This window comes from Krasilnikovia cinnamomea, assembly GCF_004217545.1.
GTDB classification, from domain to species: domain Bacteria; phylum Actinomycetota; class Actinomycetes; order Mycobacteriales; family Micromonosporaceae; genus Actinoplanes; species Actinoplanes cinnamomeus.
Genome location: NZ_SHKY01000001.1, coordinates 6604791 through 6662231, shown reverse-complemented (window position 1 = coordinate 6662231; position 57441 = coordinate 6604791). Strand labels below are relative to the sequence as shown.

Annotated in this window: 48 protein-coding genes, 2 pseudogenes and 1 riboswitch (2 of these 51 running past the window's edge); of the genes and pseudogenes, 17 read left to right on the top strand and 33 right to left on the bottom strand. The window is 73.9% G+C overall.

What is annotated here, in order from left to right; translation table 11 throughout:
- The 7 genes from EV385_RS29870 to EV385_RS29840 form a co-directional block, all read right to left on the bottom strand.
- Positions 1–288, bottom strand: partial view of a DUF742 domain-containing protein gene (locus EV385_RS29870; RefSeq protein ID WP_130512484.1) — the 5' portion only. Its footprint begins 150 nt before the window's first position; only the first 288 of its 438 coding nucleotides appear in the window; the start codon lies at positions 286–288; its stop codon lies off the left edge, out of view.
- A complete protein-coding gene (locus EV385_RS29865) occupies positions 285–710 on the bottom strand; it encodes a roadblock/LC7 domain-containing protein (protein ID WP_130512483.1) in 426 nt (141 codons plus the stop codon). The genes EV385_RS29870 and EV385_RS29865 overlap by 4 nt, the downstream gene beginning before the upstream one ends.
- Before the next feature lie 38 nt (positions 711–748).
- Complete coding sequence (locus EV385_RS29860) at positions 749–3337, bottom strand: sensor histidine kinase (RefSeq protein ID WP_130512482.1); 2589 nt, start codon at positions 3335–3337, stop codon at positions 749–751.
- 131 nt (positions 3338–3468) lie between these two features.
- Complete coding sequence (locus EV385_RS29855; RefSeq protein WP_130512481.1) at positions 3469–4440, bottom strand: ABC transporter substrate-binding protein; 972 nt, start codon at positions 4438–4440, stop codon at positions 3469–3471.
- A 71-nt stretch (positions 4441–4511) separates the two neighbouring features.
- Positions 4512–6491, bottom strand: a complete 1980-nt coding sequence (locus EV385_RS29850; protein ID WP_242625150.1) for an ABC transporter permease — start codon at positions 6489–6491, stop codon at positions 4512–4514.
- 37 nt (positions 6492–6528) lie between these two features.
- The gene (locus tag EV385_RS29845) at positions 6529–7584 is read right to left on the bottom strand and encodes a quaternary amine ABC transporter ATP-binding protein (RefSeq protein ID WP_130512480.1); all 1056 of its coding nucleotides are present in this window, start codon (positions 7582–7584) and stop codon (positions 6529–6531) included.
- The gene (locus EV385_RS29840) at positions 7481–9112 is read right to left on the bottom strand and encodes a GMC family oxidoreductase (protein WP_130512479.1); all 1632 of its coding nucleotides are present in this window, start codon (positions 9110–9112) and stop codon (positions 7481–7483) included. Before EV385_RS29840 ends, EV385_RS29845 begins: the two co-directional genes overlap by 104 nt.
- Positions 9113–9419: 307 nt before the next feature.
- Here EV385_RS29840 and EV385_RS29835 point away from each other — a divergent pair, with 307 nt between their 5' ends.
- From EV385_RS29835 to EV385_RS29825, 3 genes are read left to right on the top strand one after another with little or no spacing between them, the layout of a single operon-like run.
- Positions 9420–10175 carry a FadR/GntR family transcriptional regulator gene (locus EV385_RS29835; protein ID WP_207230006.1) on the top strand — a complete coding sequence of 252 codons (756 nt, stop codon included), beginning with the start codon at positions 9420–9422 and terminating at the stop codon, positions 10173–10175.
- Entirely contained in the window at positions 10123–11550 is a 1428-nt protein-coding gene (locus EV385_RS29830; RefSeq protein WP_207230005.1) for a hypothetical protein, read from the top strand. The genes EV385_RS29835 and EV385_RS29830 overlap by 53 nt, the downstream gene beginning before the upstream one ends.
- Positions 11543–13393, top strand: coding sequence for a GMC family oxidoreductase (locus EV385_RS29825; RefSeq protein ID WP_130512478.1), 1851 nt, complete (start codon positions 11543–11545; stop codon positions 13391–13393). Before EV385_RS29830 ends, EV385_RS29825 begins: the two co-directional genes overlap by 8 nt.
- A 67-nt stretch (positions 13394–13460) precedes the next feature.
- Here the strand turns inward: EV385_RS29825 and EV385_RS29820 are convergent, their stop codons facing one another.
- Genes EV385_RS29820 through EV385_RS29800 form a run of 5 tightly spaced genes read right to left on the bottom strand, consistent with a single transcriptional unit; the run spans position 13461 to position 17586 of the window.
- Complete coding sequence (locus EV385_RS29820) at positions 13461–14063, bottom strand: hypothetical protein (RefSeq protein ID WP_130512477.1); 603 nt, start codon at positions 14061–14063, stop codon at positions 13461–13463.
- Positions 14060–15379: a hypothetical protein gene (locus EV385_RS29815; RefSeq protein ID WP_130512476.1), complete on the bottom strand. Its 1320-nt coding sequence runs from the start codon at positions 15377–15379 to the stop codon at positions 14060–14062. The genes EV385_RS29820 and EV385_RS29815 overlap by 4 nt, the downstream gene beginning before the upstream one ends.
- Positions 15376–16176, bottom strand: a complete 801-nt coding sequence (locus tag EV385_RS29810; protein ID WP_130512475.1) for an ATP-binding cassette domain-containing protein — start codon at positions 16174–16176, stop codon at positions 15376–15378. Before EV385_RS29810 ends, EV385_RS29815 begins: the two co-directional genes overlap by 4 nt.
- A 58-nt stretch (positions 16177–16234) precedes the next feature.
- Complete coding sequence (locus EV385_RS29805; RefSeq protein WP_130512474.1) at positions 16235–17038, bottom strand: hypothetical protein; 804 nt, start codon at positions 17036–17038, stop codon at positions 16235–16237.
- Positions 17035–17586 (bottom strand): RNA polymerase sigma factor, encoded by a 552-nt coding sequence (locus EV385_RS29800; RefSeq protein ID WP_130512473.1) that lies wholly within the window; start codon positions 17584–17586, stop codon positions 17035–17037. Before EV385_RS29800 ends, EV385_RS29805 begins: the two co-directional genes overlap by 4 nt.
- 239 nt (positions 17587–17825) lie before the next feature.
- Here EV385_RS29800 and EV385_RS29795 point away from each other — a divergent pair, with 239 nt between their 5' ends.
- Positions 17826–18329 (top strand): CAP domain-containing protein, encoded by a 504-nt coding sequence (locus tag EV385_RS29795; RefSeq protein ID WP_165449654.1) that lies wholly within the window; start codon positions 17826–17828, stop codon positions 18327–18329.
- 62 nt (positions 18330–18391) lie between these two features.
- On the opposite strand, the gene EV385_RS29790 is transcribed toward EV385_RS29795, so the two are convergent.
- Entirely contained in the window at positions 18392–19141 is a 750-nt protein-coding gene (locus EV385_RS29790; protein WP_130512472.1) for an alpha/beta fold hydrolase, read from the bottom strand.
- A 106-nt stretch (positions 19142–19247) separates the two neighbouring features.
- Between EV385_RS29790 and EV385_RS29785 the strand changes: the two genes are divergently transcribed.
- The gene (locus tag EV385_RS29785; protein ID WP_207230158.1) at positions 19248–20075 is read left to right on the top strand and encodes a DUF72 domain-containing protein; all 828 of its coding nucleotides are present in this window, start codon (positions 19248–19250) and stop codon (positions 20073–20075) included.
- Between the two features lie 41 nt (positions 20076–20116).
- Here EV385_RS29785 and EV385_RS29780 read toward each other — a convergent pair whose 3' ends face one another.
- From EV385_RS29780 to EV385_RS29760, 5 genes are all read right to left on the bottom strand, one after another.
- Positions 20117–20929, bottom strand: coding sequence for a thioesterase family protein (locus EV385_RS29780; protein ID WP_423203089.1), 813 nt, complete (start codon positions 20927–20929; stop codon positions 20117–20119).
- 166 nt (positions 20930–21095) lie between these two features.
- Positions 21096–21551, bottom strand: a complete 456-nt coding sequence (locus EV385_RS29775) for an acyl-CoA thioesterase (RefSeq protein ID WP_130512469.1) — start codon at positions 21549–21551, stop codon at positions 21096–21098.
- Between the two features lie 44 nt (positions 21552–21595).
- Positions 21596–22423 carry a phosphatidate cytidylyltransferase gene (locus EV385_RS29770; RefSeq protein ID WP_130512468.1) on the bottom strand — a complete coding sequence of 276 codons (828 nt, stop codon included), beginning with the start codon at positions 22421–22423 and terminating at the stop codon, positions 21596–21598.
- Positions 22420–24261 (bottom strand): histidinol-phosphate aminotransferase family protein, encoded by a 1842-nt coding sequence (locus EV385_RS29765; RefSeq protein ID WP_207230003.1) that lies wholly within the window; start codon positions 24259–24261, stop codon positions 22420–22422. The genes EV385_RS29770 and EV385_RS29765 overlap by 4 nt, the downstream gene beginning before the upstream one ends.
- Positions 24262–24477: 216 nt before the next feature.
- Positions 24478–24906 carry a hypothetical protein gene (locus tag EV385_RS29760; protein WP_130512467.1) on the bottom strand — a complete coding sequence of 143 codons (429 nt, stop codon included), beginning with the start codon at positions 24904–24906 and terminating at the stop codon, positions 24478–24480.
- A gap of 179 nt (positions 24907–25085) precedes the next feature.
- Between EV385_RS29760 and EV385_RS34095 the strand changes: the two genes are divergently transcribed.
- The 4 genes from EV385_RS34095 to EV385_RS29740 all read left to right on the top strand — a co-directional run bounded on the left by EV385_RS34095 (position 25086) and on the right by EV385_RS29740 (position 30050).
- The gene (locus EV385_RS34095) at positions 25086–27053 is read left to right on the top strand and encodes an ATP-binding protein (RefSeq protein ID WP_165449653.1); all 1968 of its coding nucleotides are present in this window, start codon (positions 25086–25088) and stop codon (positions 27051–27053) included.
- Between the two features lie 489 nt (positions 27054–27542).
- Positions 27543–28028 (top strand): zinc metalloprotease, encoded by a 486-nt coding sequence (locus EV385_RS29750; protein ID WP_207230002.1) that lies wholly within the window; start codon positions 27543–27545, stop codon positions 28026–28028.
- A gap of 7 nt (positions 28029–28035) precedes the next feature.
- On the top strand, positions 28036–29253 hold the full coding sequence (locus tag EV385_RS29745; RefSeq protein WP_207230001.1) for an MAB_1171c family putative transporter: 1218 nt from the start codon (positions 28036–28038) through the stop codon (positions 29251–29253).
- The gene (locus EV385_RS29740) at positions 29250–30050 is read left to right on the top strand and encodes a class I SAM-dependent methyltransferase (RefSeq protein ID WP_207230000.1); all 801 of its coding nucleotides are present in this window, start codon (positions 29250–29252) and stop codon (positions 30048–30050) included. The genes EV385_RS29745 and EV385_RS29740 overlap by 4 nt, the downstream gene beginning before the upstream one ends.
- Before the next feature lie 82 nt (positions 30051–30132).
- On the opposite strand, the gene EV385_RS29735 is transcribed toward EV385_RS29740, so the two are convergent.
- From EV385_RS29735 to EV385_RS36200, 3 genes and pseudogenes are all read right to left on the bottom strand, one after another.
- Entirely contained in the window at positions 30133–30600 is a 468-nt protein-coding gene (locus EV385_RS29735; protein WP_130512465.1) for an NUDIX hydrolase, read from the bottom strand.
- Positions 30601–30604: 4 nt separating this feature from the next.
- Positions 30605–31363 (bottom strand): helix-turn-helix domain-containing protein, encoded by a 759-nt coding sequence (locus EV385_RS29730; protein WP_130512464.1) that lies wholly within the window; start codon positions 31361–31363, stop codon positions 30605–30607.
- Between the two features lie 776 nt (positions 31364–32139).
- A pseudogene (locus EV385_RS36200) lies at positions 32140–32560 on the bottom strand (DUF6271 family protein); the annotation flags it as partial.
- 428 nt (positions 32561–32988) lie between these two features.
- Here EV385_RS36200 and EV385_RS29725 point away from each other — a divergent pair.
- From EV385_RS29725 to EV385_RS29700, 7 genes are all read left to right on the top strand, one after another.
- Positions 32989–34491, top strand: a complete 1503-nt coding sequence (locus EV385_RS29725; protein WP_165449652.1) for a hypothetical protein — start codon at positions 32989–32991, stop codon at positions 34489–34491.
- Positions 34488–36470 (top strand): FAD/NAD(P)-binding protein, encoded by a 1983-nt coding sequence (locus EV385_RS29720; RefSeq protein ID WP_165449651.1) that lies wholly within the window; start codon positions 34488–34490, stop codon positions 36468–36470. The genes EV385_RS29725 and EV385_RS29720 overlap by 4 nt, the downstream gene beginning before the upstream one ends.
- A 10-nt stretch (positions 36471–36480) precedes the next feature.
- The gene (locus EV385_RS29715; RefSeq protein ID WP_130512461.1) at positions 36481–38157 is read left to right on the top strand and encodes an AMP-binding protein; all 1677 of its coding nucleotides are present in this window, start codon (positions 36481–36483) and stop codon (positions 38155–38157) included.
- A gap of 88 nt (positions 38158–38245) precedes the next feature.
- A riboswitch (cobalamin riboswitch) is annotated at positions 38246–38331 on the top strand.
- Between the two features lie 107 nt (positions 38332–38438).
- Positions 38439–39386, top strand: a complete 948-nt coding sequence (locus EV385_RS35425) for an ABC transporter substrate-binding protein (protein WP_242625149.1) — start codon at positions 38439–38441, stop codon at positions 39384–39386.
- Entirely contained in the window at positions 39386–40489 is a 1104-nt protein-coding gene (locus tag EV385_RS35420) for a FecCD family ABC transporter permease (RefSeq protein ID WP_242625148.1), read from the top strand. Before EV385_RS35425 ends, EV385_RS35420 begins: the two co-directional genes overlap by 1 nt.
- The gene (locus EV385_RS29705; protein ID WP_130512460.1) at positions 40486–41265 is read left to right on the top strand and encodes an ABC transporter ATP-binding protein; all 780 of its coding nucleotides are present in this window, start codon (positions 40486–40488) and stop codon (positions 41263–41265) included. Before EV385_RS35420 ends, EV385_RS29705 begins: the two co-directional genes overlap by 4 nt.
- 322 nt (positions 41266–41587) lie before the next feature.
- Complete coding sequence (locus tag EV385_RS29700) at positions 41588–42196, top strand: aggregation-promoting factor C-terminal-like domain-containing protein (protein WP_130512459.1); 609 nt, start codon at positions 41588–41590, stop codon at positions 42194–42196.
- Between the two features lie 28 nt (positions 42197–42224).
- Here EV385_RS29700 and EV385_RS29695 read toward each other — a convergent pair whose 3' ends face one another.
- The 11 genes and pseudogenes from EV385_RS29695 to EV385_RS29650 all read right to left on the bottom strand — a co-directional run bounded on the left by EV385_RS29695 (position 42225) and on the right by EV385_RS29650 (position 55287).
- Complete coding sequence (locus tag EV385_RS29695) at positions 42225–44273, bottom strand: hybrid sensor histidine kinase/response regulator (protein WP_130512458.1); 2049 nt, start codon at positions 44271–44273, stop codon at positions 42225–42227.
- Between the two features lie 87 nt (positions 44274–44360).
- The gene (locus EV385_RS29690; RefSeq protein ID WP_130512457.1) at positions 44361–45299 is read right to left on the bottom strand and encodes a TIGR03557 family F420-dependent LLM class oxidoreductase; all 939 of its coding nucleotides are present in this window, start codon (positions 45297–45299) and stop codon (positions 44361–44363) included.
- 25 nt (positions 45300–45324) lie between these two features.
- Positions 45325–46254: a glycosyltransferase family 9 protein gene (locus tag EV385_RS29685; protein WP_130512456.1), complete on the bottom strand. Its 930-nt coding sequence runs from the start codon at positions 46252–46254 to the stop codon at positions 45325–45327.
- The gene (locus tag EV385_RS29680; RefSeq protein WP_130512455.1) at positions 46251–46931 is read right to left on the bottom strand and encodes an SDR family oxidoreductase; all 681 of its coding nucleotides are present in this window, start codon (positions 46929–46931) and stop codon (positions 46251–46253) included. Before EV385_RS29680 ends, EV385_RS29685 begins: the two co-directional genes overlap by 4 nt.
- Positions 46932–46934: 3 nt before the next feature.
- Complete coding sequence (locus EV385_RS29675) at positions 46935–48314, bottom strand: PfkB family carbohydrate kinase (protein WP_242625372.1); 1380 nt, start codon at positions 48312–48314, stop codon at positions 46935–46937.
- An 18-nt stretch (positions 48315–48332) separates the two neighbouring features.
- A pseudogene (locus tag EV385_RS35415) lies at positions 48333–48911 on the bottom strand (D-sedoheptulose-7-phosphate isomerase); the annotation flags it as partial.
- A complete protein-coding gene (locus EV385_RS29670; RefSeq protein ID WP_130512453.1) occupies positions 48911–50122 on the bottom strand; it encodes a glycosyltransferase in 1212 nt (403 codons plus the stop codon). The gene EV385_RS29670 and the pseudogene EV385_RS35415, both read right to left, overlap by 1 nt.
- Positions 50107–51033, bottom strand: coding sequence for a glycosyltransferase (locus EV385_RS29665; RefSeq protein WP_130512452.1), 927 nt, complete (start codon positions 51031–51033; stop codon positions 50107–50109). The genes EV385_RS29670 and EV385_RS29665 overlap by 16 nt, the downstream gene beginning before the upstream one ends.
- Entirely contained in the window at positions 51030–52610 is a 1581-nt protein-coding gene (locus EV385_RS29660) for an HAD-IIIA family hydrolase (protein WP_130512451.1), read from the bottom strand. The genes EV385_RS29665 and EV385_RS29660 overlap by 4 nt, the downstream gene beginning before the upstream one ends.
- Positions 52607–53641: a glycosyltransferase family 2 protein gene (locus tag EV385_RS29655; protein ID WP_130512450.1), complete on the bottom strand. Its 1035-nt coding sequence runs from the start codon at positions 53639–53641 to the stop codon at positions 52607–52609. The genes EV385_RS29660 and EV385_RS29655 overlap by 4 nt, the downstream gene beginning before the upstream one ends.
- Positions 53638–55287: a carbamoyltransferase family protein gene (locus tag EV385_RS29650; RefSeq protein WP_130512449.1), complete on the bottom strand. Its 1650-nt coding sequence runs from the start codon at positions 55285–55287 to the stop codon at positions 53638–53640. The genes EV385_RS29655 and EV385_RS29650 overlap by 4 nt, the downstream gene beginning before the upstream one ends.
- A gap of 129 nt (positions 55288–55416) precedes the next feature.
- Here EV385_RS29650 and EV385_RS29645 point away from each other — a divergent pair, with 129 nt between their 5' ends.
- On the top strand, positions 55417–56823 hold the full coding sequence (locus EV385_RS29645) for an aldehyde dehydrogenase family protein (protein WP_130512448.1): 1407 nt from the start codon (positions 55417–55419) through the stop codon (positions 56821–56823).
- Positions 56824–56830: 7 nt separating this feature from the next.
- Here EV385_RS29645 and EV385_RS29640 read toward each other — a convergent pair whose 3' ends face one another.
- Positions 56831–57441 carry the end of an MFS transporter gene (locus EV385_RS29640; RefSeq protein WP_242625147.1) on the bottom strand. The gene runs 613 nt beyond the window's last position, so the window shows 611 of its 1224 coding nt (coding positions 614–1224); its start codon lies off the right edge, out of view — the gene reads right to left on this strand; its stop codon occupies positions 56831–56833.

Here is a 57441-nt window from a genome sequence, read left to right as displayed (position 1 = left end):
GTCGGCGATCGACATCGGCACCTGGCACAGCTCCACGATGCGCCGGGACTCGAAGCGCAGCGGCGCCGACAGGGCCGCCGGGGCGGCGTGCAGCTGGGTCTCGATCCGCAGGCCGTCCTGCAACGGCTGGGTACGGCCGCCGGTCAGCATGAACGGACGCACGACCACGTCGTCGACTTCCGTCTCGGGCGCCCGGTGCGCCGCCGGGGGTGCCGTCCCGGCCGCCGGGGCCGGTTCCGTGTACGGGAATCTCTGTGGGTCCGGCTCCCACTCGCCCGGGTATGTCATCGCGGCAGATGCTGACGGGACTCGGAGATCAGAGCCGGGGTGAGCAGGGTGCCGAACCGGTCGGCCAGCAGGGACATCTCGTAGCCGACCAGGCCCACGTCGCTGTCACCACCGGACACCACCCCCAGGCAGCTGCCGCCCGCGATGACCGACACCAGCAGGAACCCGCGCCGCATCTCGATCATGATGAGCTTGAGCCCGTCGAAGTCGTAGCGGCGCGAGGCGCTGCGGGCGACGCTGGCCAGGCTGGAGACGATCGCCGCCAGGTGGTCGGCCTCGGCCCGGTTGAGCCCGTCGGAACTCGCGATGAGCAGGCCGTCGGAGGACACCGCGACCGCGTCGCGGACCCCGTCGGTCTGGTGGACGAAGTTGCCCAGCAGCCAGTTCAGTTGGTGCCGGTCGGCAGACGTATCAACGCTCATGGGACTTCTTTCGACCTCGGTGCGGGGGTGGGCGAGGGTCAGGGCCCATCGATGGATTCGGTGCTGCCACGCTGCACGCCGGTGCGGAACGCGGTCAGCCGGGCCCGTACCCCTTCCGGCGAATCGTTGACCGGTGCCGGTCGTTCGGCGGTGCGGGTGGGGGCCGCGCCGCCGGGCGTTCCGGTGCGGGAATTCGCCGTCTTTCGGGTACGCGGACTGCGCTTGCGCAGACCGTTCGCGGTGCGTTCACCGTCGGCCGGCGCGAACCCGTCGGGGTCGACGGCGGACGGCGTCGGCGCCGTCTCCACCCGCGCGATGGCGGAGCCGGCGTTGTCCGCGCCGTTCGGCCGCGCGACGGCGGAGCCGGCGTTGTCCGCGCCGTTCGGCCGCACCCCGGCGTCGGCGGGAGCGCCGGGCACGGTGACGTACTCGATGGTCTCCGGCCGGATCCGCCGGTCCGCGGGCACCGCCGGCTCGCTGACGGCGGCGCGCGGGGCCGCGGGTTCCGCGGGTGGCGCGAGCGTCAGCACCTGGGTGACGGCCGGGTCGGACGACTCCAGCGCGGGCACCTCCGGCGCGCTCCGCGCGGCCGCCCGCGCGGGCGGCACGGATTGCCCGGGTGGCGGCACGGCGCGCTGGGGCGGCACCGTGCGCCGCGGGGGCGCCGCGACCGCCTGCGGGTCGGCCAGCAGCGACGCCGGCAGCAGGATGCGCGCGGTCACGCCGACCACCGGCGACGGGGCGAGCTGGACGTCGATGCCCATCTCGGTGGCCAGCCGGCCGACCACGTAGTGGCCGAGGAACCGGGTCGGCGCGGTGACGAAGTCGCCCTCGCCGCGCAGCCGCTGGTTGGCCAGTTCGAGGTCGGCGCGGCCCATGCCGATGCCCTGGTCGGTGATGGCGATCAGGTAGTCCTCACCGATGCGGCGACCCTGGACCTCCACGTCGGCGTCCGGCGGGGAGAACGACAGCGCGTTCTCCACCAGCTCCGCCAGCATGTGCATGACGCCCGCCACCACCGAACCGACCACCAGGACGTCGTCGACGCGACGCAGCGCGACGCGCCGGTACTCCTCGACCTCCGCGACGGCGGCGCGGACCACGTCGGCGATCGGCACCGGGTTCGACCACTGCCGGGGACTGGCCGCACCGACCAGCACCAGCAGGCTTTCGGCGTTGCGTCGCATGCGGGTGGCCAGGTGGTCGAGCTCGAACAGGTTCGCCAGCCCGGTCGGGTCGGACTCCTCGCGTTCGAGGCTGGTGATGAAGCCGAGCTGGCGGCGCAGCAGGTTCTGGTTGCGCCGGCCGAGGTTGGCCAGCGACTCGGTGGTGCTGCGGCGCAGCAGCGCCTGCTCGGTGGCTAGCGCGTACGCGGTGGCCTGGACCCGGTCGAACGCGTCGGCGACCGAGCGGATCTCGTCGGTGGCGCCCGCCGGGACGCGGACCGCCGGGGGTGGTTCCTCGCTGTCCCCGGCGGTCACCTTCCGCACCGCCTCGGGCAGCTGCTCCCCGGCCAGCCGGTTCGCCTCGTCCGCCAGCGCCGCCAGCGGCCGCGCGATCGAGCGGGACGCGACGGTGGCCAGGTAGACGGCGCCGGCGAAGCAGAGGACCACGGCGCCGACCAGCACGGCCATGCGGCGGGTGGCCTGGTCCTGCAGGGTCGCGGCGCGGGCCCGGATGACCGAACCGACGTGCTGCTGCAGTTGCCGCATGTCGTCGAGCAGCGTGGTCTGCGACGACCACCAGGACTGCGGGTTGACCTGCAGGTAGCGGCCGTCGCCGGCGCCCAGCGCCACCTGTTCGAAGAAGGCCGCGGTCTGCGCGGCCCCGGTGTTGAGCAGGTAGTCCCGGGCGGTGCGCTGGGTGTCGGTGGCGTAGCGCTGGAAATCGGCCAGCGCGGCGTCCTTGGCCGAGCGCATGGTGACGAACTGGAGGAACTCGGAGTCCTTGAAACCGCTGGCGGAGAAGACCCCGTTGAGGAACGCCCGCTCCTGCGCCTGGCTCTCCTTGGCGTCACCGAGCGCCTCCAGGGCGGAGACGCCGCGCCGCAGGGCCGGGTCGGACGAGCTGTCCAGGCCGTAGTCGACGTTGCGCAGCTCGGCGATCCGGCCGGTGTAGAAGGCGAAGGTGGGTGCCCGGCCGGCGGCGCCCGCGTCGGTGGCGGCCCGGACGCCCGCCAGGCCGTCGAGCTGCCGTACGGCGGCGGCGACGCGGTCCTGCGCCACACCCCCGGAGGCGACCAGCCGCTCCACGTCGGCCCGTTGGTCGTCGACGCGCTTGCGCGCCGGTGCCAGCTCGGGCCGGAAGCCGATGTTGCCGCCGAGCAGGCCCGCGGTCAGACCACGTTCGGTCTGCAACTCCTGCACCAGGTCCTGCACGGCGAGCACCAGCGTGACCGCGCGGGCGGTGGCGGCCGCCGTCCGGTAGTTCTCGACCTGGGCGACCGTGACGACGCCGAGCAGGACCAGGACCGCCACCACGGGCAGGGTGAGGGTACGCACGATCCGCCGGCGGATCGTGCCGCCCGACACCGCGGCGGGCACCGCGGCCGCCGGGGCCGCGGTGTCACCGCCGGACGGCGTGGGATCCGTGTCGTGGCCGGGGCGTCGCGGGGACGGAATTCTCATGACCGGACCGTCCCTCTCCTTTGACCTGGTTGAGGTTCGCGCGGTGCGCCGCTGTCAGACCATAGCGACGAGCCAAACAGAAAGTCCACAATGTACTGCGATATGAACACGGGAATTGTCTTCCGCGACGCTCAACCGGCGGCCGGGATCCAGGACTTCCAGGTCGACTCGTGCTCGTTGACCCACTTCTCCGCGGCCGCGTCGGCACTCATGCCCTGGTTGGTGATGTAATCCGAGACCAGGTTCTGATCGTCGTTCGTCCACTGGAAGTTCTTGATCAACTGGTACGCGGCACCCCCGGTGTCGGCGAATTTCTTGCTGGCGATCTTGTCGAGGGCGTAGTCCGGGTAGTCGCAGGCGACCTTCTTCGGATCGGCGTCACATCCGGTGGTGTAGGCGGGCAGCTTGACCCGTGCGTACTTCTCCCGGGAGAACAGCCACTGCGGCTCGTAGAAGTAGAACAGCAGCGGCTTCTGCTGCGCCGTGGCCTGCTGGGCGGCCTTGATCAGGGCCGCCTCGCTGCCCGAGAAGACGACCTCGTAGTTGAGCTTCAGATTGCTGACCAGGGCCTTGTCGTTGGTGACGAACGACGGGTCGCCGTCGAGCAGCTGCCCCTTGCCCTTGGATTCGGAGGTCTTGAAGAGGTCCGCGTACTTGTTGAGGTTCTTCCAATCCGTGATGTCCGGGTACTTGTCGGCCATCCATTGCGGGACGTACCAGCCGATCACGCCCTTGTTACCGGTCGGTCCGACCTCGACGGCGACCTTCTTCTCCTCGATGTAGGTCTTCTTGAGGTCGTCGTGGCCCCAGTTCTCCAGAATGGCGTCCACCTCGCCGGTCTCGAAGCCCTGCCAGGAGATCTCCTCCTTGAGGTTCTTCTTCTCCACGGTGTAGCCGAGTTTCTTCTCCAGCAGGTATCCGACCACGGCGGCGTTGGCCTCGTAACCGACCCATGGATTCACGGCGAGCTTGACGGTGCCTTTCGCGCCGGAGACGGCCGGGGTCGCGGTACCGGCGTCGGACTTGACGCCGCCGCACCCGGCCAGGGCCAGGCTCAGCGCCGCGCCCACCGTGGCGAGCCGGAACGTCACTGCGTACTTCATCGAGGGGGTCCTTCCGGACGGTGCGGGCCGCCGACGGGCGGCCGGTGCGGGGAGGGGGACAGATGCGGACATCAGGTGGCCGGCCGGGGCGGGCCGGCGTCGATGCGCCGGCCGGCGCCTTGGGTGAGCCGGTCGAGCAGTACACCGAGCAGCACGATGGCGAGACCGGCGGCGAGGCCCTTGCCGAAGTCCTCGCGCTGGGCGAAGCCGGCGACGACGTCGTAGCCCAGCGCGCCGGCGCCGACCAGACCGCCGACGACGACCATCGCGAGGACCATGACGGTGCCCTGGTTGGCGGCCAGCAGCAGGCCGCGGCGGGCCATCGGGAGCTGCACCTTCCACAGCAGCTGCCGTGGGGTGGAGCCGGCGGCGACGGCGGCCTCGACGGCGGTGGGCGCGACGTCGCGGATGCCGCGTTCGACGAGGCGGACCACGGGCGGGACGGCGTAGATGACGGCGGCCACGACGGCGGTGAAGCGGCTGGCGCCGAAGAGCGCCACGGCGGGGAGCAGGTAGACGAACGACGGCATGGTCTGCGCGGCGTCCAGCAGCGGCCGCACGGCCCGGGCGAACCGGTCGTGCCGGGCGCAGCGCACCCCGAGCAGCACGCCGCAGACCATCGTCGCGGCGGTCGCCACCAGCACCGTGGCCAGCGTCTGCATCGCGTGCTGCCACAGCCCCAGCGCCGCCACCCCGGCGGCGGCCAGCGCGGCCGGTGCGGCGGCCCGCAGCCCGCTGGCCAGGGTGCCGAAAACCAGCACCACCAGGACGAACAGCCACCACGGCGTGGTGACCAGCAGGTTCTGCAGGGGATCGAGCAGGCCCGCGCTGACGGCGTTCTTCAGCGCCTCGGTGGCGTCGTACGAATGCAGCTCTACCCATCCGGTCAGCGCGTTGACACCGCCGGCGAACGACAGCCGCCAGCCCGGCGGGAACGCGGCACCCGCCCCGGTCAGCCGGACCCCCATGGTCACCGCGCCCACGGCGCCCAGCGCCGCCAGCGCGACGGCCGCCCGCCGGGCCGCGCGGGGCCGGGCCGGCATCGCCCGGTGCGCCGCACGCGTGGTGATCCGGTCGAGCACCACGGCCAGCACGACAATGGCGAGCCCGGCGTCGAAGGCCCGGCCGACGTCGACGCGTTCCAGGGCCTCGACGATGCTCTGCCCCAGGCCGGGCGCGTCGATCAGGGCGGTGACGACCACCATGGACAGCGCCATCATGATGGTCTGGTTGACCGCCAGCACGATGCTCGGGCGGGCCAGCGGCAGCCGCACCTTGCCGAGCAACTGCCAGCGGGTCGAGCCCAGGGCGGTGGCCGCCTCCACGGTCGTCGCGGACACCTCACCGATGCCGAGGGCGGTGATCCGGATGGTGACCGGCACGGCGTAGATGAGCGTGGCGATGACGGCGGCGGGCTCACCGATCGAGAAGAGCAGGGTCATCGGCGCCAGGTAGGCGAAGGTCGGCATGATCTGCATGGCGTCGAGCACCGGCCGCAGGGTGGCGCCGACCGCGGGGACGCGGGCGCAGAGCATCCCGAGCGGCACCCCGATCAGTACGGCCAGCAGGACGGCGGACAGCGTCAGCGCCAGCGTGTCGACCGTCTCCGGCCACAGTCCCAGCAGGCCGCAGCCGACCAGGCCGGCGACGGCCAGCACCGCCGTACGCCAGCCGGCCAGGACGGCGGCCAGCGCTCCGGCGGCGGTGACCAGGCCGGCCCACCCGAGTGCGGTCAACGCGGCGTGCACGGTGGTGTCGAGCACCGCGACGGCCAGGCGCAGGTAGTTCACCCCGTACAGGAAGACCGGGCTGGTGTCTCGGTGCGCGTCGACCCAGGCGCGCAGGTCGGCGAAGAACCGGAACGCCCACGCGTCGTCCGTGTCGGCCGGAGCGGAGGTGCGCACCGTCAGATAGACCGCGACCGTGGCCAGGATCAGCAGCGGCACCATGATGCGGCGGCGGGGCAACGGCGGCAGCTGGCGCGGCCGGCGGGCAACCGTCGGACGCGCCGCGTCGGTGACCACGGCCACGCGCGGCATGGCGGTGGTCACGGCTTCTCCCTCCGCCGGTCCGGCGCGGGCTCAACGGTCATGCCGGCACCGGCGCCCGGTGGCCGGTGAGTGCCGGCAGGAGCTGCTCCGCGTCGATCACGCCGAGCAGCCGGTCGCCGTCGGCGACCGGCAGCGGCAGGTCGGCCCGCAGCACCCGGGGCACCGCGTCGCGGATCACCGTGTCGGCCGGCAGCGGCTGGTCGCCGACGGCCTCGCCGTCGCGCGACGGGCGCACGATCCACCGCAGGGTGAGCACGTCCGCGCGCGGCACGTCGCGGACGAAGTCGGCGACGTAGGCGTCGGCGGGTGCGCCGACCAGTTCCTGCGGGGTGCCGACCTGCACCAGCGCGCCGTCGCGCATGACCGCGATCCGGTCGCCCAGCGACAGGGCCTCGGCGAGGTCGTGGGTGATGAAGACCAGGGTCTTGCCGACCTCGGCGTGCAGGCGGCGCACCTCGGCCTGCATGTCGCGGCGGATGAGCGGGTCGAGGGCGCTGAACGGCTCGTCGAACAGCAGCACCGCCGGGTCGGTGGCCAGGGCGCGGGCCAGGCCGACCCGCTGCTGCATGCCACCGGAGAGCTGGTCGGGGTAGTGGTGCTCGTGACCGTCGAGACCGACCAGGGCGAGCACGTCGCCGGCGCGCCGGTGGCGTTCGGCCCGGCGCACGCCCTGGATCTCCAGGCCGTAGGCGATGTTGTCGACCACCCGCCGGTGCGGCAGGAGCCCGAAGTGCTGGAAGACCATGGCGACGCGGTGCCGGCGCAGGTCGCGCAGCCGGCGCGGGGTCATCGACAGTACCGATTCACCGTCGACGTGGACCTCGCCGCTGGTCGGCTCGATCAGCCGGGTCAGGCAGCGCACCAGAGTGGACTTTCCGCTGCCGGACAGCCCCATGACGACGAACACCTCGCCGGGGCGTACCTCGAAGCTGACGTCGCGGACGGCGGCCGTGCAGCCGGTCCGGGCGCGCAGCTCCGCCCGGGACAGGTCAGCCAACGGGGAGCCGACGACCCTGTCCGACTGGGGACCGAACACCTTCCACAGATTCTCGACGACGATCTTGGGCGGGCGGGAGGTGCTGGTGACCGTCATGTTCATCCTCAGCGGGAAGCGGTGCGGTGGTCAGCGACGCGGCGATCAGGTCAGCGGCACGCTCGCCGATCATCAGGACAGCGACGACGGGATTGACCGAGGTCATCGTGGGGAACACGGAGGCGTCCGCGACCCGGGCGTTGGTAAGGCCGCGGATGCGCAGTTCGGGGTCGACGACCGCGTGGTCGTCGGCGGCGGCGCCCAGGCGGCACGTGCCCGCCGGGTGGTAGACGGTGTGGTGCGCCGCCCGCCCGTACGCGGACAGCTCCTCGTCGGTGGTCAGCTCCGGTCCCGGGGCGATCTCGCGGGCGATCCAGGATCGGAACGGTTCGGTGGCGGCGACCTCGCGGGCGATGCGCAGCCCGTCCACGATCGTCCGCTCGTCGTGGCCGTCGGGATCGGTGAAGTAGCCGAAGTCCAGTGCCGGTTTCACCGTCGGGTCCGCGCTGGTCAGCCAGAGCCGGCCGGTGCTGCGCGGGCGGGGGACGTTGGGGGTCATGCCGAAGCCGTGCGCCGGGATGTCGTAGCCCAGCCGTGCGGTGTTGGTGGTGAACGGCAGTTGATAGAGGTGGAACATCAGGTCGGGGCGGTCGGCGGCCGGATCGCGGCGCACGAACAGGCCCGCGTCGGAGTCCATCGCGGACTGCGGCGGGATGGGCCGGGTCGCCTCCCACAGGATCAGCGACTCGGGGTGGTCGAGCAGGTGCGCGCCGACGCCGGGCAGGTCGAGGGCCACGTCGATGCCGAGGGCGCGCAGGTCGTCGGCGGGGCCGATGCCGGAGAGCAGCAGCAGGCGCGGGGTGTCGATCGCCCCGGCGCACAGCACGTACTCGGAGGTCGCGGTCAGGGTGCGCGGCTGGCCGTGCCGGTCGCGGACCCGCACCCCGGTGACGGACGCACCGGCGGTGTCCAGGCGGTAGGCCCAGGTCTGCGTCAGCACGGTCAGGTTCGGACGATTCAGGTACGGGTGCAGGTAGGCCACGGACGACGAGGAGCGGATGCCGGTGTCCGGGTGGTAGGCGACCGGGAAGAAGCCGGTGCCGTCCGCGAACGGCGCCGCGTTGAAGTCCTCGTGGACCGGCACGCCCAGCGCGGAGTGGCAGGCGGCCACGAAGTCGGCGGTGAGCGGGTTGCGGTCCGCGGCGGCCACGGGCTGGATCTGGACCGCCAGCCGCCGCCAGTACGGCAGCATCTCGTCGTACGACCAGCCGGCGGCGCCCGCGGCGACCCAGTCCGCGAAGTCGGCGGGCGGCGGCAGGAAGCTGATCATGGTGTTGTGCGACGAGCAGCCGCCGAGCACGCGGGCCCGGGAATGCCGGATGTGGGAATTCCCGCGGGGCTGCGGCACGATCGGATAGTCGTAGTCGAGTTCGGTTTCCAGCAGGTTGAGCCAGTTGCGCAGCCGCAGGACCCGGTCGTCGCCCACATCGGAGGGACCACCCTCGACGAGGCAGACCCGCACCGCCGGATCCGCCGACAGTCGCGCGGCGACGACCGCACCGGCCGTGCCGCCACCGACGACCACCACGTCGTACTCGGATGTTGCCGACGCGCTCAGCTGTCCGCTCCTGCCGCTCGACCCCCTGCGGCGCCCGTGCAATTGCACCGGACCGTCGCCATAGGATCGAGTGGAACCACCACAGTGGTCAATGCCGTGGCCAAGGTTTTACCAGAGCGCAATGACGTTCATCAAAGTCCACGCCGGGGATCGCGTGCCGGCGAAGAATCTGCGGTCGTTCGCGCCGGGCACCGCACGTCGTTCAGCGGCGATCTCCCCGAACGGGTGACATTCCCTGCCCATTGACGGGGATACATATGTTTGACAGAGTGGCCGAGTGGCTGATCCACTGATCCACTCACCCATCGCCCGGGACACCGTCGTCGACACGCTCGTGGCCCGGCTACGCGCCGACGTCCTCGCCGAGCGCTACGCCCCCGGCACCCTGCTGCCCCCGGAGCGGGAACTGGCCGCCGGCTACGGCGTCACCCGTACCTCGCTCAAACACGCGCTCGTCCGCCTCGTCGAGGCCGGCCTGCTGGAGACCCGGCACGGGGTCGGCACCCGGGTGCGCGACTACCGCCGCACCGCCGGTCCCGACCTGCTGCCGTTCCTGGTCACCCTGGACGGACCGAGCTGGCTGGTGGAGATCTTCGCCGCCCGGCGGGAGATCGGCTCGCTCATCGCGGCCCGGGCGGCCGAACAGGCCGGCGACGCCGACCGGGCGCGGCTGCTCGCGCTGCGCGACGAGATCGCCGCCGCCCCCGGCGGCGACCCCGCGCAGCTCGCCGAGGCCGAAGTGCACCGCGCGCTGGCCGCGGCCTCCGGCAACCGGGTGTACGAGCTGCTCGTCAACTCCCTGCTGCGCGCCTACGACGACGTGCGGCACCTGTTCGCCGCTCCGTTCGCCGACCCGGCGGCGGCCGCGCGGCGGATCACCCCGCTGGTCGAGGCGGTCCTGGCCGGCAACCCCACGGCCGCCTCCGCCTACGCGGACGCCTACTACCTGTGCACCGAACGACTCATGCTGGGAGGCGACAGTGATCACCACGATGCGCGAGACGATGACCGGCAAGGTACGGCTGACCGGTGAAAGCGGTGAACGACCGATCCGCATGACGCTGCGCGTCACCGTGCCCGGCGCGCTGCACCCGCTCACCGATCTGCGCGCCGCGGCCACCGGCCGGGTCGAGGTGCCGGGCTTCGCCGACGACCCGGCGGCCGCGGGCACCATGGACATCGCGCCGATCCGGGGTAACCGGATCGGGTACCGGCTGGGCTTCACCGCCCACGACGGGCGGCGGCTGTGGCTCGACGGCGCGAAGGCGGTGACCGTACGCCGGCCGCTGGCCAGCATGACCCGGCTGCCCGCCCGGCTGGTGGACGCCACCGGAGCCGTGGTGGGCGAGGCCCGGCTCGTGTTCCACCTGCGCAGCGAGCTGCTGCCGTTCCTGCTGAGCATGCGGATGCGCCGGACCCGGCAGCCGTGGCCGGCCGCGCCGACATCCCGCGACGGTCGCTCCGTCGAGACCGGCGGGCTGCTGCGGTCGCGGTGGCGCGGGCAGCCCGGACGGCTGGAGGTCTGGTACACGACCCTCACCGACCCGGCCACCGGCACCGGCGTGTGGCTGCACCACGAGCTCGTCGCCCCGACCGACGGCTCCCCCGCCCGGGCACACGGCTGGGCCGCCGTCTTCCCACCCGCCGCCGCGCCGACCTGGGCCCGCTTCGGTCCCGACCCGTGGCCCGCCGAACACCCGGCCGACGGATACGCCGCGGGCGCGGTCAGCGCCACCTCGGACGAGCTGACCGGCACGGCCGGTGACCTGCGCTGGCGGCTCAAGGTCTCCGGCGGCGCGGCGCCGCTGTTCACGTTCCCCCGCTGGGCCTGGCACCGCGAGCTGCTGCCCGCCGCGCAGGTCGTGGCGGTCCCGGCCGCGCGGTTCACCGGCACGATCCGGGTCGGTGACCGGGAACTGGCGCTCACCGACGCGCCCGGCAACACCGCCCGCATCTACGGCCACGGCAACGCCCGCCGGTGGGCCTGGCTGCACGCCGACCTGGGCGACGGCGACGTGTGCGAGGTGGTGGCCGCGGTCTCCACCCGCCCGGGTCTGAACCGGCTGGCGCCGCTGCCGTTCGTACGGCTGCGCGTCGACGGCGAGGAGTTCCCGTCCGGCGATCCGCTGCTGGCCGCGCTGCGCTTCCGCGCCCGGCTCGGCCGTCCCCGGTGGACGGTCACCGGCCGCGACGGCGACCGGCGCCTCACCGTCGAGGTGACCATGCCGCCGGAACGCACCCTCGCCGTGCCGTACACCGACCCGGACGGCGCCCCGGCGGTGTGCCACAACTGCGAGGTCGCCGACGCCGTGGTCCGGCTGGAACGGCGCGGCCCCGACGGCTGGCGCGAGCAGCGGCGCTGGGCACTGCACGGGACCGCCCACGCCGAGGTGGGTGAGCGTGACTGAGCGCCTCGCGGCGGCCGCCGCCACCCTGCTCGGCCTCGACCTCGACGAGGGCCGCCGGGTCGCCGCCGAGCTGACCCACCTGGCCGCGGCGTTCCCGCTGCCGGCACGGCTCGGGCTCGGTGCCGCGGGCGGCGGACTGGACGTGGCGGCGCGGCTGCTGGCCGGTGGGCCGCTGGCCCGGCTCGACCAGCCCACCCGGGAGGCGGTCTGCACCACCCTCGCCCACCGGCCCGCCGGCCGGGCCCTGGTCGAGGCGCTGAAGGTCCCGCTGCTGCTGGCCGCCGCGGCCGCCGGCCCGAACGGCGGTCCGGGCGGCGGCCCGGGCGGCGGCCCGGGTGTCCGGTCGACCGTGGGCGACCTCGCAGCGCCGGACCCCGAGCTGAGCTGCGTCGCGGTGGACGACTGGCCGCACCGCAGTCGCACCGACGCCGTCGTGATCGGTTCCGGCGCGGGCGGGGCGATGGCCGCCCGCGAACTGGCCCGGGCCGGTCTGTCGGTGGTGGTGCTGGAGGAGGGGCGCCGGTTCACCGCGGCCGAGTTCCGGAACCGGCGCCCCGCCGACCGCTTCGTCGACCTGTACCGCGACGGCGGCGCGACGATGGCGCTGGGCAACCCGCCGGTGCTGCTGCCGGCCGGGCGCGGGGTCGGCGGCACCACACTGGTCAATTCCGGCACCTGCTACCGCACCCCGGACCGGGTGCTGCGGCGCTGGCGGGACGTACACGGATTGGCGCTGGCCGACCCGGAGGAGTTCGGGCCGCTGCTGGACGAAGTGGAACGCACCCTGCGGGTCGCCGCCCAGCCGGTCGACGTGCTGGGCCGCAACGGCGAGCTGGCGCTGGCCGGCGCCGCGGCGCTCGGCTGGCGGGCCGCCCCGCTGCGCCGCAACGCCCCCGGCTGCGCCGGATCCTGCCAGTGCGCGGTCGGCTGCCCCCGCAACGCCAAGAACGGCGTCCACCTCAACGCGCTGCCGCAGGCGTGCGCCGCGGGCGCGGTCGTGGTGACCGGGGCCCGGGTGGACCGGGTGGTCACCGCGCGCGGCCGCGCCGTCGGGGTGCGCTTCGGCCGCCGGCTGCTGGCCGCGCCGATCGTCGTGCTGGCGGCCGGGGCGATCGAGACGCCGCGGCTGCTGTTCCGCTCCGGGCTGGGCCGGCACCCGGGCACCGGCCGGGGCCTCGCGGTGCACCCGACGGTCAGCGTGGCGGGCCGGTTCGCCGAACCCGTCGTCGCCTGGCGTGGGGTGCTGCAGAGCGTCGGCGTCGAGGAACTGCACGACGACGGTGTGCTCATCGAGGCCACCGCCGGACCGCCGGGGCTGGTGTCGTTCGTGCCGCCGGGCATCGGGCGGGCGCTGCGGGCGGAACTCGCGAACGCGGACCGGCTGGCCACGGTCGGCGCGATGATCGCCGACCAGCCGGGTGGCCGGGTCGGCACCCGCCTTGTGCGGTACCGGCTCGCCCGCAGCGACGCCGACCGGCTGCGGCTGGCCATCATGGCGATCGGGCGGTTGCTGTTCGCGGCCGGGGCGCAGGAGGTCCTCACGGGACTCCCCCACCGCCCCTACGCGCGCGACGTGATCGAGCTGCGCGCGGCGGTCGCCACCGCCGACATCCGGCAGCTGCACATGGCGGCGTTCCATCCGACCGGCAGCGCGGCCATGGGCGCCGACCCGCAGCAGGCGCCGGTCGGCCCGGACGGGCGGCTGCGCGGGGTGGACGGCGTCTGGGTGGACGGCGTCTGGGTGGCCGACGCCTCGGCGCTGCCGAGCTGCCCCGAGGTCAACCCGCAGCTGAGCATCATGGCCGTCGCCCTGGCGGTGGGGCGGGCCGCGGCGGCCCGATGAGCCGCGTCGCGCGCCAGCGGCGACTCCCACCGCCGGACCCGGCGCGGGGCCGCGAACCGGCCGCCCGTCACAGCGCGGCCTCGGCGGGGGCGCGCCGGGCGGGGCCCGCCACCGCGTACGCGGCCAGCCCGCCGGCCGCCAGCAGCAGCGCGGTCACGCCCGCGGCCCGGTTGTCGGGGGCCTGGGACTGCCACGTCAGGATCTGTCCCGTGACCCGTTCCGGCATCGGGAAGACGATCGCGGCCAGCGTCCAGCCGAGCGGCGGCAGCCACGACCGGGCCGTACCGATCGTGGCCGCCGCCAGGGCGGTGAGGCCGAGCAGTCCGGCCGCGTCGCGGACCACGAGCCCCGCCGGGCCGAACCGGGCGCCGGTGGACAGGGTCGCCAGCAGCGGCACCGCCACGACCGCCAGCGCGACCAGCAGGTGGGCGGCCCGCCACCGGGACCAGGCCAGCGCGCCGGTGCGCTCCAGCGCGTCGTCGGGCCCGCCGAGGGTGGCCGTCACCGCCGCGACCAGCAACAGCACGGTCAGGATGACCATGGGCACGCCCACATCGCGGCTGTCGGAGCAGACCGTCCACAGCAGCCAGCTCAGCGCCGCACAGCCACCGGCGGCGGCCAGGGCCGCCGGTGCGCGCCGGGAACGCAGGTAGAGGCCCAGCCACCTCATCGCGACCCGCCGTTCAGCAGGCCGTCGGTGTCGGCGCAGGTCATCGCGGCCTTGCGGACCGCCGCCACCCGCGCCGCCGCCTCCGCCTCGGGGAGTCGCCGCAGCCCCTGCCAGAGCGTGACGGCCCGAGGATGGTATTCGGCCGGTTCCTCGGGCTCCGCGACCGGTTCGCGGCCGGTCAGCCAGGACACCGCCGCCCGGATGACCGGGGTGTCATGCCCGCCGGGGCACGAGTAGTTCAGGCCCACGAACCCGTTCAGGATCCGGCGCAGGACGTCGTCGCCGGCGGCGAGATGCCCGTCGCTGCCGAAGTGGACCGGGATCGGCACGATGTCGGGGCCCGGGGGCGGCGGCGGGTCGCCGAAGTACGTGGTGAGGTCCTCCTGGGCGCTGGTCGGCGCGTCCGGCAACTTCGCCAGCGTCGTCAGGGCCCGCTGGGCGAGCGGGACCACCTCGGGCAGCAGCGCCTCGTGGACCCGGCTGACGCACACCCGGGGGGTGCCCGGCCTGCACACCAGTTCCTGGGCCGCCGGGTCGACCGGGTTGCGGGGGAAGTCGGCGCCGCGCGGGATCACCAGCAGGCCGAGGCCGGCGCCGAGCGCCAGGGGCAGCAGCGCCACCAGGCGGGCCCGCCGGTTGCCGGCCGCGACCAGGAGCCCGCCCGCCACGGCCAGCGCCGCCAGCCAGATCGCCTGGGCGGCGCTGACCCGGCCGTCGACCGTCTGGTAGTCGGTGTACTGGCCCATGCCGTACATCGGGGAGAACAGCATCGTCAGCCACTCCCGGTCCCGGAACAGCGCGGGAATCGTCAGCAGCAGCCCCATGCCCGCCACCGCCGCCGCCGGGGCGGTGAACGGGGACGGCAGCAGGCGCCCCAGCGCGAGGCCGAGCCAGGCCGCCGCCACCAGCGAGACCACCCCGACCGCCGCGACGGCGAAACTCGCCGCGGGCAGGTAGCTGGCCGTGTCGATGATCCACGGCACGGCCACCGCCGCGGCCGCCAGGTAGCCGCCCGCCGCCGCGATGGCCAGCGCACCCAGCACGGGCAGGGCCCGCAGGGCGGGCGGTCGGGCGGTGCTGGCGAACAGCTCCGCCACGTTCGCGCGGTGCTCGCGGCGCGCCTGCCACGCGCCGGCCGCCAGCGCCGACGGCCACAGCAGCACCAGGTACTGCCGCTGCGTCATGGCCAGCGCCATCCAGCCGGCGGACCAGCGTTGCGGGGCGGCGTACAGCAGCACGGCGCCGCCCAGCAGCAGAGTCAGTACGGCGCCGAACGCGACGGAGCGGCGCAACTCGATGCGCAGTACGCGGCTCATCGGGTGGCCTGCCCGCGGTGGCGGCGCAGCAGCGCCGAGTAGCCGCGCTCGGCCGGGCTGTCGCCGGGATCCTCCGCCCCGCCCTGGGCGATGAGCTCGGCGGGGCTGCCCTGGAAGAGCCGCCGCCCGTCGCAGAGCAGGATGACCTCGGCGCAGGCGGCCACCACGTCCTCGACGAGGTGGGTGGAGACCAGCACACAGCTGTCGACGCCCACGGTCCGCAGCAGTTCCCGGAAGTCGAGCCGCTGCTCCGGGTCGAGACCGACGGTGGGCTCGTCGAGCAGCACGATCTCGGGGTCGTTCACGATGGCCTGCGCGATGCCGGCGCGCCGCAGCATGCCGCCGGAGAGCGTCTTCATCCGGGCGTCGGCCTTGGCGGTGAGCCCGACCCGCTCGATGGCCCGCTGCACCGCGCCGGGCACCGCGGCCTTGGGCATCTCCTTGAGCCACGCCATGTACTCGACGAACTCGCGCACCGTGAACCGCGGGTAGAACCCGAACTGCTGGGGCAGGTAACCCAGTCCACGCCGGACCTGGCGCAGGTCGGCGTGGCCGTCGGCGCGCTGACCGCGCAGGGTGAGCCGGCCCCCGGCCGGTTTCACGACGGTGGCCAGCGCCCGCATCAGCGTGGTCTTGCCCGCCCCGTTGGGGCCGAGCAGGCCGTGCACCCCGACGCCGAGGGCCAGGTCGAGCCCGTCGACGGCGAGGTGCCGTCCGGCGCGTACCCGCAGGCCTTCGGCGTGGACCGGCCAGGGATGGGTGGTGGGGGCCGTTTCGGCCGCAGTCACCGTACGCATCATCATCAATCCCTACAAAAGGCGCGCCGGACCGGCGGGCACGCACCACGGACAAGGGTCAGTTGCGGCTGGACAGTCGCCGAAAGCCGTCGGCGCGGGTGGCGGCGAAACCGGCCAGGGCGACGGTCCCCAGCGCCCACACCACGGCGCTGCCCGGCGCCAGCAGCACCGGCAGCCTCGTGGCGGCCAGGCTGGGCAGCACGACCGCGAGCGCCCACACCGCGGCCAGCCCCACCGCCGCCCGGCGCACGCCGACGACGGTGCCGAGGGCGAGGGCGGCGGCGGTGAACGCGAGGCAGGGCAGCAGCACCAGCGCCAGCGCGGTCCCGGTGTGCGCACCGGCCAGCGCCAGCACCGGCACCACCACGGCCAGGACCGTCAGGGTGCGCCGCAGCAGCATCGTCGCGCCGGCGGCGGGTGTGCCCGCGACCAGTTCCCAGGCCGGGTCGTGGCGCCGGCTCCAGGCGACGGCGACCCCGGGCAGCGGCGCCACCGGCGCCAGCAGGAGCACCAGCGACGGCAGACCGGGCCGCAGCGAGTCGAGCAGCGCGGCGCAGCCGAGCACCGACACCGTCATGGTGAGCCACGGCAGCAGCGTCCAGACCAGCCAGCGGCGCCGCACCGCCGACCAGGGCCGGGGCCGCCGGACCGGGGCGGGACCGGCGGCGATGTCGCGGTCCAGGCCGACCGCGACCCGTTCGAGCAGGGCCCGGGTGTCGTCGGTGGCGCACCCGGCCAGCCGGGCCCGGCAGTCCGCGCAGGTCTCCAGGTGGACCTCGATCGACCAGACGGTGGCCTCGTCGAGGCCGTCGCCGTCGCCGGCGTAGCGGGCGAGCACAGGCAGGCCGGGGTGGGTGGTCATGACAGCGCCTCCCGCAGCGCGATCCGGGCCCGCCGGGCGCGGGCCTTCACCGTGCCCTCGGGCACGCTGAGCAGTACCGAGGTCTCCCGGACGGAGAGCCCGTCGAGGACCATCGCCCGCAGCACCTGCCGCAGTTCCGGCGGCAGGACCAGCAGCGCCTGCTCCAGCTCCTGGCCGACGCGCCCGGCCATGACCTCGTCCTCGGCGGCCGGCGCGGTCGTCTCGGCCAGCGGCACGGGTGGCACCTGCGCCTGCCGGGCGCGGCGGCGGAACGCGTCGACCAGCCGGTTGGCGGCGATCGTCCAGAGCCAGCCCACCGCGCTGCCCGACGCGGCCGACCCGGCGAAGCTCCCCGCCGCCCGCCAGACCGCCAGGTACGTCTCCTGCAGCACGTCGGCGACCACGTCCTCGTCGGCGCACCGGCGGCGCAGCCGCACCACCAGCCACGGCGACGTACGCCGGTACAACTCCTCGAACGCCCGCCGGTCGCCGGCGGCCGTGCGGCGCACGAGTGCCTCCTCGTCGACCGCGTCCAGGCTCCGCTTCACACCGGGTAAGACGAACCGTTCTCGCCCCCGGTTGTCGAAAACGTGTGACTCAGGCCACATCTAGTACGGCCCACCCCGGCCGCCGCCGCAGCGCGGACCGTTTGGCAGCCTCGTTCCGGCCGAAAGGAGGAGGCGCAACCCGCAGGCAACCGTCCGTGACCAGGCCACGCACCCCCGCCCCTCGAATCTCGAACCCGTGACCGGCTGAGACCCAGCCACACCGACCGGGGGAGAGAATCATGAGCCGCACAACGGTACGCACCGCCATCACCACCGCCCTGGCCAGCCTGGCCACCGCCAGCGCCGCCCTCATCGGTGCCGCCGCCCTGGCCACCCCCGCGCAGGCCGCCACGGTCACCACCTCGACCCTGCAGACCCAGCTGGTCAACTACACCAACGCCACCCGCGCCCGCGCCGGCTGCAAGCCGCTGCGCGTCGACTCCCGCCTGCTGCTGGCCGCCCGCGGCCACTCCGCCTACCAGGCCCGCACCCGCAAGATGAGCCACATCGGCTCCGGCGGCTCCACGTTCGTCACCCGCGCCCACCGCGCCGGCTACGCCTGGCCCATGAGCGAGAACGTCGCCTACGGCTACCCCACCGCCTCCCAGACCATGAAGGCCTGGATGGCCAGCCCCGGCCACCGCGCCAACATCCTCGACTGCCGCGCCAAGGCCTTCGCCGTCGGCGTCTACCGGGCCACCAACGGCACCCCCTACTACACCCAGGAATTCGGCTGGCGCTGAACCAACCGCGTGAACGACCCGGCCGGGACGCCCCGGCCGGGTTTTTCACGTACGGGGCGGGTTCAGCGGAACGGTTCCACGAGGGCGAAGGTCTGCTCGGGATCCTGGACGTGCGCGCTGTGCCCCACCCCGGCCAGTGTGGCCGTCACGACGTCCAGGGCGGCCAGCTGCTCGTCGGTGTTCATCGGATCGTCCACGCCCCGGGCCAGGACCACCGGGGCCGGGCAACCGGCCAGCAGCCGCGGCATGTCGGGCCGGCCCACGCCGAAGGCCGCGGGGTCCAGCGCCAGGCTCCACGAGTCGTCGCGCCGTACGAGTCCGGCGTCCACGGCCGGGTCGTCCACGGCCAGCAGGCCGTCGAGGCCGGCCACGCGCAGGTAGCGGGCGGCGGCCTCGGCTCGCGTCGGGTACCACGACCGGGGACGTTCGGCCATGGCGCGCGCCCGGCGCAGATCCTCGTCGCTCCACACGACCTTGATGCCGAGTCCGGCGACGCCGCGGACGGCGGTGGGGTGGTGGGCGGCCAGCGCGAGGGCCACCACCCCGCCCAGCGAGTGCCCGAGCAGGACGGTCGGTGCGTCCGCAGGGATCAGCCCGGCAAGGGCCTCGGCGAAACCGTCGAAGGTGTACCGGGCCAGCGGCGCCGAACCGCCGTGACCGGGCAGGTCGGGGGCGATCCAGGCGCCCGGCCAGCGCCGCTCGAGCAGCCCCGGCCACCCGCTCCACACGTCGGCGGTCGCACCCAGGCCGTGCAGCAACACCAGCACGGGACCGCCGGTGCCACCCCGGAGAACCCGCAGATCAGCCGCCATGCCCGGCAGTCTGCCACAGGCCGGGGCGGGCACGGACGGGCGGCGGATACCGTACGGGTGTCGGTCGGCACGAGGAGCGGGAATGCGTCTGCACGTCGGGTGCGCGATGTGGAATCTGAAGTCGTGGCACGGACGGTTCCTGCCGCACCGGCTCGCGGCGCCCGAACGCCTGCGCCACTACGCCGCCTGGTGCAACGCGGTCGAGGGGAACACGACCTTCTACGCCACGCCCGCCCCCGAGGCGGTGGCGTCCTGGGCGGAGCAGACCGGTCCGGACTTCCGGTTCGTCCTCAAGCTGCCGAGGGTGCTCACCCACGAGCGCCGGCTCGTGGGCGCGGACGCCGAGCTCGGCGCCTTCCTCGACGCCGTCGCGCCGCTCGGCCCCCGGGCGCACGCCCTCTGGGTGCAGCTGCCCGGCTCGTTCACCCCGGCCGACACGGCGACGCTGGCCCGCTTCCTGCGTACGCTGCCCCGCACGCACCGGTATGCCGTGGAGGTCCGGCACCCGGGTTTCTTCACCGACGCCCGCGCGGCGCGACAGCTGGAGGACGCGCTGGCGCCCGTGGCGGCGGAATGGGTCCCGTTCGACACCACGGCGTTCTTCGCGAGCCCGCCGACCAGCGACGCGGAACGCGAGGCGTGGACCAACAAGCCGCGCATGCCGCTGCGCACCCGCGCGCTGACCGACCGGCCGATCGTGCGCTACCTGGGCCGCGACGACACCGCGCGCACCGTCGAGGGCTGGCAGCCCTGGGTCGCCGTCGTCGCCGGCTGGCTGGCGGAGGGCCGTTCGCCGACGGTGTTCCTGCACACCCCGGACAACGCCGACGCGCCGGCCCTCGCCCGCCAATTCCACGACGAGGTCCGGGCGCGGGTGTCCGGGCTGGATCCGCTGCCCGACCCGTCGCCGACGGAACCGGCGACCCTGTTCTGAACCGGTACCGGTGCGGTGTTTCCGCCCCGGCACCGGTGTGGTCAGAAGCGGACCTTGGCCAGCTGGGTCGCCTGGGCGACCAGCCGGCCGCGGCTGTCCCAGACCTCGCAGACCTCGTCCACCAGGCCGTCCTCGACGAGCCGGGCGACCTGCCGCACCCGCAACGGCCCGGGCGCCGGAACGGCCCGTACGTAGACCGTCAGCTCCAGCGTCGGCACCCAGCCGACGCTGCCGATGGCGAACGTGGCCGGCGGGAACGAGTCGGCGACGAACAGCAACGAGATCGGGTCCGGCTCCATCCCGTCGATGAAGCGCAGCCAGCCCCGCAGCTCGGCCCGCTCACTCGGCTGGCCGAACGCGAAACCCAGCACGGCCGGGTCCAGCCGCTGCTCGACCACCTCCATCAGGTTCACCTTGACGCCGGAGCCCGGCGGCTCGACCGGGATCACCGGGCAGTCGTCCTCGGGCGGCAACGGCACAGCGGGGCTGTTGGCCCAGCGGGGCTCCGCGTCCGGGTCCAGCCGCCCGAGGGTGAACAGCGCCTCCACGCAGGCCTGGCCGCCCTGCACCAGGCGGGCACGCAGCTGGCTGGCCGATCGGCCGGTGCGCAGCGTGGTGACCTCCACCACCGCCGGACCGACCGTCGGCGCGGCCAGGTAGGTGGCGCTGGCGGCGAGCGGATGCGGGTGCCGCCCGGCCGGGTCGGCGCTGGTCGCGGCGCGGGCGAGCACGGACAGCAGGTAGCCGCCGTTGGGCTTGTCGCCGATCGTCCACTGCGGGTCGAGCTCGACCTCGAAGCTCGCGCCATCGCTGCGGACGGCCACCTTGGTGGCGTCGATGAAGCCGGCCAACACGGCCCCCTTTCCGGGACGTCAGATCGCGAGGATCGCACGTGGGTACGACACCCGCGATGATCACCGTCACGCTGGGGCAATCCGCCCGTGCGGACGTAACATGCGCGACCCGGCGCCGGGGCGGGCCACTCGCTGGCCGCGGCTGACCCGCGTCACGGTCGCGGCGTCAGCAGCCGACCGGCTCCGGCTGGAGGAACAGTTCGGCCAGCCACTGCGGCACCTCGTCGACCGGTTTGCCCGTCGACAACGCGACGATGGTGTAGGTCAGCGTGCCATCGGAGTGCAGCACCGACCGGTCCGCGCTGCGGATGTCGAACCGCACGGCCAGTTGCGCGCCGTCCAGCCGCTCGGAGAACGACGAGATGTGCAGCGTCGCCAGGCCGGTGATGGGACGCCGGTACGTGATCTCGGACTTCCGCAGATAGAACGCGTACCCGCGCCGGATGATCTCCGCGCTGGACACGGGCATCCGCTCGTCCAGGAACCGCAGCCGGGTCGTCGCGACATAGTCGACGTAGTTCTTGGCGTTGACGTGCCCGTACGCGTCCAGATCGCTGAACCGGACGTCGATCGTGCCGTCGTAGATGACCGGTGTGGTGGGGGTGGGCGCGCTCTGATCCATGGGCGTTGATCGTAACGACGCCCGGCAACCGGTGATCTTGGCGGTCAGGACAGCAGCAGCGTAACGGCCAGCGCGGCCAGCAGGGAGTCGACGCGGTCCAACAGTCCGCCGGAACCGGGCAGCCAGCCGGCGGCGTCCTTGACCCCGGCACCGCGCTTGATCATCGACTCGAACAGGTCACCCAGCGGAGCGCCGACCGCGACGGCGGCCACGAGACCGGCGACCAGCGGCGTCGGCAGGTCGCGCGCGAAGACGCCGAAGGCGGCCAGGACGCCGACGGCCACGGCCGCGCCGACGACCGTGCCGCTCCAGCGTTTCGCCGGGGACAGCAGGGACAAGCGCGGGCCGCCGAACCGACGGCCGGCCAGGTAGGCGGCGATGTCGCCGATCGAGACCGCGGCGAAGAGCACCAGCGCGGCGGCGCCCAACGGCACCACGGCCGCCAGCGGGGCGAGCCAGACCAGGCCCAGCACGCCGGACCCCGCCCGGCGCAGGCCGCCCGTGGCGTCCCCGGCCAGCAGCGGTACGACCCCGACCAGCACCGCGCCCGCGCCGACGGCGCGCAGGACATGGTCCGGGGCGAGCCACACCGTGCCGATCACCGCGACCAGGGCGGTGGCCAGCGCGGCCCGGTCCGGCCATGGCGCCCGCACGAGGGCGCCGTACTCGAGGGCGGCGATGACGGCGGCCACCGCCGCGAGCGCGGCCGCCCCGGGCGCCCCCAGCCAGAACGCGCCGGTGACCAGCGGCATCCCGATCGCCCAGGCGCACCACCGCTGGATCATCTCCCGCCGCCGGGACACGACGACCGCGATCCCGCCGACGGCGAGCGCCCCGGCCAGGTAGGGCACCAGGGCATCGACCGTGATCATCGGGCCGCCGGGCCCGCCACCCGGTTGTCCGCCGCGGTGGCGGGCGAGCACCTGCCGTCGCGGCGGGGCGCGGCGGCGTCGCGGGAGACCGCGAGGCCGGGCGGCACGACACCGGCACCCGGCGCCGCGAGCGCGGCCTGGTAGGCGGCGACGATCCGGGCGTTGGCCGCCGGGTCCTTGACGGCGATCCGGATGGTCCGGCCCTGGAACGCCGGTGACATGGGCGACAGGTCCCGCAGGTACACGTCGTCGCGGCGGCAGCGGGCGACCACCTCGGCCGCGCTCGGGCCCTGCGCCGGGAGCGTGACCAGCAGGAAGTTGGCCACGGCCGGCTCGACGCGGGCGGCCGGGTCCACCGCGCGCAGGCTCGCCGCCAGTTCGGCGCGCAGCACCGCGGTCTGCGCCCAGCGCGCCGCGTAGTACGCCGGGTCGCGCAGCGCCGCCACCGCCGCCAACTGCGCGGGCAGGCTGACCGCCCACGGCGGCGTCCACCGGCGCAGCGCCGCCGCGGTGGTCTCGTCGCTGGTGAGGTACGCCACCCGCATGCCCGACAGGGCGTACATCTTGGACATCGACGTGCAGACGACGATGTTGGAGCGCTCGGCGGCCAGGGGTGCCAGCGACTGGTCCAGGCCGGCGTAGCCCACGTACGCCTCATCGATCCACAGCCGGGTACGCGCCGGGACCCGCGCGATCAGGTCCCGCATCACCTCCAGTGGCAGCCGCCCGCCGGTGGGATTGTTGGGATTCACCACCACCGCCAGGTCGTAGGCGCCGCCGGCCAGCGCCCCGGCGAGCCGGTCGACGTCGATGCGCCACCCGTCGGCGGGGCCGATCGGCAGGCGGTCCACCCGGCAGCCGATCACCTCGGTGGTGACGTGGGCGTACTCGCCGTACGTGGGATCGATGAGCAGCACCCGGCTGGCCGGGGTGAGCCACTCGCGGAAGGCCCGGAAGATGAGGTCGGAGGAGCCCGCGCCGAGGGTGAGCGCGCCGGTGGGCACGCCGCGCGCCGCCGCGATCTCGGCGCGCAGGCCGTCCGCGGCGACCGGCGGGGAGGTACGGGCGTGCCAGCCCGGATCCTCGGCCAGCACGTCGAGCACCCCGGGCGCGGGCGGGAACCACGCGTCGAGCACGTCGGCCGCGACGACCTCCCGGCGGCGGTGCAGGCGGCGGAAGTCGGCGCCGATGCCGTCGAACGAGGCTCCGCCGTGGGCGCAGCCGTCCGCGCCGGGGTGCACCGGCATGTCGAGCCGCCAGTCCAGGTCGGCGCCGAGGCGGGCCAGCACGGGGCCGTACCGTTGCCGCGCCCGGGTCGCCAGCGCGTCCACTCTCGCCGACATCACCTCGAAGGTGACCGCGCCGGACACCACGGTGTGACCGGTCGGGCGCAGGCCGGCGGCCCGGTACATGTCGGCCAGGTCGGTGCGGCCCATCGCCAGCACCTGGCGCCCGCCACGGGACTGCACCCAGCGCAGCGCCGCGTACATCAGCAGGGAGGCGACCGCGGTGCCGCGCCACGGCGCGGCCACGGTCAGGATGCGGATCTCGAACGCGTCGGCCGCGTCGAGCGCGGGCAGCTCGGCGCGGGAGAGGTACTTGTCCAGAGACCACTGGCCGACCCACGGCGGCGTGATGCTGACGAAGCCGGCGGGGGTCCCGCCCGACGTGGCGACCAGGTAGACCACGCCGCGCTCGTCGAGGGCGTCGCTGAGCCGGCCCGCCGGGACGACGGCGTGCTGGCCCAGCTCCTGGGCGTACACCTCGTGCCGGAGGCGGTGGATCCAGTCCCGGTCCGCCGGGGTGCCCAGCCGCAATCCAAGCCTCGCCGCAACCACTGTGGATTCTCCCTCGCCTCGGTCCGGGACCGCCGGCGGCAAGATCCGCCGGGGGTGTCGCGGCGAAACCCTACGCGGCGGCGCGCCGGGCCCGGACCGTTCGGCGTACTCGCTGGTGGTTGAGTACGCGTACTCAACATCGCGGGCACGCAGGGGTGGGCGCCGCGTACCGCCCGGGTGGACGGTACGCGGCGCCGTGTGCGTGGTGGGTGGCTCTCAGTACGGCAGGTTGGCGTCGGTGAAGAGGTGGATGTTGACGAGGGTGTTCGTGCCGTTGTTGTTGGTCGCGCAGACGGTGTAGGTGCCGGGACCCGGGAAGGTGCCGTAGGAGGAGCGGCCCTCCCAGGCGAACGCGCTGGTGGTGCCGGTCGGCGAGCCGTAGACGACTACGCCGTTGCGCTGCACCTTGAACCTGGCGCCCTGGTTGGTGGCCTGGCCGTCGGCGCGCACCTGGTAGCTGGCGTACAGGCTCAGGCACCGCTGCTGGCCCGGCAGCAGCGTGCCGCCCCAGCCGGTGGCGGATGCGTACGCGGCGCCGGGCAGCGCGATCAGCGCGAGGGCGGAGGCACCGGCGATGCCGGCGGCGAGCGCGGTGCGGCGGGTGCGGTGGCCGGCGGTGCTGCGGGACGTCGTGTGGCGGATCATCGTGGAACGCTCCTCGGGTCTTGGCGGTGCTCGTTCTGACGCAAATGACCGTATGGCTGACCAATAGCCACAAAACAGACCATTCCCCGCCCGATAACCGCTCACTTTGCGCTCACCCCGATCCCCCTTTTGACCGTTTCGTCTTCCAAAGTCCGGTGGAGCGGACGAGACTGGAGGCCGTGAGCATCCGGTTCGCCGACCAGGTCGCCGCGGCCCGCCGCCAGGACTTCGTCGGCCGCACCGCGGAGCTGGCCGGGTTCGGGCGGTTGCTGGGCGCCGACGGCGGCGCGCTGGTCTGGGTGCACGGGCCCGGCGGGGTGGGCAAGACCTCGCTGCTGCACCAGTTCGCGGGCCTGGCGGAACAGGCCGGACGACCGGTGCGCTGGCTCGATGACGCGGCCGTCGAGGGCGAACGGCTCGTCGTACTATCCGACGGCGAGCCCGCGACGGAGGTGCTGGCGGCGCTGCCCGCCGACGCCGTGGTGGCCGTGGCCAGCCGGTCGGAGCCGCCGCTGCGCTACCGCACCGACCCGGGATGGCGCAGCATGCTGCACCCGATGCCGCTGGCCAACCTGGGACCGGACGAGAGCCGGCAGTTGCTCGCCCGGCGCCATGTACCCGAAGCGGCGCACGCCGACGCGCTCGCCTTCACCCACGGCCACCCGCTGGCCCTGGCGCTGATCGCCGACGTGCACGCCCAGGGCCGCGGCCCCACCCCCGCGGCGGGCCCGGAGGTGGTGGCCACCCTGCTGACCGCGCTCGTCGACGCGGTGCCCGGCCCGTCACACCGGATGGCGCTCGACGCGGTCTCGCAGGTGGCCGCCACGACCGAGCCGCTGCTGGCCGAGCTGCTGGAGGTGCCGGACGCGCACGAGCTGTTCGACTGGCTGCGCGGCCTGTCGGTGATCTCCGCCGGCACGCACGGGCTGGTGCCGCACGACCTCGCCCGCGAGGCACTCGCCCGCGACCTGCGCTGGCGTCACCCGCAGCTGCACGCCGCGATCCACCGCCGGGCCGGGGCGTACTACCGGCGCCAGTTCGGCCGCGCCGCCCCCGACGACCAGCGCCGGATCCTGCTGGACTTCGCGTTCCTGCATCGCGAGAGCCCGGTGATCGGCGCCTTCCTGCAGCACAGCCCGGACGGCGAGCTGCGGGTCGTGACCGCTGACCCGCCGCGCTGGCCGCAGCTGCGGGCGATGATCGAACGGCACGAGGGCGCCGAGTCGGCGGAGATCTTCGACCACTGGTGCCGTCAGTCGCCCGAGGGCGTGCACGCGGTCGTCGACGGGCAGGGCACCGCGGTGGGCCTGGTCGTGCTGCTCACCCTGTACGCGGCCGACCCGGCCGACCCGGCCGCGCTGGCGGCCTGGCGATGCGCCGCCCCGGCGCCCGGCGAGGCGGTGTCGCTGGTGCGGTACTGGCTCGACGCCGAGGTGTACCAGGACCCCTCCCCGGTGCAGGCACTCGTCTCGATCAACTCGGTGCGCCACTACCTGACCACCCCGCACCTCGGATACGCCCTGATCTACCAGTCCGACCCGGACCTATGGGCCGCGATGTGCGAGTACGTCGACTTCCCCCGCGCGCCGGACGCCGACTTCACCGTCGGCGGGCGCCGCTACGCCGGGTTCGGCCACGACTGGCGCGTCACCCCGCGGCTGGCGTGGCTGAACCTGCTGGCCACCCGGGAGACGGCCGAGGAACCGATGGCCGTGGAGCCGCCGGCCGCACCTACCACCATGGACCGGGGTGCCTTCGCGGCCGCGGTGCGGGAGGCGTTGCGGGAGTGGAACCGGCCCGACCGGCTGGCGGCGAGCCCGCTGCTGGCCACCCGGCTGGCCGTCGGCGCTCCGGGCGAGGACGGCGCTCCGGGCGAGAGCGGCGCTCCGGGCGAGGGCGGCGCTCCGGGCGAGGGCAGGGTCGAGGCGCTGCGCGCGGCCTTCGAGCAGGCCGCCGCGACGATGGCCGACGCGCCCCGGGACCGGTCCGCGTACCGCGCGCTGCACCACACGTACCTGCAGCCGGCGGGCACGCAGCAGGCGGCGGCGGATCTGCTGCGCCTGCCGATGAGTACGTTCCGCCGGCACCTGGCCGCCGGGGTGGAGCGGCTCACCGAGATCCTCTGGCAGCGCGAGTCCGGCCGCTGACGCGGCGAGCCGCCAGGCGCTCACCTAGCGGCTCAAAGTGCGCGGAGCGTGGATCATGAGGAGTTCGGGTCAGCTCCTAACCCGAAGTCTTCACGAATCACACCGCTCCACATTGGGCACTGGCGCGCCCGCATGCGGTTCGGCACCTTGCCCACGGAACGGGAGAAGGGTGATGCGGGCGCTGGCCGATCTCCGCGACGACGACCGCGCCGCCCTCGCCGACCTTCTGCGCCGCCTGAACCACGCCCTGGAGAACCGGGCCTGACTCCCCACACGCCCGGCACACCGCCGATAGCGGATCAACGGCGACAAATGTCTGGAGGCCTCCAGCGAGGGCTGTCTGTCCTCTATGGTGAGTGAGGCACTCGACCCACCCGACATTGAGGACGCCCTGATGGACCGCAGTCAGGCCCCACCGGACGCACCCGGCCCTCGGTCGCGCTCGGCGTCCGCGCAGGGAAAGGACCTGCGACGATGCCAAACCGGCGGATGCTGAGAAGCTGCCAGGCGGTCGTCGACTCGCTCAGTCTGCCCAAACCGTTCTCCGTCGGCGCCCTGCTGGCCGATCTCGCAACGCGGCGAGGCCGGCCGATCAACGTACACACGCTGGACGGCGCGATGACCGCGCACACCTGCGGCCTGTGGATCTCCACCGACTTCAGCGACGACATCTTCGTCGAGGAACGCACCACCGCCTTCCACCGGGAACACATCATCCTGCACGAGATCGGGCACCTGGTCTGCGACCACGGCGCGATCCACGACGGGGCGTCCACCACCTTCGCCCGCCTGTTGCCGGACCTCGATCCGGCGCTGGTCCGCCGACTGCTCGCCCGCACCAACTACACCGACGAGCAGGAGCAGGAAGCGGAGCTGGTGGCCAGCCTGATCCGGACCGCGGCCGGCAGCCGCGCCGGGCCGCCGTCGGGTGGCGTACGCGGCGAATTGGAACTCGCGCTCGGCATTCGCGAATAGGAAACCGATGGACCTCGCTGCCATATACCAATTCGGCCTGAAGGTCGAACTGGCCGGAGCGCTCGCCCTGTGGGTGGCGCTGGCCCTGCGCGTCAGGTCGGCCCGGCACTCCCGCCAGCAGCGGATGCTGCTCTACGCGGTGGCCGGACTGGCCGGCTCGATCACCGTCTATCTCGACCCGGTGAGCGCCGCACTCAACCGTACGTTCATCTTCGCCAACAGCTGCGGGCTGTTCATGAACGTCTGGGGCGTGCTGGCCTCCGCGCTCATCCTCGACTTCATCCTGGCCGCCATCTCCCAGCGCCGCCCCTGGCTGGTGTACGGCCTGGGCGCCGCGGTGTCCGCCACACTGATCCTGCTGAACTTCACGATCGCCCCGCACGCCGGCTGCGTCTCGGCGCAGGTCGTGCCCTGGTACAGCCCGTTCTGGTGGCTCCTGATCGCCGCCCATCTGGTCGCCACCATCCCCTCCGCCGCCCTGTGCGCGCGCTACGCGGTGCGGGCCGGGGCGGACCGGACGCTGCGAACCGGACTGATGCTGCTGGCCGCGGGCTTCGTGTCGTCCACGGTGTTCTGGCTGATCGTGCTGGTCTTCCTGCTGGCCCGGCCCATGGCACTGGGCGCGTTCTTCCCCCTCAACATCGGGATCACGGCCTGGCTGATGACCGCCGGCGTCTGCTTGCCGTTGCTCATCGACCTGCGCCGGCAGGCCCGCCACCGCGCCGCGCTGTGGCGCCTCTGGCCGCTGTGGCGTGACCTCGTCGAGGCCGCGCCGCAGGTCGTGCTACAACAGCCGAGCGGGCGCCTGCGGCAACTGCTGGCCCGGCCGCGCACCACGAACCTGCGTCTCTACCGCCAGGTCGTCGAGATCCGCGACGCGATCCTGATCCTGCGCGACTACGTCCGCGCCGAGGAGATGGACCACGTGGTGCGGACCGTTGCGGTGGGCCCAGCGTCGCAGCGCCAGCCCTCCCCCGCCGTCGTGGCGTCGTGGCTCGAGGTCGCCCGGCGCAACAAGGCGAACGGGGTCACCCCGAAACGCAGCCTGGACGACGCGACGCCCGAACCCGGTGACGACCTGGACAGCGAGGTCGACTTCCTGCTCGCGCTGGGCCAGGCCCGCCGGTCGCCGTCGGTGCGTGCCGTCACCACCCCGGCGGTTACGGTCGACCAGGCAGAACAGGCCCCGCAGCACGACCCGGCGAGGAGCGAACAGACCGCATGACCGTCAGGAGTTCCACGGACGCGTACAGCTCCGGAATGCTGAGCAAGGACTCGCCGCGGGAGCGCGAACGGCTGGAGTCGATCCAGGGCAGCGTGGACGCCGTCACCGTCGGCATCCTCGACAATCTCGGCGTACGTTCGTCCTGGCACTGCCTGGAGTTGGGCGCCGGGGCCGGGTCGATCGCCTACTGGCTGGCCGACCACTGCCGCGACGGGCGGGTGGTCGCCGCCGACATCGACACGCGCTACCTCGACCCCGGCTACGCCGCCCACCTGGAGATCCAGGAGGTCGACGTCACCGCCGAGGCGTACCGGCCGGGCCGGTTCGACCTGATCCACGCGCGCTACCTGCTGTGTCACCTGCCGGCTCGGGACGCGGTGCTGGCCCGCGCCGCGACCTGGCTGAAACCCGGCGGGTGGCTGGTCGTCGAGGAGCCCTACCAACTGCCCGCCGAGACCTCACCGTTCCCGCTGGTCCGGCGGCTCATGGCGGCCTACGCCCACAGGTACGCCGACCACGGCGCCGACCTGACCTGGGCCCGCAGCCTCCCGCACGCCTTGGCCCGCAACGGTCTGACCGAGGTGGACTACCGGGGCAACCTCGCCCGCATGGGGTGCCTCGGCCGGGACCGGTGGGCGCCGCTGATCAAGCAGGCGGGCCCGTCCCTCGTCGCGGACGGCCTGATCACCGAGGGGGAACTCGCCGGGTTCTTCGAACTCCTCGCCGATCCCACCTTCGTCGACATTCCCCAGGTGACGATCTCGGCATGGGCCCGGCGCCCGGAGGCCGGCAGCTAGGCGGCGGACGGTTGTGCGGTGTCCGGCTGGTCCGCCTCGGCGGCCCGTGGCCACGTAGACGCACGGGGTGACCGGGCGCCGTTCAATCGATGTGGGGCGTGTTGCCGTTCAGATAGTCCACTATCTGCCTTCGCATTGTCGGGTGGATGTCCAGCGTGAGCATGTCCTCAGGTGCGAACCAGCCCACTGCGCTCGCCTCATCGTTCTCCATCGGTGTGCCGCCGAGCGGATGAGCCAGGAATGTCACCTCGTATTCCTGGCGTATCTCTCCATCCGTGTAGGCGACGATATGGCCTGGATCCGAGTAGATGCCGACAATGCCGAGAATTTCCACGGCTATCCCGGTCTCTTCAAGGGTTTCACGGATGGCGCACTCAGACGGAGTCTCGCCGATCTCCTGCTTGCCCATAGGCAAGGCCCATTGCCCAGTGTCTCGGCGGCGTTGCAGCAAGATTTTTCCGAGATCATCCACCGCGACAACACCGCATGCAGGAACGAGCGTGTTGGGCTTGGGTGCTTCGGGATCGTTCCAGTATTCGACGCGCCCCACGGTGCTATGCCTCCGTACCGAGCCACGGCAGAGCCGTGGCCCATACTCGTTCGAATGCGGCCATGTGATGCTCGAACAGTGCGCCACCATCAACACGCCGGAAATGATAGGTCGGGTTTAAGCTCGCAGGCTGTCCGAAGACATGACTGTTAATGAGCGCGTCGTCGTCGTACCGGAAGATGCTGTTATAAGGGGTAGTGTCGTGTAGGCGGATTTCACACCCGTCCACCTGTGCTATCTCTCGGTAATAGGTCAGGGAGGCGCGAATCTTGGCCGCCATGGTTCCGCAAAGACTCTCCTCGCGGTCACGAACGGCGACAGCTTCGCCGTTCGGGTCGCCGAAGCAGAGCCGTACATAGGCGCCCTCCGAAATCCGTTTAGCGAGCATGGGTGAGACGCGTGGTTGAGTTTGCGCGAAGAATGTTCCCGAATAGACCAGGACATCGATTCTTTCCTGTGCGCCGTTCAGAAGTCGCAACCACTTTTCTTGCGGAATGGCGGCGCGGTCAACATGAATCTCTACCAGTTCGGAACGACTTGCGTCCTTCCCGCCTTTACGGCCGACGTCGGCCAGGACGTCGGGCCATAGATACGTCTCATCCGTGCCCAACCTCTTCGCTGTAACCCATCGGTGCCGCCTGTGCGGAACACGGGACTTGCCAATCCAGCGTTCAACCGTCTTCGGATCAACGCCGCACTCGTCTGCAAGATCTTCCGTAGCGACACCTTGGCGCAACATTGCGGTCCGTAGACGGTCGTTCATGCCCTCATTGGACAGGAACGCCGGGGGACGTTTCAAGTACCTCGGAGGACGTTTAGCCTTCGCGTAGACGTCCCCGTAGGTGGGTGCGACGTCCCGCGGAATCGGGTTTGCTCTGATCAGGCTGCGTGCTGCCGTCTACAGCAGAACGGAGATCACCTGCCCAAGAGACGTTACCAAGACGAGTGTTCGAAACCTCTTGGCCTACGGGTTTCTGCACGTCCAACCGGGACCGGCTCTATCTGAGGTGTGGCGCATTTCCTGCGGGTGCCTGGTGGTTCGTGTGACTCGATTGTGCTGCCTACGCGGTGGTTGGAGGTGATGCTAGATGGACACCATGGCAACGGTGGCGGTGGCTGCCTTGTTGCTGGGTTTCCTCGCGGGCCTACTTGCATTCAAGATCAAGTGCCGTTGGTGCCCGCATTGCGGCGAGGTTCTGTGCTGCCCTAGGGGGCATAGCCGAACCACCAGGAGGGCCGTGATCCCGTGACCGTTCGACGAGTGGTGATTGCGGCCCCTCAACTTCCGAAGCGGGTTCGCGGTGCGTCGCTTCACCCGAAGCTTCGGGCGGTCGGCCGAGCCGCCGTCGTGTACCCCCAGGGGCCGAATGCGGTCGAGCTTGAGCACCTACTGACAGCGCTCCGTTCTTGGCAGCCGGGGCCATCCGGACGGTGCGAGGGCCGTCGTGACCGGTAGGCCGCAACCGGGCGTCACGCTTCGCCTGGCGGACCAGGACTACAAGTACGGCGCCGGACCGATTCTGTGCCGGGTCGAAGCGATCATTGACCCATACGACTACGGCGACGGTCAGACGTGGTGGCGCGTTTCCGGGGAGTGCGCGCACGGAACACCTGAACATCATGGTGGTTGGCAAGGCCGCGAGCTCTACGTCCGCGAACCTGCATTCTTGCAAACCGTAGGCGACTGAAAGTCAGCCTCACGGCGGTGTCCGTGGCCACCTCGGCGGCCGGTCGGCCCAGCGCGGTCAGCTCGTGGTGGATCGGGAACACCGGTGCGCCGTCGTGAATCTGGAACTCGATCGCCGCGCTGGGCGGCGATGTACCGACTCACCGCCCAGCGCGGCGGCGATCAGGAGGGCGCAGTTTGTGCAGGCGCCGTAGGAGACCGCGTCGGCAGCATCCGGTCGAGGGTCAGCTCGGGTTCGGCGAGTCCGGCGCGCTCGATCACCCGGCGCAGGAACCGTCGCTGTGCCGGTCAGTCCGCCTCCGCCGCCACGGCGGCGATGGCGCACTCCCGGTGGGTGGGCAGGGCCAGGCAGATTCCGCGTACGCCCGGAGCGGTCATCGCACGCATCCACGGTCGCGGGGTCGTTCGCCATCGGCACGAAGAGCTCTCACCGGACTGCCCGACCCTCGGCGAACCAGCGATAACTACGGAGGGAAAAGGACCGTTCACAAATAGTCACGGGAGCTGGGGTGACCCTTTTCGCGCGGCGACTGCGATGGCGCCGTCCGAAGGTGCACAAGGGAATTGCCGCGAGCGGACGTAGCACGCTTAATGGCACGGAACCGCCCGCAAGTCCGGCCCGGTCGCGCACAGCGTCCAGCGGGGACTCCAGTGCGCAGTCCAGTAGCGGGTCCAAGGCGCCGACGAACATCGGATGAATGATGGCCGACCAGCAACACGTCGTCGTGAACCTCAACGACCTGACACCGGCGGGCCAGGCGAGGGCATGGCAGATTCCCGACTTCCTGGAACGCCTGCCCGCCCGGCGGCCCACCTACCGCGCCGACGACCTGTACGAGCGGGTCTACGTCGCCTTCGGCGAGAACCGGACCGACCCGCTCGGCCGGATCTCGGTGTATCCCCAGCGGCTGTTGCCCTACCGCGACCCGGACAGCGGCGGCGCGAAGCTGTTGAGCGCCACGCTGGTCGAGTTCCCCACCACCGCGTTCATGGCCCCAGACGTGTGGGACCTGCTGTTCGAGGCCACGCTGGCGCAGGTGCCGACCGTCGCGGTCTACCTGCCCCCGGAGTGCCGCCGGCACGTCGACTACCTGCACGGTCTCGGCTTCAAGCGGTACGCCGACGACTACGACAGCACCCGCAGCCTGTACCTACGGCACGGCCCGGCCAGCGACCGGATGCCGGTCTACCCGATCCTGCCGGGCACCAACCTCATGCGTACGGCGAACGCCTCCTCCGCGCTGATGCCCGAGACCGAGGCGTGGGCGGCGGTGGAGAACTACTCCGGTTTCTCCGGGTACGCGTGGCTGACCCCGCTGCTGGACAGCCTGCTCGGCTCGCCCACCCGGCTGCTGAGCATGCCCGCCGGCACCGGCGACGTCCTGCGGCTGCTGCCCGAACGCCTCCTGCACACCGTCGAGGAGTGCGTCGGGATCGACATCCTCGGCCGCAACATCGAGTTCGCCCAGGCGCGGGCCGCGCGGCCGCACGTGGACACGCTGAACATGCTGGTGTGCACCGCCTTCCTGGAAGCCGGTGTCACCGGCGACCCCGCCCCCGCCCTGGCGCTGGTGCGCCAGGTGTGCGCCCGCGCGGGACGGCCGATCGGGTACGACGCGGCCCGCGATCTGTACATCGAGCTGCGCGCCGTCGCCGACGAGGCGTTGACCTGCGGCGGGATCGCCGACTGGTTCGCGCTCACCAAGGCCATCGGCCGGTTCGTGGGCGGGCCGGACACGCGGCTGCCCAGCGTGGCCCTGGCGGACGCGATCGGGCCCGACGGCGTACAGACGCTGGCGGCCCGGCACGGCGGCCTGCCGGACCCGGAGTCCTTCGCGCAGCTGCGGGACCGTGGCGGGGTCGCCTTCGACACGGCGGACATGTTCGCGTACCGGTCGGCGCGGCCCTTCGACACGATCTTCGTCTGGGAGGCGATGCTGATCGTGGCGGCGGCCGGGCGGCAACGCGAGTACGTGGAGATGATCGACGCGAACCTGGCCCCGGGCGGGACCGTGGTCCTGACCGGCATCCGCCGTGACGACGGCCGTCCCGGTCGCGACCTGGAGATCCTGGTCGCGGAGTTCCGTCGCAACGGCTACGCCACGGTGGTGACCGACGCGTCCCCGCCGACCGACCGGTGGGCCCGTGGCCTGCTCCCCCAGCCGGTCTTCCCGGTCCTCATCGCGACCAAGACCTGTCCGTGACCGCTCACCCGGGCGCGGCCCTGACCGGCGCCCACCCCGACGAGGCCGCGACCGGTGGCGCCGGCCTCGACGCGGCCGGCGACCACCTCGACGTGGCCATCGTCGGCACGGGGCCGCGCGGGTTGTCGGTCCTCGAACGGCTGCTGGCCCGCCTGGACGCGCGACCGACGGGGGCGCGCGTACGGATCTGGGCCTTCGATCCGGCACCGCACGGCGCGGGCCGGATCTGGCGGCCTGACCAGCCCGACTGGTATCTGATGAACACCGTCACGGGTGAGGTCACGATGTATTCGGGCGGGCCGGATTCCGGCCCGCCCCGCGCCGGTGCCGGGCCGTCGCTGCACCAGTGGCTGTCGGCCCACCCGGATCCCCGCTGGTCCCGGCTGGGCGAGAACGACTACGCCCCCCGCTCGGTGTACGGCGGCTACCTGTGCGCGGTCTACCGCGCGGTGGTCGCCCGGTGTCCGGCCGGCGTGACCGTCCACGCGGTACCGGCACGGGTCGAACGGATCGACCGGCACCGGGGCGGCTTCCTGCTGACCGCCGACGGCGGCAGTCTGCGGCTGCCCGTCGACAAGGTGGTGCTGACCACGGGCCACGCGGCCACCGAACCCGAGGATGCCGAGCGGCATCTGACGGCGTACGCGAAACGGCATCCGGGTGTGCGCTACGTCCGGGGCGACTCGGCCTGCGACCTGGACCTGTCGGGGGTAGACGCGGGCGAACAGGTCGGTGTGCTCGGGCTCGGGCTCACCTTCTTCGACGTGGTGCGGGCGCTGACCACGGGCCGGGGCGGGCGGTTCGACACCGGCGCCGGCGGCCGGTTGCGCTACCTGCCGAGCGGCCGGGAGCCGCGCCTGGTCGCCGGTTCCCGGGGCGGCCTGCCGATGCTCGCCCGCGGCGCCAACCAGAAGGGACCGTACTACCGGTACCGTCCCCGGTTCCTGACCGAGTCGGCGCTGGCCGACGCCCGGCGGCGCACCGGCCGCGCTCAGCTCGACTTCCGCCGCGACGTGCTGCCGCTGGTACGCGCCGAGGTGAACCACGTCTACTTCACCGGCCTGGTGCGGCAACGCCGGGGCGAGCAGGCCGCCGCCCGCTTCGCCGACCGGCACCTGGCCGGACCCGACGACGCCGGACTCCTCGCCGAGTTCGGGGTCGCCGACGCGCCCGCGCCGGACCTGGAGCGGCTTGCCCGGCCGTTCACGGGGATGCGCTTCGCCGACCCGGACGCCTTCCAGCGCTACGCCCTCGACCTGCTCGAGTACGACGCGGCGCAGGCCCGGCACGGCAACGTGTCGGGGCCGCTCAAGGCGGCGCTGGACATCCTGCGGGACCTGCGCGGCGCGATGCGTGCCGCGGTCGAGTTCGGCGGGCTGCGCGCCGAGTCGCACCGCGACGACTTCCTCGGCTGGTTCGCGCCGGTCAACGCGTTCGTCTCGACCGGGCCGGGCCGCGACCGGATCGCCGAGCTGTGCGCACTGATCCGCGCCGGCGTGGTCGCCCTGGCCGGACCGGACGTGCGGGTGGACCGGGCACCGGCGGGTGCGGGGTTCGCGCTGTCCTCGCCGCGGGTGGCCGGGTCACGCCGGGTGGTGACCACGCTCATCGACGCCCGCATGCCGCGGCCCTCGGTGCGGCGGGACCGCTCGCCGCTGACGCGGCAACTGCTGGCGGACGGCCTGATCACCGAGTACACCGTGCCCGGCAGCCGCTACGCGCCGGGCGGCGCCGCGGTGACCCGGCCGCCGTTCCACGCCGTGGGCGCGGGCGGCGTGCCCGACCCGGACCTGTACCTGCTGGGCATCCCGACCGAGGGACAGCGCTGGTTCACCCAGATCGGCAACGGCCGGCCGGGGCCGATGAGCGGGTTCCACGCCGACGCCGACAGCGTGGCCGCCGACGTCCTGGCCGGGGTCGGCGACGCCCGCGAACCCGACCGGGGCGACCTCGTCGACGCCGGCCCGGCCCGGACGTGAGGAGCCAACCATGACCGGGGACAACCACGCGACGTTCCGGGCCGCACGCGACCTGCTGCTGGCCCTGCGCGCCGACCACGACGCCGCGTACGCGTCGTTCCGCTGGCCCCGCTTCGAGCACTTCAACTGGGCGCTCGACTGGTTCGATCCGATCGCCCGCGGCAACCACCGCCCGGCGGTGCGGCTGCTGTCCGGACCGGCCGCGACCACGGTCAGCTACGCGGAGCTGGCCGAGCGCTCCGACCAGGTGGCCGGGTGGCTGCGCCGGTGCGGGGTACGGCGCGGCGACCGGTGCCTGGTGATGCTGGACAACCAGATCGAGGTGTGGGAGGTGCTGCTGGCCGCGATGAAGCTCGGCGCGGTGGTGATCCCCACGTACACGACCGTGTCCGCGCCCGACCTCGCCGCCCGGCTCCGGCGCGGGGTGGTGTCCCATCTGGTCACCACCGACCGGCTGGCCGAGCGGCTCGGTGACACCGGTCGCGGGCTCACCCGGATCGCGGTGGGCGCGCCGGTGCGCGGCTGGCTGCCGTACCGCGACGCGTACGGTCAGTCCCCCGGTTTCGTCCCGGACGGGCCGACGCGGGCCGGGGATCCCCTGCTGCTGTACTTCACCTCGGGCACCACGTCGCGGCCCAAGCTGGCCCTGCACACCCACGTCAGCTACCCGGTCGGCCACCTGTCCGGCATGTATTGGGGCGGTGTGCGCCCCGGGGACCTGCACCTGAACGTGTCCGCGCCGGGCTGGGCCAAGCACGCCTGGAGCAGCTTCTTCGTCCCGTTCAACGCCGAGGCCACGCTGCTGGCGCTCGACGTGCCCGAGCAGGAACCGGCGCGGGCGGTGCTGGACGCGCTGCACGAGCACCGGGCGACGACGTTCTGCGCGCCGCCGACGGTGTGGCGCTCGCTCATCCAGCAGGATCTGCGGCGCGCACCACAGGCCCTGCGCGAGGCGGGCAGCGTCGGGGAGCCGCTGAACCCCGAGGTCATCGAACGGATCGGGCGCGCGTGGGGCGTCCCGGTGCGCGACGGGTACGGCCAGACCGAGACCACCGCGCAGATCGGCACGACCCCGGGGCTGCCGGCGCGGCCCGGGACGATGGGCAAGCCGCTGCCCGGATACCGGATCACGCTCGTGGACCCGGTTACCGGGGAGCCGGGCGACGAGGGCGAGATCTGTGTCGAGCTGTCCGACCTGCCGGTCGGCGTGATGACCGGCTACCTCGACGACGAGGAGAGGAACGCCCGCACGTTCGCCGGCGGCCGCTACCACACCGGCGACATCGGGCGGCGCGACGCCGACGGGTACCTCACGTACGTGGGCCGCACCGATGACGTGTTCAAGTCGCACAACCACCGGATCTCACCGTTCGAGCTGGAGAGCGTGCTGCTGGAGCACCCGGATGTCGTCGAGGCGGCGGTCGTGCCCGTGCCGGATCCGGTGGCCATCCAGGTGCCCAAGGCGTTCGTCACGCTGTGCGGCGGCTGCCCGCCGACCGTCGAGACGGCCCGCGCGATCCTGGCGCACAGCAGCGCCCAGCTGGCCCCGCACCAGCGGATCCGGCGCATCGAGTTCCGTACGCTGCCGAAGACCACCTCGGGCAAGATCAAGCGGGCCGAGCTGCGGGCGCTGGACCGGGCGGCCGGGCGGCCCTTCGAATACCGCGCGGAGGACTTGTCCGCCTGAACCGGGCGGTTTCCCCTGGTGGGGAGCCGGGTCGGCGGAAGGCGCGCACGACGGTGGGTTACCGTCTACCCGACCGCACCGCAGCGAAGCCGGTGAGATTCCGGCGCTGTCCCGCAACTGTGATGCCGCCCGCCCCCCGCCGCCTCGCGGCGCGGCGGCGACGGACGAGCCAGGTCGCCTGCGGAGCCGTCGCGAATTGCGCCTTCGAGGAAGGGCGTCTCGCGGACCGGGCACACACCCCTGTCGGCGAAACACTCACCCCTCGGCCGACAGGAGGAGACATGTTCACACGCGCCCCCCGCGCGCTGACCGCCGCGCTGACCGCGCTGGCCGCCGCCGCACTGACGCTCACCGCCGGATGTGCCGGCGACGGCGCGCAAACCGGCAGCCCGGCGCCCAGCGGCTCGGCGGCCGCCAGCTTCCCGGTGACCGTCGGCAAGGTCACGCTGGCCACGCGGCCGGAGAAGATCGTCTCGCTGTCGCCGACCGCCACGGAGATGCTGTTCGCCATCGGCGCGGGCAAGCAGGTCACCGCGGTCGACGAGAACAGCAACTACCCGCCGGAGGCGCCGAAGGGCGACCTGTCCGGCTTCCAGCCGAACGCCGAGGCCATCGCGGCCAAGGACCCCGACCTCGTGGTGATCTCCAACGACCTCAACAAGATCATGGACCAGCTCGCCCAGCTGAAGATCCCGGTGTATCTGGCCCCCGCCGCGGTGACGCTGGACGACACGTACCGGCAGACCGCCGAGCTCGGCACGCTCACCGGGCACGGCGGCGAGGCGCAGGCCGTGGTCACGAAGATGAAGGCGGACATCGCCCAGATCGTCACCAAGGTGCCGCAGCGCCCGGCGAAGCCCACGTACTACTACGAGCTCGGGCCGGAGCTGTACTCCGTGACCTCCAAGACCTTCGTCGGCTCGCTGTTCGCCATGGCCGGGCTCGCCAACATCGCCGACCCGGCCGACGCCGACGGCGCCAAGGGCGGCTACCCGCAGCTCTCCGAGGAGTTCATCGTCAAGGCGAACCCCGACTTCGTCTTCCTGGCCGACACCAAGTGCTGCGGGCAGTCCGCCGCCACGGTCAAGGCGCGCAAGGGCTGGTCGAGCGTGACGGCCGTGACCAAGGACCAGATCGTCGCGCTGGACGACGACATCGCGTCGCGGTGGGGCCCCCGCGTGGTCGACCTGCTGCGCACCATCGTCGACTCCACCGCCCAGGCGAAGTAGTGACCCCGCGCCCCGCGCCGTCCGGCGCCCGGACCGGCGCGGCACCCGCCGCGCCGTCCCGGCCCGGACGGCTGCGGGCGCGCTGGGTGCTGCTCGGCTGCGCGGCAGTGCTGGTCGCCGCCGTGACCGGCCTGTCGCTGGGGCCGGTCAGCCTCCCCCCGGGCGGGGTCGCCGCCGAACTGCTCAACCTGCTCCCGAACGTGCACGTCGACAGCGGGCTCAGCGCGCGGGAGGCCGCGATCGTCACCGAGCTGCGGCTGCCCCGGGTCGTGCTGGGCCTGCTGGTCGGCGCCATGCTGGCCCTGGCCGGGGGCTGCTACCAGGGGGTGTTCCGCAACCCGCTGGCCGATCCGTACCTGCTGGGGGTGGCCGCCGGGGCCGGGCTGGGCGTCACGATGGTGATCACCTCCCGGGCGGATCCGGTCGGTGGTGTGACGGCGGGGCTGCCGCTGACCGCGCCGGTCGCGGCGTTCGCCGGCGCGCTGGGCGCGGTGGTGCTGACGTACGTGCTGGGTGTGGCCGGTGGTCGCGACCGCTCACCGGCCACGCTGATCCTGGCGGGCGTCGCCGTCTCGGCGTTCCTGGCGGCCGGGCAGACGTACCTGCTGCAGCGCAACGCCGACGCCATCCAGGAGGTCTACTCCTGGCTGCTCGGGCGGCTGGCCACCGGCGGCTGGCACGACGTGCTGGTGCTGCTGCCGTACGCGATCGTGACCGCCGTGGTCGTGCTGGCGCACCGCCGTGAACTCGACGTGCTGTCGGTCGGCGACGCCGAGGCCGCCAGCCTGGGCCTGCACCCGCAACGTTCCCGGTACGTACTGATCGCGGCAGCGTCGCTCGGCACCGCCGCCGCGGTGTCGGTGTCCGGGCTGATCGGCTTCGTCGGCGTCATCGTGCCGCACACGGTGCGCCTGCTGGCCGGGTCGAGCTACCGCGTGATCCTGCCGCTGTCGATGCTGTTCGGCGCGGCGTTCCTCACCCTCACCGACCTGGTCGCGCGGACCGTCGCGGCGCCCGCCGAGATCCCCATCGGCGTGGTGACCGCCTTCATCGGCGCGCCCTTCTTCGTGCTGGTCCTGCGCAGCGCCGGGCGGACCGAATGAGCCCGGCACCGGCCGTCGAGGTCACCGGCCTGCACGTGCGGCTGGGCGGCGCGGCGATCCTGCACGGCGTCGACCTGAGCGTCCACACCGGCGAGTGGGTCGCGGTCATCGGCCCCAACGGGGCCGGCAAGTCGACGCTGCTGCGGGCGGTCGGCGGGCTGCTGCCGTACACCGGATCGGTGCGCCTGCTGGGTACGCCCAGCGACCGGCTGCGCCGCCGCGACCGCGCGCGGGTGGTCGCCACCGTGATGCAGTCACCGGTCGTGCCCGCCGGCATGGCGGTGCTGGAATACGTGCTGCTCGGGCGCACCCCCTACATCTCCCCGCTGGGTCGCGAGTCGGGCGCCGATCTCGACGCCGCGCACGCCGTGCTGGATCAGCTCGACCTGGCCGGTTTCGCCGGGCGCCCGCTGGCCACGCTGTCCGGCGGCGAACGTCAGCGGGTCTTCCTCGCCCGGGCGCTGGCCCAGGGCGCGACCCTGCTGCTGCTGGACGAACCCACCAGCGCGCTGGACATCGGGCACCAGCAGGAGGTGCTGGAGCTGGTGGATCACCTGCGCCGGGAACGGCAGCTCACGGTCATCGCCACCATGCACGACCTGTCGATCGCCGGGGAGTACGCCGACCGTCTGGTGCTGCTGGCCGACGGGCGGGTCGTGGCCAGCGGGGTGCCGCGCGAGGTGCTGACCGAGGAGCTGCTGGCCCGGCACTACCGGGCCCGCGTCCGGGTGATCGACGGCGAGAACGGCCCGCTGGTCGTCCCGGTGCGCGGCTGAGCGTTGCACGCCGTTCGGGCGGGTTTCGCCGCCCGTGGCCCGGGGCCGGCGGCTGCGCGTTGCGCTCCCTTCGCGGCGTTTCGCCGACGGCGGCCCGGCTGACCGCCGGTGGCGATCCCGCAGTCCGGGACGAGCGGGCCGGGAATCGCGCGTTCTACGGGGGCGGGAATCGGGCTTTTCGGGGACGGGCGGTGCGCCGTCCGGACACCGTGCGGCGCCCGGGTGAGGTTGCTCATCTCCGCTGCCCGGCCGGCCGGCCGATGGGTCAGGCCAGATGCCCACGGCCTGTCCTTCAGGGCGGGCCCGACGTGAGGAGACCCTCATGGCCGAACGACATACTCGCCGCCGCACCGGAGACCACCGTCCGGACCGCGGCAGCCACCCCCGTCGCACCACCCTCAGGCAGCTCCTGCGCCACGGCGCCGCCGTCGCCGTCCTCGGCGCCGGTGCGGCCCTGATGCCGCAGGCCGCCGCGACCGCCCACGGACCAGTGGCCGCGCACCAGGCGGCCGTCCCGAAGTCACCGGCGCGCGCCACGTCCGCCGCCGCGAAGAAGCTCACGGCCCCCGCCGCCGGGAAGCTCAAGGCCCCGGCCGCCAAGAAGCGCACGGCCCGCGCCGCCAACACGCCCAAGGGCGCCCGCGCGACGGCCCGCGTGATGGTCGCCCAGCGCGGCTGGAGCACCAAGCAGTACAAGTGCCTCGCCAAGCTGTGGCACAAGGAGAGCCGCTGGCGGGTCACCGCGAAGAACTCCTCCTCGAGCGCCTACGGCATCCCGCAGGCGCTGCCCGGCCGCAAGATGCGCTCCGCGGGACGCGCCTGGCGCACCGACGCCGCCACCCAGATCAGGTGGGGCCTGCGCTACATCGAAGGCCGGTACGACACGCCGTGCCGGGCCTGGGGCCACAGCAGGTCCACCGGCTGGTACTGACCTTCACCACAGTGGACGGATCCGCCGGTCAGCGGGGCGGCAGCGTGCCGGTGAGGCGCTGGATGGCGTCGAGCAGACCCGAGCGGGTGAACGGCTTCTCCAGCAGCACGCTGTTGGCGTCCAACTGGATCTGCGGCCCGAGCGCGGCGGCCGTGTAGCCGGACATGTACACGACGGGCAGGCCGGGGCGGTGCGCGCGCAACGCCTCGGCCAGTTCCGGTCCGGTCATGTTGGGCATCACCACGTCGGTGATGAGCAGGTCGGGCTTGGCACCGTTGCGCACCGCCTCGACCGCCGTACGGGTGTCGGTGGACACGGTGATGCTGTAGCCGGCGGGCTGCAGCAGACGCTCGACGAGCCGCGCCACGTCGGGCTGGTCCTCCACGATGAGCACGTCCTGCACCGCGGTCGCGACGGCCGGTGCGGCGGTTTCCCGATCCGGAGTCTCGTCCACGGCGGGCAGGTACAGGTGGACGGTCGTACCCATCCGCGGCTCGGACTCCAGGGTGATGGCCCCGCCCATGCTCCGCATGATCCCCGCCGTGGTGGCCAGCCCCAGCCCCGCCGAGGTGGGCCGGGTGGTGAAGAACGGCTTGAACGCGCGACGCCGCGTCTCGTCGCTCATGCCCACGCCCGTGTCGGAGACGGCCAGGTGCACCACCGGGCCGGTCAGCGGCGTCCCGGCGAGATCGCCCGCGCCCAGCTCCAGGTTGCTGGCGGTCACCCGCAGCACCCCGCCGTGCGGCATGGCGTCGCGCGCGTTCGCCGCGAGATTGACCAGCGCCTGCTCCAGGGGCCCGCGTTCGGCCCGCACCGGCCGCGAGTCCGGGCCGAACGAGATCTCCAGCGTGATGTGCTCGCCGAGGGTACGGCTGAGCAGCGCCTGCATCTCGTTGAGCAGGTCCGGGACCGGCACGACCTCCGGGCGGTTGCCGGCGGTCCGGCCGAACGCCAGCAGCTGGTGGGTCAACGACCGGCCGGTGGCCGAGGCGCGCACGATGTCGGAGGCGAGCTGGTGCTCGGGTGAGCCGGGTTCGACCGTCGAGGCGATCATCTCGGCGGAGCCCGCGACCACGGTCAGCAGGTTGTTGAAGTCGTGCGAGATGCCGCCGATGAGCTGGCCCAGGCTGTCCAGCCGGCGCAGATGATCGAGTTGCCGCTTCAGGATCCGGGCGTCCACCTGGTCGGTGGTGTCGGTGATGATGCACAGCGACCCGCCGGTGGAGTCCGGCTCCTCCGGCTGCGGCACCATGCTGACCCGGACCCGGCGGCGCGAGCCGTCCGCGCGGATCAGCTGCGCCGCCCCCACGGTCGCCCGGCCGGCGCGGCTCTCCGCGAGGCGCTTGGCGAGCTCGGCCTGGCCCCGGTCGTCCAGGAAGCCGCGCATGGGCAGCCCGGCCAGCTGCGGGCTCGGCAGGCCCAGCATGACGCCGACCGGCTCGTTGGCGTAGGTCACCATCCCGTCGGGGTCGAGCTGCAACACGCCCTCGGGGATGGTCTCCAGCACCCGGCGGTACCGCTCCTCGGCGGCCCGCAGCCGCTCGTGCGACTGCGCCGAGGACAGCCCCAGCGACAGCTCCCCGGCGATGTCGCGGGCCAGCTCCACGTCGCCCGCCGAGTAGCGGCCGTTGGGCTCGGTGCGGGCCACGATGAGGTAGCCGGCGTACGCGTCGTCGACGACGACGGGGCACAGCACGGCGGCGTGGACGCCGGGACCGTCCTCGTGTACCGAGCGCGTTCCGGCCAGTTCGGTGGCCTGCTCCGGCGTCACGGGCGACAGCACGATCGGCTGCCGAGTCGCGATCATCGTGGTGGAGTGGGCGTCCCGTGGCGGCATGCCGCGCCGGTCCAGCGCGTCGGCCAGCAGCCGGCGCCGGGCGGGATCGGGGTGATGGACGGTCATCGCGTCGTAGCAGCCGTCGTTGTCCAGCAGTGCGACCCCGGCGCCGTCGCCGACCATGTCCACCGCCGCCCGGATCACTGTCTCCCGCACGGTTCGGGCGTCGGCACTGGCCTGGCCGAGCCTGAGCGCCAGGTCGGCCAGCGCGTACCGGCGGGGGTGTGCCATCGCCGTCATGTCCGTACTATCCAGCCTCGGCGGCCACGGGGGCCCCGGTTCGCCGAAACTGCAACCAGCCCGGACGCCCGGACAGATCACCGGCGGTCACAGGAACTCGCGGCGGTACAGGTCGATCAGCTCGGCGTAGTGCGGGCCGATGCTGGCCACGTACACCTCGTCGAAGCCCGCGTCGGCGTACGTCTTGAGCTGTTCGGCGTGCTTGGCCGGGTCGGGCCCGCAGGGCAGCGCCGAGCGGGTCATCTCCGGCGTGACCAGCGTCGCGGCCTGCTCGAAGTGGCGCGGCGACGGCAGCACCTGGGACAGCTCGCCGGGCACCCCGGCGGTGCTCCACAGGCGGTGGGCCGTCTCGACGCCCTCGTCCTCGGTCCGGGCGTAGCAGGCCTTGAAGGCGCCCTGCGCGGGTCTGTCGCCGCCGCCGAGCTGCCGGAACTTCTCCAGCAGGTCGGCGTTGGGGCTGGTGGAGATGTAGCCGTCGCCGATGCGGGCCGCCACCTCGATGGCCTTCGGGCCGAACGCCGAGACGTACACCTTCGGCGGCTCGGGCGGCAGCGTGTAGATCCGGGCCTGCTCGACCGTGTAGTGCTTGCCGTGGTGGGTGACGAAGTCGCCCCGCCACAACCGCCGCATGACGTCGACGGCCTCCTCCAGCATGTCGAGGCGCTCGTCGGCGAACGGCCAGCGCTCGCCGGTGACGTGCTCGTTCAGCGCCTCTCCGGTACCGACGCCGAGGACGAACCGGCCGTCGTGCAGGACGGCGCTGGTCGCCGCGGCCTGCGCGGTCACGGCCGGGTGGATGCGCATGATCGGGCAGGTCACGGCCGTGGTCACCGGGATCGTGACGACCTGGCTGAGTGCCCCGATGATCGACCAGACGAACGGGCTCTGCCCCTGGGCGTCGTTCCACGGGTGGTAGTGGTCGGAGATCCACAGCGCGGAGAAGCCCGCGTCCTGCGCGAGACGGGCCTGTTCGATCAGCTGGGCGGGCGTGTACTCCTCGCAGGAGAGGAAATATCCGATTCGCATGACCCTGCCGGTACCCGGTTTCCGGTCATCGAAGCGTCACCGCGTCGCCCACCTCGGCGGCCGCCGCCAGCACCTCCTCCACCCCGATGGCCCGCAGCGCCGGATGCACGCCGGGGCCGGGCCGGTCGCCCGGCTCGCTGCGCGTGCCCCGCCACAGCGCCCGATGGTACGGGCGGTCCGGCGGCCCCCACCGGGCCGGCGACATCGGGCCGAACAGCGACACCGACGGTGTCCGGTACGCGGTGGCCAGGTGCGCGACCCCGGTGTCGCCGCTGATCAGCACGCGGGCGTGGGCGATCAGGGCGGCCAGCTCGGCGAGGCCCGTCACGGGGGCGGCCGAGGCGGGCAGCCCGGCGCGCCGCGCCACGCGTACCCGAAGGTCGTGCTCGGCCGCGGAACCCGTGACCAGCACGCGGTGGCCCGCCGCGCGCAGGCGCCGGGCGACGGCCGCGAAGCGGTCGGCGGGCCAGCGCCGCGCGGGCGACTTCGCCCCCGGATGGATGATCGTGACGCCGTGCGGCACGGGCCGCCCGGGCACGGCCAGCGCCAGATCGCCCTCGTCGGCGGCGACGCCGTGGTGGCGCAACAGCCGGCACCAGCGGTGCACCTCGTGTTCCGCCTCGTTCCACACCGGACCGTCGAGGTGCCCGGCCTCGGCGCTGGCGAACGCCCACAGCTCGGCGGGGGCGGCGGCGCGCAGCAGCCGGTGCGACTGCGGGCCACGGCCGTGCAGGTTGACCGCCAGCCGGGGCGGGTCGAGGCGCCAGCGGCGCGGGGCGAGCCCGTCGGTGGGCACGACCCGGTCCACGCCGCCGATCAGGTCGACCAGCGGCGTCAGCCAGGGCGGCGCGGCCAGCAGCAACGGCTCGCGGGGAAACGCGGCGCGCAGGGCGCGCAGCGCCGGGACGCCGGTGGCCAGATCGCCGACGCCCAGTGCGCGCAGGGCCAGGATCACGGGTACGACGTCTCGGTCTCGGCGGCCACGACCAGCTCCCGCACGGCGCAGCCGGGCGGCTGGCTCAGCGCGAACAGCACCGCGGCCGCCACGTCGGCCGGGTCGTTGAGGACCGCGTCCGGGCCCGGCCGGTACCGCTCCTCGCGGTCGTCGAAGAACCGGGTCCGCATCCCGCCGGGGATCAGCAGGGTGACGTTGACCTGGCCCGCCAGCTCGGCGGCCAGGGACCGGGTGAAACCGACCACGCCGAACTTCGCGGCGCAGTAGGCGGTGGCGTCGCCGACCGCCTTGACGCCCAAGGTGGACGCCACGGTCACCACGTTGCCGTGCGAGGCCTTCAGGGCGGGCAGCGCCGCCCGGATCACCGCGGCGGGGGCCAGCAGGTCGACCGCGACGATCCGGTCCCAGGTCTCGCCGGGAACGTCGGCCAGCGCGCCGGGTACATCCATCCCGGCCGCCGTCACCACCCCGTCGATGCCGCCGCCGGCCAGCTCGATCGCCTGCCGGGTGGCCGCCTCGGCCGCGCGGGTGTCCGCGAGATCGCACTGCACACCGGGTACGCCGTCCGGCGGGGGTTGCCGGTCGATGACCACCGGGCGGCCGCCGGCCTTGGCGACCGCGTCGACGACCGCCGCGCCGAGCCCGCTGGCGCCACCGGTGACGAGCACCGCGTCCATGTACTACCTCCTGCTTCCGGCCGCGGCACGGGCCGCGGCGATGGTCCGGGTGGTGGAACGGCCGTCCAGGTACGGCACGACGACGGTCTGCCCGCCCCAGCGCCGTACGAGGTCGGCCTCGGGCAGTTCGGGTCCGCCGTCGGCGTAGTCGCCGCCCTTGACCCACACGTCGGGGCGCAGCCAGGACAGCACCGCCTCGGGGGTCGGCTCGTCGAACACGACCACCGCGTCGACGCAGTCCAGGGCGGCCAGCAGGCGACACCGGTCGGCCTCGGCGGTCAGGGGGCGGTCGGGGCCCTTGAGGCCGCGTACCGAGGCGTCGCTGTTGAGGCAGACGATCAGGCAGTCGCCCAGTTGCCGGGCCGCGCGCAGGGTGGCCAGGTGGCCGGCGTGCAGCAGGTCGAAGCAGCCGCCGGTGGCCACCACGGTGCCGTGGCGGGCGCGTACCTCGGCGACCAGCCGTCCGGCGTCGTCGGCGCCGATGCGTTCGGCCGCCGTGGCCTGCCGGGGCACGGGCGGCGGCGCGGACACGTACGTCGTGGCCGCGGCCACGGCCTGCTGCACCGCCTCGGAGACCAGGGCGCCGTCCGCGAGGGCCAGCGCCGCCGTGACGGCGAACCGGTCGCCCGCGCCGCATGTGTCCCCCACGGTCACCGCCGGGGCGGGCACGACCAGCGGCGTGGGCCCCGCGTGGCAGAGCACCGCGCCCTCGCCGCCGCAGGTGACCGCGACGGCCCCGGCCCGCCAGCGCTGCCGCAGCAGGTGACCGGCCCGCTGGGCGGTGGTCAGCGACGAGCCGCCCCCGGCGTCGCCGGACAGCGCGCACACCTCGGCGAGGTTCGGTGTGACCAGGCGGGCGTCGGGCACCGGCGGCGGCCCCTTGGGATGCGGATCCCAGACCACCGGTGCGGTGGCGTCCGCCAGCGCGGCCCGCACCGCCGGATGCCGGGCGACGCCGCGACCGTAGTCGCTGACCAGGATCGCGGTGGCGGTCCGCAGCACGTCGAGCAGGGCCGGTGGCGCGTCGCCGGGCGGCTGCGGGTCGCCGCCCCGGTCCAGGCGCAGCAACACCTGGCCGTGGGCGCGCAGCCGGACCTTCTCCGGGGTGGCGCCGGGCAGCGGCAGGGCATGCACCTCCACGCCCGCCGCGGTAAGCAACTCGCAGAGCCGGGCGCCTGCCGCGTCGTCGGCCAGCGCGGTGACCAGCGCGACGCGGTGGCCGTCGGCGGCCGCCAGCAACGCGGCCAGCCCCGCCCCGCCGGGCCGCTCACGGACGTGCTCCTCGTCCAGCACGGGCGCGGGTGCGTCCGGGGCGATCCGGCGGACCGCGCCGTCGACATCGCGGTCGAGAAGGGTGTCACCGACGACGACCAGCCTGCTCATGCCTGTCCTCCCGCTCTGCCCCGGCCCGGCGGCCACGGCCGACAGGGTCCGGTCGACGTACTCGCACATCACGTGCACCGCGACCAGCTGCAGCTCCTGCACCACCTGGCTGTCCGGCGACGGGCAGCGCAGCACCTCGTCGCAGGCGTCGCCGACCGGGCTGGCGCCCGCGCCGGTCATCGCCCAGGTCCGCATCCCGCACTCGCGCGCCGCCCGCGCCGCCGCCACCAGGTTGGGGCTGCGGCCGCTGGTGGTCAGCAGCAGCAGCACGTCGCCGGGACGGCCGTGCGCGCGCACCTGCCGGGCGAAGACCTCCTCGTAGCCGTAGTCGTTGCTGATCGCGGTCACCGCCGCCGAGTCCGGGGTCAGCGCGATCGCCGACAGCGGGGCACGGTCGTCGCGCAGCTTGCCGACCAGCTCCGCGGCCAGGTGCTGGGCCTCGGCCGCGCTGCCGCCGTTGCCGGCGACCAGCAGGCGCCCGCCCCGGCTCAGGTGCCGGGCCAGTTCGGCGCCCCAGCCGGCCAGCCGGGCCGCGACCGTCCGGTACGGACCGAGCGCGGCCCCCAGCTCCGCCAGGTGCTGATCCAGCGCGTCCATCACACCCCCACCTCGGCCGGTGCGCCCACCGACACGGCCGCGTACACGTCCGCCAGCCGGTCCGCGATCCGCGACCAGGAGTAGCGGTGCACGGCCCGGTCCACCGAGGCCGCCCTGTACGCGTCGCGCCGGGTGTGGTCGGCCAGCAGGCGGCGTAGTGTGCGGGCCAGCCCGGCCGGGTCGCGGGGCGCGACCAGCTCGCCGGTCACCCCGTCCACGACGGTGTCGACGAGGCCGCCGACCGCCGAGCCGACGACGGGCACACCGCACGCCATGGCCTCCAGCACGGTCATGCCGAACGGCTCGTACCAGGGTGTGGCGGCCAGCAGGTCGGCGGAGCGGTACCACGCCGGCATGTCCTGGGCGGGCACGCCGCCCACCAGCCGGACCCGGTCGGCCACCCGGCAGCGCTCGGCGACCTCGCGCAGCCGGACCGCGTACGGGTCGGCCGCGAGCTGACCGGCGGGCGGGCCGCCGACCACCACCAGCTCGGCCTTGGGCACCCGGGCCAGCGCGTGGATCAGGTCCTCGACGCCCTTGCGTTCGACCAGGCGGGTGACGGTGAGGATCCGGGCGTGGCCGGGGCCCCGGGGCACCGCCTTGCCGGTGGGCTGGAAACGCCGGACGTCCACACCGGACGGCACCAGGGCCAGGTGGTCGCGGGGCACACCCAGCCGGACCAGTTCGCCGACCTCGTCGCGGCACTGGGCGATGACGCGGTCGACCACGCGGCCCAGCGTCCGTTCGTACCCGATGCGCTGTGCCGGGCTGGTGTCGGCGGCGCCCTGGTAGCGCCGCTTCACCGAGCCGAGGGCGTGATAGGTCTGCACGACCGGCAGCCCGCGGGCGCCGGCGGCGCTGACCGTGGCGAGCCCGCTCATCCAGAAGTGCGCGTGCGCCACGTCCGGGCGCCAGTCGCCGGACCACTGGCCGGCCAGCCAGTCACCGAAGGCGCCCATGAACGGCAGCAGCTCGTCCTTGGGCAGCACGCTCGGCGGCCCGGCCGGTACGTGCACCACGTTGACGCCGTCGCCGAGCCGGACCATCGCGGGCAGGTCGGGACTGTCGCGCCGGGTGTAGACCCGGATCTCGTGGCCCGCCGCCGCCAGCGCCCGGGACAGCTCGGCGACGTGCCTGTTCTGCCCGCCCGCGTCGACCCCGCCGAGCGTGGCCAGCGGGCTGGCGTGTTCCGAAATCATCGCGATGCGCATGTCTCCTCCTCCAGCAGCCGGTCCCAGTCCGCCAGGAACCGGTCCAGCCCGTAGCGGGTCAGGGCGACCTGCCGGGCGCGGTCGCCGAGGCGGCGGGCCGCGTCCGGGTCGTCGAGCAGCCAGTGAGCGGCGTCGATCAGGGTGTCGACCCGGGTGGACAGGACACCGGCGTCGGGCGGCACCGCCTCGACCGCCTCGGTGGTGGCCAGGGCGAGCACCGGCATGCCCATCTGCATGGCCTCGATCAGGCTGAGCCCGAGCGAGGTCCACCGGCACAGGTGCGCGTAGGCGCGGCGGCGCGCGACCTGCTCGTGCATCTCGCGTTGCGGGGGGTCGTCGTGGACGGTGATCCGTTGCCCGGCCAGGCCCGCCACGCCCATCCCGAACACGTCGAGCGGCGCCACCGCGGCGAACCGGTCGAACAGGTCGGTACCGGTGACCCGGCCGCGCCGGACCGGCTCGTTCGTGACGACGGCGAGGCGGTCCAGCTCGCCGCTCCACCGGGCGGCCGGTTCGACGACACCGTGTTCGATCACCGTGGTGCGGGTGCCGCCCGTGTCCCAGAACAACTCGTTGAAGTGGGTGACGTGGGCGATCACCAGGTCGTCCCGGCCGGCCGCCGGGTGCCGGGTGTTCGGGACGTCCCCCTTCGGGGTGTTGTGCTCCACATAGATCACCGGCAGGCCCGGTGGCACCAGCGCGAGTTCCTCGGGCCGCTGCACGATCGCCACGTCGGCGTCGCGGATCTGATCCAGCGGCAACTCCTCGGCGCTGGACGGCCAGTCGAAGGTGCGGGCACGGCCCCGGCCCCAGGCATCGCGTCGCTGGTTGACCGGTATGAGGTAGCGGTGCTTGCCCTGGACGAACGCGGTGGTCCAGGAGCCGTGCACGTGCCAGAGCAGGATGTTCACGCCGCCACCTCCGCGGTGTCCGTGGCCTCGGTCGCGGCGCGCAGCCTCGCCACGGCGGCGACGACCTCGGCCGGGTCGATCGTCGCCAGGCACGGGTGGCCCGGCACCGGGCAGCGCGTCGCGCGGGTGTCGCGGCACGCCGCGTCGGGCCGGCCGAGCCGCACGTGCGGCACCCGGTAGGGACCCCACTTTCCGTACGGCACGGTCGGGGCGAACAGGCTCACCACGGGGGTGCCGACCGCGGCGGCCAGGTGCGCGGGCCCGGTGTTGCCGGTGACCACACAGGACGCCCCGGCCAGCAGGGCGGCCAGCTCGGACAGCGACGTGCGCCCCGCCGGTTCCCCGGCGGTCCCGGCGACGTCGGCGGCCAGCCGCCGCTCCCCCGGTCCGCTGGTGACCAGGACCCGGTTTCCCGCCGCCGCCAGCGCGGCGACGGCGCGGCGCAGGGTGTCCGGCGGGCACGCGCGCGCCTCGACGCTGGCACCGGGATGCACCACGACGTAGCCTCGCGCGCCGGGCCGCGGGGCGCCCGCGGTGACGCGCAGCGCGCCGTCGTCGCCCGGGGGCAGGGCGAAACCGGCGGCGGCGGCCACGCTGCGGGCCCGTTCGGGCTCGGGCACGGCCTCGGGTACGCGGTGCCGCACGTCCAGCAGGGAGCCCGGGTAGTCCTCGCTGATCGCGGTGATCCGCCCGATCCCGGCGACGCGCAGCAGCAGGGCCAGCGGCAGCGCGGACTGGTGGAACGACGTGAAGATGACCGCCTCGTCGGCGCAGGTGGCGCGCAGGCGCGTGGTGAGCGCCGCGATGTCGCGGGCGCGGATCCGGTCGGGCTGCGGGTCGATCCACGGCAGTTCCCACTCGACGATCTCGTCGACGCCGGGCAGCAGGGCGGCGGCGGCGCGGCCGCGCGGCCCGCACAGCAGCACCACGCGTTCCGCGCCGGCCGCCACGGCCCGGATGGCCGGCCCGGTGAGCAGCAGATCGCCGGTCGAGTCGGAACGCGCCAGCAGCACGGTGCCGGCCGGTCCGCTGCGGGCCGCCGGCCGGAGCAGGTCCTGCCGGTGCAGCAGCAGGTCGGCGGCGGCGCCCAGGTCGGCGGCGACGGTCGGTGCGGCGGCGACCTCGTCGGGCCGGGTCACCGGCGTCGGCACCAGCACGCCGGTGGCCCCGGCGGCGGCCGCGGCGCTCATGTCGCGTCCGATGTCGCCGACCACGGCGCACCGGTTCGCGGTGGTGCCCAGCGCCCGGGCGGCCGCGGTGATCAGGCCCGGCGCGGGCTTGCGGCAGCCGCAGCCGGCAGCGGGCCCGTGCGGGCACACCTGCCAGGTGTCGAACGGGCCCAGCAGCTCGTCGACCCGGCGGTTGACGGCCGCCAGTTGCGCCGCCGTGAAGCGGCCCCGGGCCAGGCCGGACTGGTTGGTAACCACGCCGAGGCGCAGACCGGCCGCGCGCAGCCGGTCCAGGGCGGCCCGCGCCCCCGGCATCGGGGTGACCCGCGCGGGGTCACCGTTGTACGGCACGTCGACGATCAGTGTGCCGTCCCGGTCGAACAGCACCGCGTCGTACAGGGGGCTCATCGCAGCGCCTCCGCCGGAAGGCGGACCGGTTCCGCTGGTCGCCGGGCCGCGCGCGCCGTGACCGGCAGGGGCCGGGCCCCGCGCCACCGCCACCATCCGCGCAGCCAGTGCGCGACGGCCAGCGGTGGGATCACGGCGCTGGTGGCGAGCATCGTCAGGATCTCCCGCCGGTCGCGGGGACCCGGGACGATCCGGGCCACCGCGAACTCGGCGGTGCCCGCCGCCCAGGCCGTGGCGGCCAGCAGCGCGGCGCCGCGCCACCGCCGGCGGCCGGTGGCGAGGGCGGCCAGCGTCGCACCGGTCGCGGCGAGCCCGGCGGCGGTGATCGCGGCGTGCCGGTGCCGGCGCCCGGCCGGCAGCTCCAGCACGTCGCGCCACCGCCTGCCGTAGAGGCGGCGCAGCAGGGCGTCGTCGGCGTTGCCGCGCTGGCAGCGCACGCTCACCCACGGATCCTCCGGCCGCACCGGATGGGTGGTACGCCGCCCGCCGCGCCGCAGCGACCAGCCGGAGCGCCGTACCCGAAGGGCCAGTTCGGCGTCCTCCCGGAACGCGCGCGGCAGGCGCTCGTCGAAGCCGCCGACGCGCTCCAGCGCGGCGCGGCGGTACGCCATGTCCGCGGTGATCCAGGCGCCGTCGGCGAGTCCCGCGGTCACCCGCTCCCAGTCGGTGGGCCGCCGGCCGTCGGGCAGCGGCACCCGCAGCTCGCCCTGCACGCCGCCGACGTCGTCGGGCGCCCCGGCGAGGTCGGCGGCGAGGTCGTCGAGCCAGTGCGGCCCGGGCACCACGTCGTCGTCGAGGAACGCGACCCACTCGTGGTGGGCGGCCCGCCAGCCGGTGTTGCGGGCGGCGGCCGGTCCCCGCCCGTCGCCGCAAAGCACGGTGACCCAGTCCGGCACCGGCAGCGGACCCTCGGGTGCGGTCCGGTCGTCCACGACGAGGACCTCGGCGGGGGGATTCGCCGCCAGGGCGTCCAGGAGACGCCCGAGGCACGGGCGGCCCACCGTGGGCACGACGATCGTGACGTCGGTCATGCGGTGCCTCCGGCGCTCACGCGGCCGAACGTCCGTCCCCGGTGGACCGCGAACGGGCCCATCGCCAGCAGGTCGACCGGGGCGGAGCCGAACAGTTCCATGGCCTCGCGCGGGGTGTCCACCATGGGACGTCCGGCCGTGTTGAGCGACGTGTTGACCACCACCGGCAGGCCGGTGTGCCGCTCGAACTCGGCCAGCATCTCGGCCACCAGCGGCTCGGTCTCCGGGTGGACGGTCTGCACGCGGGCGGTGCCGTCCACGTGGGTGACGGCCGGGATGCGGTTCCGCCAGGGTGGCCTGACCCGGTGCACGAACAGCATGTACGGGCTCGGGCAGACCCCTTCGAAGATCTCGGCGAACCGTTCGGCCCGCACCATGGGGGCGATCGGGCGGAACTGCTCGCGGCCCTTGACGTCGTTCATCCGGCGCTGGGTGTCCGGGTCGCCCGGGTGGGCCAGCAGGGAACGGTGCCCCAGCGCGCGGGGGCCGTACTCGGAGCGGCCCTGGAACCAGGCGACGATGCCGTTGCCCGCCAGCACCCGGGCGGCCTCGGCGGCGATGGAGTCGGGCCGCTCGTAGGGCAGCGCGGCCCGGCGCAGTTCGGCCTCCAGCTCGGCGTCGCTCCAGCCCCGGCCGAGCGCGGCCGTGGTGAACTCGGCGCGGGCCCCGGCGACGGCGAGGGCGGCGCCCAGCGCGGTGCCCGAGTCACCGGCGGCGGGCTGCACCCACACCCGGTCGAACGGGCCCTCGGCGGCGATCCGGGCGTTGGCCACGCAGTTGAGCGCGGTGCCGCCGGCCATGGTGAGGGTGGCCGGGCGCCCGGCCGCGTCGTACGTCCAGCGGGCCAGGTCGAGCATCACCTCTTCCAGCCGGGTCTGCACGCTGGCGGCCAGGTCGGCGTGCGCCTCGGTGAGTTCGCCGTCGGCGGGGCGCGCCTTGGCCAGGGCCGCCCAGTCGATCCGGTCCACGGTGAAACCGCCCTCGCCGTCGGCCCGGACGAGGTCGCGGAGCATGCCGAGGAAGCGGGGCGTGCCGTACGAGGCGAGGGCCATCACCTTGTACTCGTCGCTGGAGTGCAGGAAGCCGAGGTGCCGGGTGAGGTCCTCGTAGAGCAGGCCCAGCGAGTGCGGCAGTTCCTGGGTGCGCAGCACGGTCAGCTCGCCGTCGCGGTAGGCGCCGGCCAGATGGCTGGCGACCTCGCCGCGCCCGTCGAGCACGAGCACGGCGCTGTCGCCGGTCACCGACAGCCCGGCCGACGCGGCGTGCGCCACGTGGTGCGGCACGAAGCGCACCTGGTCGGGGTCGAGGCCAGGCAGCGCGGTGGCGAGGAACTGCGGCGCGCGGCGGGCGTAGTCGCGCCGCAGATGGTCGGACGGATCGTCGAGGCCCAGCGACGCCGCGTCCCGGGTCAGTGACGGATCGAAGGAGTACGCGACCGCGTCCAGGTCGCCGGGGGTTAGCCCGCCGGCCTCCAGGCACCAGGCGGCGGCCAGTTCGGGCAGCTCCCACGCGGCGTACGGGACCGGCCTTTTGCCGTGTTTACGGCGGCTGAACCGTTCCTCCTCGGCGGCCGCGACGACCTGGCCGTCCACCACCAGCGCGGCGGCGGGGTCGTGGAAGATCGCGTTGATTCCCAGCACTCGCATGTCGCGGCGGATACCCGTGGTTCAGCGACCTAACCGCTTGATCACCGACTTCTCCGGGCGGCCCCACCTGCACTGATAAAACCTCCTACGAGGAGTTTCAGATCATCTTCAGCGGGCAAGCGGGCGACCATGTTCGAGGTGCGGCAGCTCATCGCAGGCGTGTGGGGACCGGGTGGCTCGGGCCGCCGGCTCACCGTGGAGAACCCGGCGGACGGCGGTTCCGTCACCGTCGTCCCCGTCTCGGCGGACGAGGACGTCCACGCCGCGGTCCAGGCCGCGCGCGCGGCCGCGCCCGGCTGGGCGGGCACCCCCGCCGCCGCGCGCGGCTCGGCGCTGCACGCCGCCGCACGCGCGGTCGAGTCGGCCGCGGACGACCTGGCCGCGCTGATGTCCGCCGAGATGGGCAAGCCGGTCGACGGCGCCCGCGAATCGGTCGCGGCCGGGGTCGGCACCCTGCGCCAGTACGCCGAACTCGGCCCCACCCACCGCGGGCGCGCCCTGGCCGGCGACGACGCGGCACTGGACCTGATGACCTACCGGCCGCGCGGCGTCGTCGCGGTGATCACGCCATGGAATGATCCGGTGGCGGTGTCGTGCGGCCTGCTGGGCGCCGCGCTGGTCACCGGCAACGCCGTGATCTACAAGCCGAGCGAGCGCGCCCCGGCGACCGGCTGGCGGCTGGCCGAGCTGCTGGCGCCGCACGTCCCGCCAGGCGTCCTGGGCCTGCTGCACGGCGACGGCCCGGTGGGCGCCGCGCTGGCCGCCGCCGACGTCGACGTGGTGGCCCAGGTCGGCTCGACCGCCACGGGCCGGTCGATCGCGGCGGCCTGCGCCCGCACCGGGGCCAAGGCGCTGCTGGAGAACGGCGGCAGCGACCCGCTGATCGTCGACGCCGACGTGGACCCGGGGTGGGCCGCCGAGCAGGCCGCGCTGGGCGCGTTCGCCAACTCGGGGCAGATCTGCGTCGCCGTCGAGCGGATCTACTGCCACCGTACGGTGATCGAGCCGTTCCTGGCCGCGCTGGCGGCCGAGGCCGACCGCTGGCGGTCACAGCTCGGCCCGCTGGTCGACCGGCGGCTGCGCGACACCGTCGACCGGCAGGTGCAGCACGCACTCAAGGACGGCGCCCGGGCGGTGCGTGGCGGTGCGGTGCCACCCGGGCCGGGCGCCTGGTATCCGCCCACGGTGCTGGAGGGATGCACCGACGACATGGCCGTCATGCGCGAGGAGACGTTCGGTCCGGTCGCCCCGGTGGCCTCGGTCGGATCCTTCGACGAGGCGCTGCACCGGGCGGCCGACTCGCCCTATGGGCTGGCCGCCACGGTGCTGACCGGCTCCATGGACCACGCGTGGCGGGCGGTCCGGGAGCTGCCCGCCGGCACGGTCAAGGTCAACGCGGTCTTCGGCGGTGCCCCGGGCGGTGCCGCGCATCCGCGCCGCGGCAGCGGACAGGGCTTCGGGTACGGCCCGGAGCTGCTGGACGAGATGACCGTGGCCAAGGTGGTCCACCTCGAAGGGCCGCCGTCGGGCTGGTGAGCCCCGGTCAGGCCGCCTGCTCGGCGGTCCGGCGCGGGACGGGCAGCCGCAGGGTGCGGCCCTTCGCCCGAGCCAGGGCGTACGCACCGCCGAGCGCCGCCGCCGTGGTGGCCGCGCCGGCCAGCAGCAGGGCGCCGCGCGCGCCGAGCGTGTCGGCCAGCCAGCCGATGGCGGGCGCGCCGACAATGCCGGACAGCGAGGACACGATGCCGAGCGTGGCCAGCACCCGGCCGCGCATGTCCTCCCGGGTGTCGAGCTGGACGCGGGTGGACACGACCGTGTCGAAGACGACCGCCCCCGCCGCGATCGGCAGGATCAGGGCGGCGAAGCCGAGCACGTTCGGGGCCAGGGCCGAGCAGAACTGCAGGACACTGATCATGAATCCGCTGGCCAGCAGCATCCGCAGGGTGGATCGGCCGGTGCCGGCCAGCAGCAGCCCCCCGGCCACGGCGCCCACCGCGAACACGGTGGAGAGCAGACCGTACGAGCCGGGGCTGCCGTGCAGCGGGCCGGCCACCATGGCGGCCATCGTGACCTGGTAGTTGCGGCCCAACGCGCCGAGCACGAAGGAGAGCGCCAGCACGATGAGCACCACGGGCTGGCTCAGCACGTACCGGA

Excerpts from the sequence above, each read along its gene's own strand:
- EV385_RS29740 (WP_207230000.1), top strand. The coding sequence starts at position 29,250 with ATGACCGTCAGGAGTTCCACGGACGCGTACAGCTCCGGAATGCTGAGC.
- EV385_RS29815 (WP_130512476.1), bottom strand. The coding sequence starts at position 15,379 with ATGAGCCGCGTACTGCGCATCGAGTTGCGCCGCTCCGTCGCGTTCGGC.
- EV385_RS29745 (WP_207230001.1), top strand. The coding sequence starts at position 28,036 with ATGGACCTCGCTGCCATATACCAATTCGGCCTGAAGGTCGAACTGGCC.
- EV385_RS29820 (WP_130512477.1), bottom strand. The coding sequence starts at position 14,063 with ATGAGGTGGCTGGGCCTCTACCTGCGTTCCCGGCGCGCACCGGCGGCC.
- EV385_RS29845 (WP_130512480.1), bottom strand. The coding sequence starts at position 7,584 with ATGACGGTCACCAGCACCTCCCGCCCGCCCAAGATCGTCGTCGAGAAT.
- EV385_RS29810 (WP_130512475.1), bottom strand. The coding sequence starts at position 16,176 with ATGCGTACGGTGACTGCGGCCGAAACGGCCCCCACCACCCATCCCTGG.
- EV385_RS29805 (WP_130512474.1), bottom strand. The coding sequence starts at position 17,038 with ATGACCACCCACCCCGGCCTGCCTGTGCTCGCCCGCTACGCCGGCGAC.
- EV385_RS35425 (WP_242625149.1), top strand. The coding sequence starts at position 38,439 with ATGTTCACACGCGCCCCCCGCGCGCTGACCGCCGCGCTGACCGCGCTG.
- EV385_RS29770 (WP_130512468.1), bottom strand. The coding sequence starts at position 22,423 with ATGATCACGGTCGATGCCCTGGTGCCCTACCTGGCCGGGGCGCTCGCC.
- EV385_RS29725 (WP_165449652.1), top strand. The coding sequence starts at position 32,989 with ATGGCCGACCAGCAACACGTCGTCGTGAACCTCAACGACCTGACACCG.
- EV385_RS29660 (WP_130512451.1), bottom strand. The coding sequence starts at position 52,610 with ATGAGCCCCCTGTACGACGCGGTGCTGTTCGACCGGGACGGCACACTG.
- EV385_RS29750 (WP_207230002.1), top strand. The coding sequence starts at position 27,543 with ATGCTGAGAAGCTGCCAGGCGGTCGTCGACTCGCTCAGTCTGCCCAAA.
- EV385_RS29680 (WP_130512455.1), bottom strand. The coding sequence starts at position 46,931 with ATGGACGCGGTGCTCGTCACCGGTGGCGCCAGCGGGCTCGGCGCGGCG.
- EV385_RS29865 (WP_130512483.1), bottom strand. The coding sequence starts at position 710 with ATGAGCGTTGATACGTCTGCCGACCGGCACCAACTGAACTGGCTGCTG.
- EV385_RS29860 (WP_130512482.1), bottom strand. The coding sequence starts at position 3,337 with ATGAGAATTCCGTCCCCGCGACGCCCCGGCCACGACACGGATCCCACG.
- EV385_RS29690 (WP_130512457.1), bottom strand. The coding sequence starts at position 45,299 with ATGCGAATCGGATATTTCCTCTCCTGCGAGGAGTACACGCCCGCCCAG.
- EV385_RS29645 (WP_130512448.1), top strand. The coding sequence starts at position 55,417 with ATGTTCGAGGTGCGGCAGCTCATCGCAGGCGTGTGGGGACCGGGTGGC.
- EV385_RS29715 (WP_130512461.1), top strand. The coding sequence starts at position 36,481 with ATGACCGGGGACAACCACGCGACGTTCCGGGCCGCACGCGACCTGCTG.
- EV385_RS29695 (WP_130512458.1), bottom strand. The coding sequence starts at position 44,273 with ATGACGGCGATGGCACACCCCCGCCGGTACGCGCTGGCCGACCTGGCG.
- EV385_RS29775 (WP_130512469.1), bottom strand. The coding sequence starts at position 21,551 with ATGGATCAGAGCGCGCCCACCCCCACCACACCGGTCATCTACGACGGC.
- EV385_RS29700 (WP_130512459.1), top strand. The coding sequence starts at position 41,588 with ATGGCCGAACGACATACTCGCCGCCGCACCGGAGACCACCGTCCGGAC.
- EV385_RS29730 (WP_130512464.1), bottom strand. The coding sequence starts at position 31,363 with ATGAACGACCGTCTACGGACCGCAATGTTGCGCCAAGGTGTCGCTACG.
- EV385_RS29785 (WP_207230158.1), top strand. The coding sequence starts at position 19,248 with ATGTGGAATCTGAAGTCGTGGCACGGACGGTTCCTGCCGCACCGGCTC.
- EV385_RS29760 (WP_130512467.1), bottom strand. The coding sequence starts at position 24,906 with ATGATCCGCCACACGACGTCCCGCAGCACCGCCGGCCACCGCACCCGC.
- EV385_RS29795 (WP_165449654.1), top strand. The coding sequence starts at position 17,826 with ATGAGCCGCACAACGGTACGCACCGCCATCACCACCGCCCTGGCCAGC.
- EV385_RS29705 (WP_130512460.1), top strand. The coding sequence starts at position 40,486 with ATGAGCCCGGCACCGGCCGTCGAGGTCACCGGCCTGCACGTGCGGCTG.
- EV385_RS29675 (WP_242625372.1), bottom strand. The coding sequence starts at position 48,314 with ATGAGCAGGCTGGTCGTCGTCGGTGACACCCTTCTCGACCGCGATGTC.
- EV385_RS29790 (WP_130512472.1), bottom strand. The coding sequence starts at position 19,141 with ATGGCGGCTGATCTGCGGGTTCTCCGGGGTGGCACCGGCGGTCCCGTG.
- EV385_RS29670 (WP_130512453.1), bottom strand. The coding sequence starts at position 50,122 with ATGCGCATCGCGATGATTTCGGAACACGCCAGCCCGCTGGCCACGCTC.
- EV385_RS29655 (WP_130512450.1), bottom strand. The coding sequence starts at position 53,641 with ATGACCGACGTCACGATCGTCGTGCCCACGGTGGGCCGCCCGTGCCTC.
- EV385_RS29650 (WP_130512449.1), bottom strand. The coding sequence starts at position 55,287 with ATGCGAGTGCTGGGAATCAACGCGATCTTCCACGACCCCGCCGCCGCG.
- EV385_RS29855 (WP_130512481.1), bottom strand. The coding sequence starts at position 4,440 with ATGAAGTACGCAGTGACGTTCCGGCTCGCCACGGTGGGCGCGGCGCTG.